47 protein-coding genes and 6 tRNA genes (1 of these 53 running past the window's edge) are annotated in these 57,671 nt (G+C 40.1%); 22 read left to right on the forward strand and 31 right to left on the reverse strand.

The window, feature by feature from the left end:
- Positions 1-155: 155 nt before the first annotated feature.
- The 7 genes from FTU05_RS10230 to FTU05_RS10260 form a co-directional block, all read right to left on the reverse strand.
- A complete protein-coding gene (locus FTU05_RS10230) occupies positions 156-662 on the reverse strand; it encodes a hypothetical protein (RefSeq protein WP_111885350.1) in 507 nt (168 codons plus the stop codon).
- Between the two features lie 3 nt (positions 663-665).
- On the reverse strand, positions 666-1,388 hold the full coding sequence (locus FTU05_RS10235; protein ID WP_180056089.1) for a hypothetical protein: 723 nt from the start codon (positions 1,386-1,388) through the stop codon (positions 666-668).
- Entirely contained in the window at positions 1,379-1,804 is a 426-nt protein-coding gene (locus FTU05_RS10240; protein WP_111885352.1) for a hypothetical protein, read from the reverse strand. Before FTU05_RS10240 ends, FTU05_RS10235 begins: the two co-directional genes overlap by 10 nt.
- 1 nt (position 1,805) lies before the next feature.
- Positions 1,806-2,312, reverse strand: a complete 507-nt coding sequence (locus FTU05_RS10245; protein WP_111885353.1) for a DUF4123 domain-containing protein — start codon at positions 2,310-2,312, stop codon at positions 1,806-1,808.
- 1 nt (position 2,313) lies between these two features.
- Positions 2,314-4,935, reverse strand: coding sequence for a type VI secretion system Vgr family protein (locus tag FTU05_RS10250; RefSeq protein ID WP_180165191.1), 2,622 nt, complete (start codon positions 4,933-4,935; stop codon positions 2,314-2,316).
- A 689-nt stretch (positions 4,936-5,624) separates the two neighbouring features.
- Positions 5,625-6,188 carry a TetR/AcrR family transcriptional regulator gene (locus tag FTU05_RS10255; protein ID WP_180165193.1) on the reverse strand — a complete coding sequence of 188 codons (564 nt, stop codon included), beginning with the start codon at positions 6,186-6,188 and terminating at the stop codon, positions 5,625-5,627.
- A gap of 302 nt (positions 6,189-6,490) precedes the next feature.
- Positions 6,491-7,126 carry a cation transporter gene (locus FTU05_RS10260; protein WP_180009473.1) on the reverse strand — a complete coding sequence of 212 codons (636 nt, stop codon included), beginning with the start codon at positions 7,124-7,126 and terminating at the stop codon, positions 6,491-6,493.
- Positions 7,127-7,202: 76 nt separating this feature from the next.
- Here FTU05_RS10260 and FTU05_RS10265 point away from each other — a divergent pair, with 76 nt between their 5' ends.
- The 3 genes from FTU05_RS10265 (at position 7,203) to FTU05_RS10275 (ending at position 9,358) form a co-directional block, all read left to right on the forward strand.
- A complete protein-coding gene (locus tag FTU05_RS10265; RefSeq protein WP_168379319.1) occupies positions 7,203-7,619 on the forward strand; it encodes a Cd(II)/Pb(II)-responsive transcriptional regulator in 417 nt (138 codons plus the stop codon).
- Between the two features lie 80 nt (positions 7,620-7,699).
- Positions 7,700-9,094: a tRNA 5-hydroxyuridine modification protein YegQ gene (yegQ, locus tag FTU05_RS10270; RefSeq protein WP_180165195.1), complete on the forward strand. Its 1,395-nt coding sequence runs from the start codon at positions 7,700-7,702 to the stop codon at positions 9,092-9,094.
- A 9-nt stretch (positions 9,095-9,103) separates the two neighbouring features.
- On the forward strand, positions 9,104-9,358 hold the full coding sequence (locus FTU05_RS10275) for a YfhL family 4Fe-4S dicluster ferredoxin (protein ID WP_168379317.1): 255 nt from the start codon (positions 9,104-9,106) through the stop codon (positions 9,356-9,358).
- A gap of 286 nt (positions 9,359-9,644) precedes the next feature.
- Here FTU05_RS10275 and ahpF read toward each other — a convergent pair whose 3' ends face one another.
- Complete coding sequence (ahpF, locus tag FTU05_RS10280) at positions 9,645-11,210, reverse strand: alkyl hydroperoxide reductase subunit F (protein WP_180004214.1); 1,566 nt, start codon at positions 11,208-11,210, stop codon at positions 9,645-9,647.
- Positions 11,211-11,643: 433 nt separating this feature from the next.
- Here ahpF and FTU05_RS10285 point away from each other — a divergent pair, with 433 nt between their 5' ends.
- Positions 11,644-12,252, forward strand: a complete 609-nt coding sequence (locus FTU05_RS10285) for a DsbA family protein (RefSeq protein ID WP_180089090.1) — start codon at positions 11,644-11,646, stop codon at positions 12,250-12,252.
- A gap of 85 nt (positions 12,253-12,337) precedes the next feature.
- Here the strand turns inward: FTU05_RS10285 and FTU05_RS10290 are convergent, their stop codons facing one another.
- Genes FTU05_RS10290 through FTU05_RS10300 form a run of 3 tightly spaced genes read right to left on the reverse strand, consistent with a single transcriptional unit; the run spans position 12,338 to position 15,238 of the window.
- Positions 12,338-13,258 (reverse strand): hypothetical protein, encoded by a 921-nt coding sequence (locus tag FTU05_RS10290; RefSeq protein ID WP_180009481.1) that lies wholly within the window; start codon positions 13,256-13,258, stop codon positions 12,338-12,340.
- Between the two features lie 41 nt (positions 13,259-13,299).
- Positions 13,300-14,430, reverse strand: coding sequence for a toxic anion resistance protein (locus FTU05_RS10295; protein WP_111885756.1), 1,131 nt, complete (start codon positions 14,428-14,430; stop codon positions 13,300-13,302).
- Positions 14,431-14,446: 16 nt separating this feature from the next.
- Positions 14,447-15,238 (reverse strand): tellurium resistance protein, encoded by a 792-nt coding sequence (locus FTU05_RS10300; RefSeq protein WP_078189121.1) that lies wholly within the window; start codon positions 15,236-15,238, stop codon positions 14,447-14,449.
- Between the two features lie 327 nt (positions 15,239-15,565).
- Between FTU05_RS10300 and FTU05_RS10305 the strand changes: the two genes are divergently transcribed.
- The gene (locus FTU05_RS10305; RefSeq protein ID WP_078189122.1) at positions 15,566-16,054 is read left to right on the forward strand and encodes a TIGR00645 family protein; all 489 of its coding nucleotides are present in this window, start codon (positions 15,566-15,568) and stop codon (positions 16,052-16,054) included.
- Between the two features lie 59 nt (positions 16,055-16,113).
- Here the strand turns inward: FTU05_RS10305 and FTU05_RS10310 are convergent, their stop codons facing one another.
- From FTU05_RS10310 to FTU05_RS10330, 5 genes are all read right to left on the reverse strand, one after another.
- Positions 16,114-16,818, reverse strand: a complete 705-nt coding sequence (locus FTU05_RS10310) for a Crp/Fnr family transcriptional regulator (protein ID WP_180165197.1) — start codon at positions 16,816-16,818, stop codon at positions 16,114-16,116.
- Between the two features lie 294 nt (positions 16,819-17,112).
- Complete coding sequence (locus FTU05_RS10315; RefSeq protein ID WP_257230109.1) at positions 17,113-17,898, reverse strand: TauD/TfdA family dioxygenase; 786 nt, start codon at positions 17,896-17,898, stop codon at positions 17,113-17,115.
- A gap of 247 nt (positions 17,899-18,145) precedes the next feature.
- Positions 18,146-18,550, reverse strand: coding sequence for a nucleoside diphosphate kinase regulator (gene rnk / locus FTU05_RS10320; protein WP_180165199.1), 405 nt, complete (start codon positions 18,548-18,550; stop codon positions 18,146-18,148).
- A gap of 161 nt (positions 18,551-18,711) precedes the next feature.
- Positions 18,712-19,965, reverse strand: a complete 1,254-nt coding sequence (gene glyA, locus FTU05_RS10325; protein WP_180165201.1) for a serine hydroxymethyltransferase — start codon at positions 19,963-19,965, stop codon at positions 18,712-18,714.
- Positions 19,966-20,121: 156 nt separating this feature from the next.
- Positions 20,122-21,345 (reverse strand): alpha/beta fold hydrolase, encoded by a 1,224-nt coding sequence (locus FTU05_RS10330; RefSeq protein WP_180165203.1) that lies wholly within the window; start codon positions 21,343-21,345, stop codon positions 20,122-20,124.
- Between the two features lie 625 nt (positions 21,346-21,970).
- Between FTU05_RS10330 and FTU05_RS10335 the strand changes: the two genes are divergently transcribed.
- The 4 genes from FTU05_RS10335 to FTU05_RS10350 all read left to right on the forward strand — a co-directional run bounded on the left by FTU05_RS10335 (position 21,971) and on the right by FTU05_RS10350 (position 24,538).
- Positions 21,971-22,669 carry a 3'-5' exonuclease gene (locus FTU05_RS10335; RefSeq protein ID WP_168379387.1) on the forward strand — a complete coding sequence of 233 codons (699 nt, stop codon included), beginning with the start codon at positions 21,971-21,973 and terminating at the stop codon, positions 22,667-22,669.
- Positions 22,670-22,757: 88 nt separating this feature from the next.
- Positions 22,758-23,504, forward strand: a complete 747-nt coding sequence (locus tag FTU05_RS10340; protein ID WP_180165205.1) for a hypothetical protein — start codon at positions 22,758-22,760, stop codon at positions 23,502-23,504.
- 217 nt (positions 23,505-23,721) lie between these two features.
- Positions 23,722-24,078, forward strand: coding sequence for a hypothetical protein (locus FTU05_RS10345; RefSeq protein ID WP_180165207.1), 357 nt, complete (start codon positions 23,722-23,724; stop codon positions 24,076-24,078).
- 166 nt (positions 24,079-24,244) lie between these two features.
- On the forward strand, positions 24,245-24,538 hold the full coding sequence (locus FTU05_RS10350) for a hypothetical protein (RefSeq protein ID WP_111885765.1): 294 nt from the start codon (positions 24,245-24,247) through the stop codon (positions 24,536-24,538).
- 57 nt (positions 24,539-24,595) lie between these two features.
- Here FTU05_RS10350 and FTU05_RS10355 read toward each other — a convergent pair whose 3' ends face one another.
- From FTU05_RS10355 to lldP, 7 genes are all read right to left on the reverse strand, one after another.
- Positions 24,596-24,808, reverse strand: coding sequence for a hypothetical protein (locus FTU05_RS10355; protein WP_111885766.1), 213 nt, complete (start codon positions 24,806-24,808; stop codon positions 24,596-24,598).
- A gap of 704 nt (positions 24,809-25,512) precedes the next feature.
- Positions 25,513-25,602: transfer RNA gene (locus tag FTU05_RS10360), tRNA-Ser, on the reverse strand.
- Between the two features lie 87 nt (positions 25,603-25,689).
- The gene (locus FTU05_RS10365; RefSeq protein WP_180026807.1) at positions 25,690-27,726 is read right to left on the reverse strand and encodes an NADPH-dependent 2,4-dienoyl-CoA reductase; all 2,037 of its coding nucleotides are present in this window, start codon (positions 27,724-27,726) and stop codon (positions 25,690-25,692) included.
- Positions 27,727-27,907: 181 nt separating this feature from the next.
- Positions 27,908-29,599, reverse strand: a complete 1,692-nt coding sequence (gene dld / locus FTU05_RS10370; protein ID WP_180165247.1) for a D-lactate dehydrogenase — start codon at positions 29,597-29,599, stop codon at positions 27,908-27,910.
- A 319-nt stretch (positions 29,600-29,918) separates the two neighbouring features.
- Positions 29,919-31,073 carry an FMN-dependent L-lactate dehydrogenase LldD gene (gene lldD, locus FTU05_RS10375; RefSeq protein WP_180145169.1) on the reverse strand — a complete coding sequence of 385 codons (1,155 nt, stop codon included), beginning with the start codon at positions 31,071-31,073 and terminating at the stop codon, positions 29,919-29,921.
- Between the two features lie 2 nt (positions 31,074-31,075).
- Positions 31,076-31,819, reverse strand: coding sequence for a transcriptional regulator LldR (gene lldR, locus FTU05_RS10380; RefSeq protein ID WP_078189144.1), 744 nt, complete (start codon positions 31,817-31,819; stop codon positions 31,076-31,078).
- A gap of 32 nt (positions 31,820-31,851) precedes the next feature.
- Positions 31,852-33,519, reverse strand: a complete 1,668-nt coding sequence (gene lldP / locus FTU05_RS10385; RefSeq protein WP_180165209.1) for an L-lactate permease — start codon at positions 33,517-33,519, stop codon at positions 31,852-31,854.
- A 617-nt stretch (positions 33,520-34,136) separates the two neighbouring features.
- Here lldP and argG point away from each other — a divergent pair.
- A complete protein-coding gene (gene argG / locus FTU05_RS10390) occupies positions 34,137-35,480 on the forward strand; it encodes an argininosuccinate synthase (RefSeq protein ID WP_078189146.1) in 1,344 nt (447 codons plus the stop codon).
- An 82-nt stretch (positions 35,481-35,562) separates the two neighbouring features.
- Here the strand turns inward: argG and FTU05_RS10395 are convergent, their stop codons facing one another.
- Entirely contained in the window at positions 35,563-36,819 is a 1,257-nt protein-coding gene (locus FTU05_RS10395; protein ID WP_180010903.1) for a diguanylate cyclase, read from the reverse strand.
- Between the two features lie 151 nt (positions 36,820-36,970).
- On the opposite strand from FTU05_RS10395, the gene pyrC reads away from it, so the two are divergent.
- The 12 genes from pyrC to FTU05_RS10455 all read left to right on the forward strand — a co-directional run bounded on the left by pyrC (position 36,971) and on the right by FTU05_RS10455 (position 46,852).
- A complete protein-coding gene (gene pyrC / locus FTU05_RS10400; RefSeq protein ID WP_180026810.1) occupies positions 36,971-38,005 on the forward strand; it encodes a dihydroorotase in 1,035 nt (344 codons plus the stop codon).
- Positions 37,990-38,649 carry a ribonuclease T gene (gene rnt / locus FTU05_RS10405; RefSeq protein ID WP_078192915.1) on the forward strand — a complete coding sequence of 220 codons (660 nt, stop codon included), beginning with the start codon at positions 37,990-37,992 and terminating at the stop codon, positions 38,647-38,649. Before pyrC ends, rnt begins: the two co-directional genes overlap by 16 nt.
- A 20-nt stretch (positions 38,650-38,669) precedes the next feature.
- Positions 38,670-38,745: transfer RNA gene (locus FTU05_RS10410), tRNA-Glu, on the forward strand.
- Between the two features lie 205 nt (positions 38,746-38,950).
- The gene (locus FTU05_RS10415; protein WP_180165211.1) at positions 38,951-41,470 is read left to right on the forward strand and encodes a TonB-dependent receptor plug domain-containing protein; all 2,520 of its coding nucleotides are present in this window, start codon (positions 38,951-38,953) and stop codon (positions 41,468-41,470) included.
- A 404-nt stretch (positions 41,471-41,874) separates the two neighbouring features.
- Positions 41,875-42,027, forward strand: coding sequence for a hypothetical protein (locus tag FTU05_RS10420; RefSeq protein ID WP_168379378.1), 153 nt, complete (start codon positions 41,875-41,877; stop codon positions 42,025-42,027).
- Between the two features lie 128 nt (positions 42,028-42,155).
- Complete coding sequence (locus FTU05_RS10425; protein WP_180165213.1) at positions 42,156-43,586, forward strand: amino acid permease; 1,431 nt, start codon at positions 42,156-42,158, stop codon at positions 43,584-43,586.
- A 191-nt stretch (positions 43,587-43,777) separates the two neighbouring features.
- Positions 43,778-43,853 (forward strand) — tRNA-Glu (locus FTU05_RS10430).
- Between the two features lie 123 nt (positions 43,854-43,976).
- The gene (locus tag FTU05_RS10435) at positions 43,977-45,395 is read left to right on the forward strand and encodes an amino acid permease (RefSeq protein ID WP_180165215.1); all 1,419 of its coding nucleotides are present in this window, start codon (positions 43,977-43,979) and stop codon (positions 45,393-45,395) included.
- A 109-nt stretch (positions 45,396-45,504) separates the two neighbouring features.
- Positions 45,505-46,410, forward strand: a complete 906-nt coding sequence (locus tag FTU05_RS10440; protein WP_180165217.1) for an alpha/beta fold hydrolase — start codon at positions 45,505-45,507, stop codon at positions 46,408-46,410.
- A 132-nt stretch (positions 46,411-46,542) separates the two neighbouring features.
- Positions 46,543-46,618: transfer RNA gene (locus tag FTU05_RS10445), tRNA-Glu, on the forward strand.
- A gap of 24 nt (positions 46,619-46,642) precedes the next feature.
- A tRNA-Glu gene (locus FTU05_RS10450) sits at positions 46,643-46,718 on the forward strand.
- A 58-nt stretch (positions 46,719-46,776) separates the two neighbouring features.
- Positions 46,777-46,852: transfer RNA gene (locus tag FTU05_RS10455), tRNA-Glu, on the forward strand.
- Between the two features lie 66 nt (positions 46,853-46,918).
- On the opposite strand, the gene FTU05_RS10460 is transcribed toward FTU05_RS10455, so the two are convergent.
- From FTU05_RS10460 to FTU05_RS10490, 7 genes are all read right to left on the reverse strand, one after another.
- Positions 46,919-47,563: a YiiX family permuted papain-like enzyme gene (locus tag FTU05_RS10460; protein ID WP_306670323.1), complete on the reverse strand. Its 645-nt coding sequence runs from the start codon at positions 47,561-47,563 to the stop codon at positions 46,919-46,921.
- A 43-nt stretch (positions 47,564-47,606) separates the two neighbouring features.
- Complete coding sequence (locus FTU05_RS10465; RefSeq protein ID WP_180165219.1) at positions 47,607-48,851, reverse strand: NADH:flavin oxidoreductase/NADH oxidase family protein; 1,245 nt, start codon at positions 48,849-48,851, stop codon at positions 47,607-47,609.
- 112 nt (positions 48,852-48,963) lie between these two features.
- A complete protein-coding gene (locus FTU05_RS10470) occupies positions 48,964-50,565 on the reverse strand; it encodes an ABC transporter ATP-binding protein (protein ID WP_180165249.1) in 1,602 nt (533 codons plus the stop codon).
- The gene (locus FTU05_RS10475; RefSeq protein WP_180165221.1) at positions 50,540-51,553 is read right to left on the reverse strand and encodes an ABC transporter permease; all 1,014 of its coding nucleotides are present in this window, start codon (positions 51,551-51,553) and stop codon (positions 50,540-50,542) included. The genes FTU05_RS10470 and FTU05_RS10475 overlap by 26 nt, the downstream gene beginning before the upstream one ends.
- Positions 51,553-52,620, reverse strand: coding sequence for a microcin C ABC transporter permease YejB (locus FTU05_RS10480; protein WP_180165223.1), 1,068 nt, complete (start codon positions 52,618-52,620; stop codon positions 51,553-51,555). Before FTU05_RS10480 ends, FTU05_RS10475 begins: the two co-directional genes overlap by 1 nt.
- Before the next feature lie 33 nt (positions 52,621-52,653).
- A complete protein-coding gene (locus tag FTU05_RS10485; protein ID WP_180165225.1) occupies positions 52,654-54,492 on the reverse strand; it encodes an extracellular solute-binding protein in 1,839 nt (612 codons plus the stop codon).
- A 26-nt stretch (positions 54,493-54,518) separates the two neighbouring features.
- Positions 54,519-57,671, reverse strand: the 3' portion of a protein-coding gene (locus tag FTU05_RS10490) for a LysM peptidoglycan-binding domain-containing protein (protein ID WP_180165227.1). Its footprint extends 186 nt past the window's final position; only the last 3,153 of its 3,339 coding nucleotides appear in the window; its start codon lies off the right edge, out of view; its stop codon occupies positions 54,519-54,521.

The following is a 57,671-nucleotide window of genomic DNA, read 5'->3' on the forward strand; positions in this document are numbered from 1 at the left end:
TGAAATTCATGCACGTGTAGCAGTCCTCAACAGATTTACGGAATTAGGTCGACCACTTACCCAAGTTACGCCTTAAATTTGGCTCAATTAGGGGGCTTTGTATTTCAAATCTTTGTGCAACAAAGCCTTTCAAAACTAAAAATTAATTTAATTTTTTATAGAGTTCCATCTTTCAACTTTAATAAATCATGATAAGTTTGTTTTTTTTGAACAATTGTCTTTAAGATAAAATCTGTCTTTCTTAATGACTCAGCATTGTTCAGATCAAGCATAATCGCCACTTCATTATACCATTCATCTTCAGGTGCATTATTTTCCCAACGATCCCCCCATCTGTCATCTCTACTAATTTGAATTGATGAATTCACATCGACTAAACCATCTTTATTTTCTTTTAAAATTCCTAAGTGAATTACTATTTCGATGGCATCATTAATAATTGTCAAAGGATAATATACCTCTCCATCTGGATTTCTTCTGAAATCAGAGTATTCATTTGCAGCAGACCAAGCTGTAATCTGCTCTTTTGGTATGTATGCTTCTAAAATATTCTTTAAACAAAGATACATACTACAATAATCGTCATATTCTCTATCCCACTGTAAAAATGGAAATTTTGGGTGATCCTTAAAAAAATTAACTATCTTTTCTATATTCGTCATTATTTAACCTTTTAATATTTCGCCCTTCAAAATATCTATATCCATTCTTCTAGCATCAAAATCTGGTGGAATAACACCAGTAAAATGACGACCTGCAAAACTAAAAGAATGTTTACCTACAGAAACTCCATATGGTGTCTTCGCTTCCATCCAAGCGATCATTGCTTTATAGGCTTGAGTTGCACCTTTGTGATAATCAACTGGACTTTTTATTTTAGTATCTGGTTTGCTATGACCTTCTAATTTTAGCATGGCAATACGCATGGAAAGTGCATATTGCTTACATAGTACTAGAGGCGGTGGAAAAGGGTGATTTGTCCAAACGCTACCTGCTTCAGTTGCAGTCACAATCATTCTATTTGCATTCTGCGCCTGTATACGACCACTATGCTGTTCGTTCTTACACTCCTTATTAGAACTATTACAAGATCTCTCAAGTTCCTTAGATTTCGCTTTACTTGCTGCCAATGCTTGATCTTTTTGCTCTTGAGTTATACCCGAACGACTATTATCGATATCCTCTTCAGCCAGATCAATTCTTTGATTGAGCATGCCTGTAATTGTTCCATCTCCTAATGGGGATGGAGTGAATATTCCAGTTAATATTACGCCTATAGGATTTGCTCTTGCTCCTACTTTAGCTGCAGTTCCTGCTCTTTCAGCAGCTTTTTCAGCAGTTGTCCCCCAACCACCAAAAATATCTGCTGCATCAGCCGCTATTGCCACGATTTTTTCTCCAATGCTTCATAGAATTTTTGACTATCTGAAGAATTTAAAGAGCTTTGTAAAACTCCAGCTAAGATATCAATTGCAAGAAATGGTGGAAATAATCTATTTATTAATAAACTGCGATTCCATGGATCATCATCTAAATTATTTTTATTCAAAATAAAACATAGTTCTCCATAAGCCGCTCTCCATTTGTCATAGTCAGCATGATTTTCCATTCCTACCAGATATTTTCGAATTTTTGTTTGGGCAGTAATCAGGAATTTTAGCCCACTATCTTCATTATTATTAAAATACTTTATCGCCAGTTCGCTATAAGTGTTTTTTAGCCGATTCCAGTTCCACAAGGCTAGACTTTCTTCACGATCTGCAGAAAATTCCTCAAGCTGTTCTTTAGTAAATTCGATAACCATTCTAAATCCTCTCCAATAACTTGAAATCACCAGATACTTCTTGATACCACCAACCATCAATAGGTTCTAACAGAATATCTAAATTTTTTTTATCTAATAGTCGATTTAATGATTTGATAACTGAAGGATCATAAAATCTGAACAATGCTAATTCGCCGGATGGTAATTCTGCTTGTAAGAATGGCTGAAAATGTTTGATCAATTCTTGGTTCGATAGATTTGTTTTCAATATCGAAAACATTCCTAAATTTTCTTCTATAACAAGTTCATTAATAAATTTTTGATTATTTAGTTTATTTAAATTCAACAATAAAGGGGAAAATTCTAATGGTGTAGAATCATCAACAGTTCCATCGAATAAATTACCTATATATTTGATATTTCTATCATAGTTTAAAGTAAGCCAATGGCGCATATAAGTATAATTTTTAGCTGCATCAATCAACAGGAAGAAATTATATTTAGATTCTTCACCACTAATTTTCTTTGATAACTGTAATATGTCCATCCTATACTTCCCTATACACAAACGGTAAACCTTTTCGAGCGGCATCAATTAAACAGGGAATACATATTTTCGTAGAAATATTAGGAAGCTGGAAATTATGACGTGTACCTTTGACAAATTGTGCTTGAGCAGACCTAACCTCAACGAGCCCAGGACTATTAATATCAATAGAACCGTCAGTCTTTATTTTTATGTACCCCCCACCACAAGTCAGCATAATTTCTTTTTTGGCTGCAATCGTAATGGAATTCTCAGTACTCATGATCTTAAAATCCTTGAGAGATGCTAGATCAATTTGATCATTTTGCGCATGAACTTTAATTTCACCTTGAGCCGCTACAATATTTATACCTTTTTCTTGAGTATAAAAGCTTAATCCCTTCGCAGCATGAGCAGTAAACTCACCATTTGAATTTATATCTAACTGTTGACCCGATATAATTTTTATATTTTCTTTAGCAACATGAGTTTGGTTTTTTTGACTTACAGAAACAAAATCCTGAGGAGTACTAAGCAGAATATTAGGATGCTCAAACTTTTCTAGACTATTTTCTACTTGAGCAATCAAATCATTACTAATTTGATAGTTTTCATCTTGGAAAGCCTTACTTACTCGAGCATTTTTTTCTAAACTTTTGAGTTTTTCTATAGATTCATTTAATTGCGTTAACAACTCTTTTATATTTAATTGTATATCTTTGGCGTTTTCTTGACTCGCAGAACTAATCAATAATCCCTTACCAGCTCGAATAGCACCCCATTGGTCGGTTCTCAGTTCAAAGCCTTCCCCTCGTCCCTCACTTTCTGAGGTTTCTTTGGGATGACTGAGGTTCCCTAGGTTGAGCTGGGTAGCACCATGGGTACTTTGTAATTGTGTCGAAATTTGTCCTGTGGTGTCATCAAAGCACAGTTGTCCAAAGCCCTCACCTTGGACTTCCTTACTTTTAATCCCAGCCAGTTTTTTGGTGTCTGGCAGTTTACCTTTACTATCAAATTGGGTCGGACTGCGCTGTGCTTCATGTATGCGCCCCACCACAAATGGTCGGTCGATATTGCCGTCAAAGAAATCGATGACCACGATTTCATTAATACGTGGTAAGAAACGTGCACCATAGCCTTCGCCTGCCCATGGGGTAAGCACATCTACCCATGCAGAATCCGTATCATTGTCATTACTGCCTGCACCGCCATCATGGCTGTGGTCATCTCCACGGGTAAATAAGAAACGAACTTTGATTCGTCCCCATTCATCGACATGTATTTCTTCACCACTTGGCCCGACAACTTTAGCCCGTTGCGGATGGGTGCTTGGACGGTGTTCGAGTGGGTTATATTCAGGAACCGTCGCAATATTGCGGCGTTGTAATGTGAGCTGATTGGCCTGACGCTCGGCCTGTTCATGGATGGGTTTAATGTTCCACTGACTTTGTTCAATCAGTTGATTGACTTGTTCAGAGAGGTCTTTGGGTAAGTTATTTTGGTTATAGAATTTTTTTTCTGTGATTAAAAATTGTTTGTCTGCACCACTGTGTTGATCGATTTCTGGGTGTTCATTCAATTCAAACCAATAACCCACTTGGGTATCACGCACGGTCGATTGTGCATTGAATTTTTTCGATTGTAGCTCGTGATAGCGCGTTAGGTTTTGATTCAATTTTTCAATCTGGCTGTTAGATGAAGCCGTAGCTTGGTCTTCGCCTTTTAAGTCTTGCATCCATGCAGGGCTGACATGCCATGCTTGCTCTAGACTTAAGCTGGCATTGTCTTGGCTTTGGCTATGCTGATGTTTGCTTTGAACTGAACCTGCGCCTTCTTCTTGGCTCAGTCCATCGGCTTGCCAGCGCTGCACATGGACCGCAGTCGGTTGAATGCTACGTTCACCGATCAAGCTGGTGATGCTGTCTTGTTTTTCTGTGGCACTAGAGCGATGAAAGCGGATACTACGACGGCTGAGTGCTTGATATTGGCTATTGTCATCAATCAGGCGGAGTTTTTGTTTTTCAATTGGCGCTGAGGAATGCGGCACTTTCAACTGTGCTTCATCGATGAGCCAGTTAATGCCTTCACTGCGCCAAAGTCGCGTTAAAAAGTCGTAATCGCTTTCATTCGACTGCATGATGAAAGGTCGAACGTCATAGTTTTGGCTTAAACCGCTTAAATCAAGCATTAGACTGGCAGCAAAGAGCGGACTTTTGCTTTGCCATTCTTTAAAAAGAGTCTCACTGACATCACGCACCGATTTGTTCATAAACACACGGCTGTTCCTGCGTTTATGCCACAGCGATGTTGCATCTTCTAAAGTGAGTTTATACAGCGTGAGTGAACCGTCACTCTGCCCTTGGGTGGCTTCGGTAATAATACCCGTGGTGCGGAAGAGTTCGCCCTGATCGGTCACTTGATCAACGGCAACTTGTGCGCCAATAAATTGTTTTAGTGGAATAAGTGCATTGGTAGATAGGCAAATCAAAGTCGCTTGCACGCCTTGGTTTAAGACATGCTCTCCATCAATACGTTGAATAAAAAGCTCGTCATTCAACGCAGGGTTGGAAAATTGCACATGAATGGCACGTTTTTGGGCGGATAGACCCAATTGTTCTAATACAGCAAATATTTTGCCTAACATAATAAAAATTCTAAATTGTAATCATGGAAATAATTTTGCTGCTAGTTTAGTCAAATTCATCAATAAACTTAATGCTTAAAACCATAGAAGATGTTTCGTTATGTAAAATCCACGATTCAAAAATTCACTTAAAAATAAAAAGCTGAGAACCCACTCACTAAATACTTCTTGCATATAAAATATTCACAAAATGGTCTTAGACCATGCTCTTGCATCCAACGAGCAGCGTCATTCACACAAGTGTAAAAATAGTTTTATCATCTAATTTACATCGAGCTTAATGATCAATTTTTTTATATTATCTTTAAAAATAGTGGATTAATTTAAACTCAAGTCAGATTAAAAAACACACAAACCTTTCTTTCCTGTCTTGTAATTCACCTAAGATCCCCTATAATTCAAAAAAACAGACAAGTCTGTCTATTTTGCTGCAAAAACCGAATGAATTTAGCATTCAGAGGGTAAAAATATAAATGAGAGAAAACGTATAAAACGTTCGAAAATCAAATCATTGACTTAAGCTAACAAAGTGAATGATTTGAACGCACAATTGTCAGCAAAGCGCGATTACCCCAAATAATCGCGCTTTTTATTTTCTTAGAATCTTAAGTCATGTGAAAAAATTGATTGTTAATCAATACAAATAAGTCGTCGCTAGATTTAAAACCTAAATGCCTACAAACAAATTTTTAAGCAGCCAATTCCAAACGAATTAAGGTTTCAACTCGCTTCCAATAATCTGCTAAATGCACTTGGTTGGGGTCAATTTGGGCTTGGATGGTCATGCCATCCAAAATACTACTCAGAAATGCAGCTAGTTGTTCAGTTTGCTGAATGCCCAGATTTTGCAAAGCAGTACTTAGTTTTGATTTGAGCCAGTCTTTATAATCGATCGCAGGTTGTAATGACGAAGGATAAACTTTAGATATTTCTTCTACTGCTTTTTGAAACATACAACCATTGAAATCTGCAGCATGAAACCAAGCATCGTACCAAGCAAAAATGGTTTTAATATGCGAAAGATGGTCTTCTGGATCACATTCTGCAATAGCAGCTTCAAGTGATTCCTGTAAATTAAGATTTCGAATCACGAGACATTCTTCAATTAATTTGGCTTTAGAGGGGAAATATTTATAAAACGTCATTTTAGCAACGCCCGATTCCCCAATAATTCGATCTATACCAATCGAGTTATAGCTATAAGAATTGAAGAGTTGGAGCGCAACGTTAATGATGTCTTGCTTTTTCGACATTTAATTTACCTGATGCACCAATGGGGCCTAAACATAAAGCTTTCAAGGTAGAAAACCTAATTTTTAAACATGATTTTCGCGCGCTATTGTAAAGCATAACTTAATTGGAGTCTGTAGATAAAACCTCAGCACCCTATTAAATACAGTCTGATTTCAGATGATTTATCGAATTAGCAGTCAGGAAAATTTCGTATAAAACTGACTGCTATTTTAATTTCAACTAGCGATTTAACGACTATTCATCTGCGTTAAAAACATGGATAAAATGAATGCCATTAACGGTGGATTTAAGAGTAAGTATTTTAAGAGCAAGGGGTACTCAGAATATCTTTTTGCTTACGCTCTTGCAGTGCTTTTCGAATCACCTGATAACCACCCGTTAAACCTAAGATCGCCATGATTGCGGCCACGATCAAATCTGGCCATAGACTGCCTGTACCAAACACCCCGACGGCCGCCAAGATCACTGCGACATTACCAATCGCATCATTACGGCTACATAGCCAAACGGATTGCATATTGGAGTCACCTTCACGGAAGGCATATAAGACGTATGCACAGATGACATTAGCGACTAAGGCCAGAATACCAATCACACCCATGGTGATTGGTTCAGGAGCGATCCCATTGGCATAGGCATAGAGCACTTTGGCAATCACCACGATCCCAAACGCTGCCATGACAAAACCTTTCACCAAGGCAACTGTTGCACGCCAATATAAACTGGCGCCAAGCACGGCTAATGAAACCCCATAATTTACAGCATCACCAAAGAAATCCAGCGAGTCCGCCCAAAGCGCAGAAGAATGTGCATAAGCCCCACCAATCAGCTCCACCAAAAACATCATGGCGTTAATGATTAAGGCAATCCAAAGTGCGATACGAAATTTACTGTTGGGTTTGTTTGGTGCTGGCTCATGACTACATGTACATGCCATAAATGTGCTCCAATTTTAAAATCAATGGATTTGTATTACTCTTATTCAAAACTATGGACTCACTCCAAGGTCAAGCATGAACGTACAAAAACATTATTTGATTAAAGAATTGTCCACCAAATCTGGGGTAAGCATTGACAGTATTCGCTTTTATGAAAAGAAAAAACTGCTGAAACCTAGCTTCCGCGCAGACAACAATTATCGCTATTATGATGAAGAAATGTACAAACGTTTGGTTTTTATTAAGCGCTGTCGAAACCTCGATATTTCTCTCACCGAGATTCAAACCCTGCTTGAACTTGAGCAATCCCCTACGCAAAGCTGTCATGCTGTGAATGAATTAATTGACAATCACATTCGTCAAGTTTCTGAAAAAATTAAAGAATTAGAAAATTTTAAAATACAGTTAAGTAAGCTCCGTGCCAGTTGTAATGAAACCAGTCAAATTAATGATTGCCAAATTTTAAAACATTTGGAAAACGGAATATCTTGAAAACCCAACTAAAATACTTGGTTGAATCCTTTTTTTAGATCACTACAATAAAGCCATAAATTTTTTATGCCTTTATTGACATGACGATTCAACACGTAACCGAACTCCTCTCACCTGCTGGCTCATTAAAAAATATGCGCTACGCTTTTGCTTATGGCGCAGATGCCGTGTATGCAGGTCAGCCGCGATATAGCTTACGTGTGCGCAATAATGCTTTCGACCATGACAATTTAAAAATTGGCATTGAAGAAGCCCATGCTTTAGGTAAAAAGTTTTATGTGGTGGTAAACATCCAACCGCATAACTCAAAACTGAAAAATTTCATCCGTGACCTTGAACCTGTGGTTGCCATGAATCCTGATGCGCTAATCATGTCTGACCCCGGTCTGATCATGATGGTGCGTGAACATTTTCCAGAAGTGTCCATTCATTTGTCTGTCCAAGCCAATGCGGTGAACTGGGCAACGGTTAAATTTTGGAAAAATATGGGACTGACACGTGTCATTTTGTCACGTGAATTATCAATCGAAGAAATTGAAGAAATTAAACACAATGTACCTGATATGGAAATTGAAGTTTTCGTACATGGTGCATTATGTATGGCTTACTCCGGTCGTTGCTTACTTTCTGGCTATATGAATAAACGTGATGCAAACCAAGGTGCATGTACCAATGCATGCCGTTGGGATTATAAAATTCACGATGCAGTTGAAGATGAAACTGGTGATGTTATTCCAGTCACACAAATTGAAGAATCATCATGCTGCAATAATAAAAATGCCGATGAGCAACACGCCCTAGAACAACACCAATTCGGCGAGCCGGTTTTATTACAACGCAATGAAGAAGACATGTTTGCTGCCGAAGAAGATGAGCATGGCACTTATTTCATGAACTCGAAAGACTTGCGTGCTGTACAGCATGTTGACCGTTTAACCAAAATGGGCATTCATTCTTTAAAAATTGAAGGCCGTACCAAGTCTTACTTCTACTGTGCACGTACTGCTCAAATTTATCGTAAAGCCATCGATGATGCCCTTTCTGGTAAACCGTTTGACCCTGCTCTCATGTCTCAGCTTGAAGGCCTTGCGAATCGTGGTTATACCGAAGGTTTTCTACGCCGCCATGTTCATAGTGAATATCAAAACTATGAAACCGGCTCTTCACGTTTTGATCATCAACAGTTTGTAGGTGAAGTCTTAGAACGCAATGGTGACTCTCTTAAAATCGAAGTGAAAAACCGTTTTGTTGTAGGTGATTCTTTAGAACTGATGACTACTTCAGGCAACATCACCTTCGTTTTAACTGAAATGAAAGATAAAAAAGGTAATCTAATTGACGATGCCAAAGGTTCAGGTCATATCGTGGATATTCCTGTACCTGCCGATGTGGATATGCGATACGCCTTACTGATTCGTAACTTACCCAATTCGACAGTGGATATTTCGGCTTCAACTTTAGCTTATCAGGCTTGAGTTTACTTTATGGCTTTGTTGATTACAGACAAATGCATCAATTGTGACATGTGTCTACCTGAATGTCCCAATGATGCCATTTATGAAGGCTCAAAGATTTATGAAATCGATGTCGCACGTTGTACTGAATGCGTCGGTTTCTATGCGCACCAAACTTGTGTTTCAGTTTGTCCGATTGAGTGCATTGTGCCTCATCCTGAATACATGGAGACAGATGAGCAGTTAATGGAGAAGTTTAAAGGTTTGAATTTATTTAAATCTTAAATTCGTGATGTGATTGGTATATTAATTGCATACTCCGCTTTATATTTTATAGAGAAACAACCTTGGGGAAAGTATAAAAATAAGGTTGTAAAACAAAAATAGCTGGGCAACGAATAGGATTCAAAATGTGTGGGGACATTTTTGAATCCTAATTTTGCAGACAAAAAAAGGAACTCCGGTGTTAGCATCCAAAGTTCCTGTAAAACGAGAATATTAAGAAAAATAATATTCAAATGACAACATTCAGCGCGGCCAGCGTGTTTCTCGAAACACACTGGCCTTTCTTTTATTGACCCGAACGGATGATGTAATCAAAAGCAGACAATGATGCTTTCGCGCCTTCACCTGTCGCAATGATGATTTGTTTGTACGGTACTGTTGTACAGTCACCTGCAGCAAATACACCTTTCACATTGGTTTCGTTACGTTCGTTAATTACGATCTCACCACGGTTTGAAAGTTCTACAGCTGTTTCTTTTAAGAAATCAGTGTTTGGTAACAAACCAATTTGTACAAAGATACCTGCCAATTCAATCGTTTTGATTTCATCTGTTGCACGGTCTTTGTAGTTCAATGCAGTCACTTGTGAACCATCACCGACTACTTCTGTAGATAATGCATTCATGATCACAGTGGTGTTTGGTAAGCTGTTTAACTTGTCTTGAAGGACTTGGTCAGCACGAAGCTTAGTATCAAATTCAACAAGTGTTACATGTTCCACAATACCTGCAAGGTCAATCGCCGCTTCGACACCTGAGTTACCACCACCGATCACTGCAACACGTTTACCTTTGAACAATGGACCGTCACAGTGTGGGCAGTAAGCTACACCACGAGTACGGTATTCTTGCTCACCTGGAACATTCATCTCTCTCCAGCGTGCACCTGTTGAAAGAATCACTGTTTTAGATTCAAGTTTTGCACCATTCTCTAAAGTCACTTCAACCAAGCCATTGGCTGTTTGGTCAGCACCTTTGATGTCAGATACACGTTGCAAGTTCATGATGTCCACACCGTACTCACGTACATGTGCTTCCATTTCAGCAGCAAACTTAGGACCTTGTGTCTTTTGAATCGACGTGAAGTTTTCGATGTCCATGGTATCCATGACCTGACCGCCCATGCGTTCAGCCACGATACCTGTTTTAATGCCTTTACGTGCTGCATAGATTGCAGAAGTATTCCCCGCAGGGCCGCCACCAATCACAAGAACATCAAAGGCTTCTTTGGCATTTAACTTTTCAGCATCTTTCGCTGCAGAGTTGGTGTCTAATTTGGCAATGATTTCTTCCAAAGTCATACGGCCTTGACCGATGTGATTGCCGTCTTGGAATACCATTGGTACAGCCATGATTTTGCGTTCTTCCACTTCTTCTTGGAAGAATGCACCATCAATCATGGTTGCAGTTGTACCCGGGTTATAGATCGCGATCAAGTTAAGTGCTTGAACCACGTCAGGACAGTTATGGCAGCTTAAAGATACAAACACATCAAAGTCAGTTTTAAGACCTAGACCTTTGATAGTGTTCAGTACTTCGTCAGAAACTTTCGGTGCATAACCTGAAGTTTGTAGCAAAGCTAGAATCAAAGATGTGAATTCGTGGCCCATCGGTAGACCTGCGAAGAATACGCGTGGTGTTTCACCTGCTTTTGCAATGCCAAAGCTTGGCGCACGGCTGTTGTTACCGTCAAAACGTGCAGTCACTAAATCAGATAAAGCAGCAACTTCAGTTACCAATTCTTTAATTTTGTCTGATTTGTCTGTGCCGTTTAAAGTCGCGACGATTTCAATCGGGCCTTCAAGGCGTTCAAGTAAGGTTTTTAATTGAGCAGAAGTATTTTGATCTAACATTGCTAACGTCTCCAGAGGAGTAAATTTATTTGATGAGAGAATGATAGAACAAACCATTAAATAGGTGAAACGGTTTGTTTTTATAAAATTAATCGGTTTTACAAATCAAATGATTAAATTTCTTTCTAAATCATAAATATATATACGTATAATAACATTAAATTGATTTACTTCGTACACATATATCGTGATAAATCCCTCATTTTTTTCTTTTTTATTGAAATTACACCAAGCCTATGCAAGACATACGCACGACCTGATCAATTACAAAATCTTTATAAAGCTTTAAGTTTCATTTCAGCAAGTCGGCTTTAAATCAAAGGAAATATCAGATGATTTGACTGCTTTTGAGTTCCATCAATAAAGCCACAATCAATCCCTTGCATCAATCAGCCATCGATCTACAAGTATAAAATCAACAGTGAGGAAAATAATGAAAATTGAATTTGTCTTTGATATTGTTTATCCCATGAGTTATGTCGGATTTCAAAAGTTAAAACAAAACTGGAATGAACATACAGCAACCCGTGTAGAGCTATTGCCGATTCAACGCGTTCCTGAAATTCCTGAACAAGGCTTAGATGTGCTGCAGTATTTAACCAATAAGTATGGCTCAAGTGCAGCAAATCGAAAACTCGAAATGACAAAGTTTGCCGCTTATAGCGAAGATGTGATTATCAATATTGAGCACATGAAACGTATGCCAAACAGTCAACTGGCTCATCAAGGTATTTTGGCCTTGGACAATATTCTGGATCAATATGCCCTGACTCAAGCCTTATTCCATGCATTATTTGCACACGGTCAAAATATTGCTGATATTCAGGTTTTAAAAAGCATCATTGAAGGCATTGGTTTAGATGGCTCAAAAGTACTGCGCTCAATTCAACATAAAGATATTGCAGACCGTCAGCATGAAATTACACAATATGTAAAATCAAAGGGACAGCACCCCATTCCTTTTTACCTTGTGGATGGCGAAGTGAATGATCAGACTTTTTCTACACAGGAACTTCGACAACTGTTTCATCGCGCAAGTTAATCTACCCAAGATCAAAAATCCCCATACAATGTGATGGGGATTTTTATTCTGAGCAATGCAATGATCTAAAAAGAAAATAGGCCTGTTAATGAAGTCCCTGCTCAATTCGATTAATCCGTGATTTGAAATGCTGAGATAGTAGATACAAAATTAAGCTCAAAACCAGCGTGAGTACCATCACGGCGATCAACACCCAACGTACAACAACTTCTACTACATTGGCTTGCTGAACTTGTTTTTCCACGCTTTGCGCCATCGGTGTCATGGTTTTATCAAATAGCTGATTTTGCATTGCCCAGAGCTGTTCAGGCTGAAAACCGTATTCACGGAATTTTGCTGGATTTTGTTGCTCGGCATTGATTAAGGATTGCACCAAAGGAATTGCTGTCGCACGATCTACAGGCTTATGCATCAAAGCAGCTTGTGCAAGTAAATAGGCTTGCACGGGTTTTGCCAATTGTGCATCTTCCATCTCGAAAGCCAGCTGGCTTTCTTGAATATTTTTTTCATAATGTACCAATTTTTGATCTGCTGCACGGTCATCATGATTAAGGTCATATTGCACATAAGTTAAGCCTGACCAAAGCACGATAAACGATAAAATCCAGCCGACAAATTTCAATACAAAAGATTGGAATCGAATTCTAAAAAATTGAAATTTCTTTAGAAATCCAACCAAGAAAAATGCGCCAATAAATGAAACGATAAGTTTGAGAAATAACCAACCAATAAAGGATAAAAAATTTGAAAAATAGTCGGAGGACTCACCGAGTTGATATGCCAAATCACCTGCACTAACAGGGATATGCAGTTGCTGTACGCTAGAACTTAGGCCAAAAAAGCTATAGACCATATCATGCTGAATAAACAGCATCACAGCCGAAACGATCAGCACAGAAACACTGGTTAAGGTCAATAACGTTAAATTACGTTGACGCTTCTTAATGGTTTGAAGCCCTGTTTCCAGTTGCTGCGGATTTAGCGCATATTCATCAATGGGAGGCAAAGACATACTCCTTCAGATTATATTTTCACCTCCCTCACCGTTTATGAAGAAGGGTTTGAACCACTCGATTCAATTACTAAATGATTCAAATTATTTTGTAAGGCACGAATACGTGTCGTCGCTTCTTCACGCTTTTGTACACCTTCTTTCTGAATTTGAATCACATCATTAACGGTTTTAATGAGGGTATTTTGCACATGTTCAAGTGTTTCGATATCAATCACTGAACGCTGATTGGCTTTCGCTGTATCGACAGAGTTTTGATGCAACAAATCTGCATTGCGTTTTAACAGGTCATTGGTCGCATCATCAATGCTATTTGCCAATTGCACGCTGTTCTTTTGTTCTTGCAATGAAATCGCCAAGCTAATTTGGTTTTTCCAAGCCGGTAAGGTGATATTTTTAATAGCATAAAATTTATCAACCAACATCAAATTGTTGGATTGAATAATACGAATCATCGGCAAGGTCTGCATCGCAGACTGTTGCAAGATCTGTAAATCACTCACACGTTTTTCAAGATTATTTGCCAAATGATTGAGGTCATAGATTTTTTGCGTAGTGGTTTGATCTTGAACTTGAGTGGTTAAGCTTGCAATTTCCTGTTGAATTTCTTGCTCTTTCAACTTACCTGCGGCGATATACACCCCTAATTGTTTATATTCGTCTTGTACGCCTTCAAACATTTTATCTAAGGTATTTACACGCGCTTTTAAGCCATTTTGCGAAGTTTCAATTTCTTTAACCAAAGCATCAATTTGCTCTTTGGTGGTATTAAAGTGCTGATCAAAACTTTGCTTGGCACCTTTAAATTTGCTGAGTAAACCACCAAAAAATCCTGAGCTTTTAGATTTATTTAAAATGCTCGTGGTATTCAATTGCTGTGCGACTTGTACCACCTGATTGAGCTTTTGACCTGTCGCATCTAGATCTTTATTTTGCACCAAATTTAATAATTCATCGGTATAGGTCGACGTCTTGGTGGCAATGTTTTTACCATATTCAGCAACACTATTATGACTTAAATCTGCCAATTCCTTACGTGCAGCTTCGACTTCGTGAAAATCCGAAGTTTGTAAGCCAATTTCCTGCAAATTGAGTTGCTGAAACTTTTCTTCAGTCAATTCTTTGCTTACTTCAACGGGTAAATTTTTGGCATCTAAATCGGTCATAACTCACCTTATATTTCTAAGACTTAGAGGAATTCTCTAATGATTTTTTTAAAGTTTTAATCAAATTTTCACGGCTATTATCAAGCTTTTCCAATGAACTTGTCGAGTTACTTTGACGACTTTGTTTCACATGATATTGCCATGCTGGAATCAACACCTGCTGAGCTTCCTTATATCGATCTAATAATCCAAAAGAAAGCTGCTGAGAAAGCTGCATTTGTGTAATTGCAATATCATTACTGGCTTGTAAGGTTTGCAACGTATTCACCTTTTTTGATAAGCGCTCTGCAAAGTTATCAAGTGGATGCTGATTTTTCACAAACTGTGGGTATTCCAGCAAAAACTCTTCAGCCGCGACGATATAGCGTGCCATTTGCTCACGTAAGCCTTGTAGTTGATTAAAACGTGCTTGGGACTTTTGAATTTCTAACTGTAGTTTTTGGCTCAGATGATTTGCCCGATCAAGCAATTGATCTAGATTTTTATAATATTCAACTTGTCCTGAACCGTACTCCAAATCAATGCCTAACCATTTTTGCAAGGCATTAAATTTGCGTGTTTTTAAATATTTTTTTGAATTGGCTAAGGCTTGAATCAACTGCTCAATGGTTTGACTAAGTTGCTTCGTCAACTGAGGGTCAACACCATCTAGCAGTACCGACTGTGCTTGAATTAATTGATCTGCATAATGATTTAGACGATATTGATCGGTCAGTAATGGCACAAGGTCATTCCGCTTAATCGAAAGCACTTCCGCCCGATCTACCGTAATATCCTTTAACGGCACCAATACATCAATTTGTGACATAGCCAATTAAACTCAATAAAATCATTTTTATACTACAAGTTTTGCCATAAAAGTCTTGTAGTATTTTGCAAAAAATACATCTATTTCATCAGTCAAATTTCGCCATCAAATTCAACCGTTGCCTATAGATCCGCCAAAGCAGCCATACAGCATCATATGAATGGATATGATGACCTAAACAGATGAATTCAAGCTTAAGATACCCAAAGATTCAATCTAGATTTAAATTAAACAACTGACTCTACATGAATTATTATCAAAATTATCGTAAAATTTAATCCATATACTTTAGAACCAAATATTAGATCAATAATTTTAGAGGCTTAAATGGAACGTTTTTTCCATAACACAATGTATGCTGCACGTTGGATTCTGGCTCCCGTGTACTTTGGTTTATCCTTTGCACTGCTACTGCTCGCGATTAAATTTTTCCAAGAAGTCATTCATGTCCTTCCGCATATTTTAGAATATTCAGAAGCTGACCTGATTTTAGTCATCCTCTCTTTGGTCGATATGACTATGGTGGGCGGACTGATTGTGATGGTGATGTTTTCAGGCTATGAAAACTTTGTTTCGCAATTAAAAATTAATGAATCGACCAATCGCTTGAACTGGCTCGGCACCATGGATGCCAATTCATTAAAACTCAAAGTTGCAGCGTCAATCGTGGCAATTTCTTCGATTCATTTATTACGTATTTTTATGGATGCGAAAAACATCCCCAATGACAAAATCATGTGGTACATCATCATGCATTTAACCTTTGTTTTTTCTGCTTTTATGATGGGTTATTTGGATAAAATCAGTAAGCACTAATCTAAGTAAGGTCAATGAAGCCATTTGCTATAATGGCTTCCAGTACACGGTAAATTTATTTATTCATCAAGTTCACTCATTCGCCTTAAACGCTCAAGATTCAATATCACGATTTGTCCATAATTCCACGCGATCACCTGTGTTTGAACAAATTGCTGTAAATGTTTATTCAACGTTTGGCGTGAAATATTAAAAGACTCTGCAAATTCCTGCTGACTGAGTCTCAAAGGAATTTCCTGCCGACATCCATATTGTTCATAGAGTCGAATCAAATGTCTTGCGATGCGCTGCTCTAGCGTTGCCGTTCTCAAATAACGATTATGCTCAAACATCAAATACATACGTCGACTGAGAGATTGCACGACATTCCAAAGCGCCTGTGGATCACGCTGTAAAACCGCTAAAAACGTTGTTCCAGAAATGATTGCCACCTCGACATGTGTCGCAGCAAAATAATCATAATTCAACGGCTTTTGTTGTAAGACTGCGACAAAATTAAATACCGACTGGCGACGGATATAGTCATTTACAATCAATTCACCATTATTTTGCAACCAACCAATTTGTAGCGTACCTGAAAGCAAAATATTAATATCTTGCACGATTTGTTGTTGTTTTAAGATGTGCTGCTGTGCATGAAAACGTGAATATTTCACCTGTTGTACAAGCTGTTCTAAAGTCTGATCGCTAAAGCCCTGAAAGATGTCTTCATTACGCAAAATTTGCAACAAATGCTGTTGGGTGGTGTTCTTTTGATCGCTCACGTCTATAAAAAAATGCCTAAGATCTCATCGATCTTAGGCAAGTGCTGAAAAATGTAAAACCATTGTTTTTCACATTATTTATCTATTTTTGTGCTGTTTTAAATGACGCTCTCATACTTAAGATGCTTTCTCATAAATACGGCCTGCTTCTGAACGCAAGTTTGAAATGTCCGTGTTTTGTATATTCTTCAACACAGTACTCGGCTGACCATTTACATCGACAGGTACATCACCCTCAATGGTGACACGTGAGGCGATACGTAACTCATCACCATAGTCATTGATGGCACGATGCTACGTTGCACGATTGTCCCAAATGGCAACATCACCAACCGCCCAGCGCCAACGCACAATATTTTCCCATTGCACGATTTGCTCTTGAAACAGTTCAAATAAACGACGTGACTGTGCCGGACTATACCCACTGAAGCGTTTAAAGAAGTGACCTAAAACCAAACTTTTTTCACCTGTTTCAGGATGTACACGCACCAATGGATGCTCGGTTTCCACTTCTACCGCGGTACGGAATAAATGGCGATCTTCTTCATTGTACTGACCTTTCGGCGTCGCATAGTCATAACTGTTGCTATGCACAGCGCGTAATTGTTCCGCCAACTTTTGTAGCTCCGGACTTAAATCTTCATAAGCCGTCACGGTATTGGCCCAAACTGTATCGCCACCATGTTCAGGTGCAACTACATTTCTTAAAATTGTGGCTTTAGGATAATTGGGCAAAAACGTAATATCGGTATGCCACGAATCTGCGCGCCCACCACGTGAGTCAATTGACAACGTATGTGCTGTACCATCTTTGAGTGGCACACTTGGGTGATTCAACGGATTTCCTAAAAGTCGTGCAAAGGCTTCTTGTTCTAAATCGGTGAGATCTTGCTGTCCACGTACAAATACAACTTTATATTTTAATAGTGCATGATTAAATTCATCGACCACGCTTTTGTCTAAATTTCCAGACAACTGAATGCCAGAAATTTCGGCACCAATACGACCTGTTACAGGTTTTACTTCAATATGCTGATATTGATAGTCCGGATTGTAATGATTCGATTCTAATTGTGTCATAGGGCTCTACCTTATTCTTCAAATTATTAAGCAACGATGGTGTGGTTGAAATACAGTGTGCCGACTTCGTGCCCATGACTCTGTCAATTCTTTGACAGTTTTCCCAAGTTAAACTGCTATGGTTGTGATGAAATCTGCTTAACAACTTTTGCCGATTTCATATCTAAAAATGCGATATCGAAAAATAAAAAAAGCCATCAATATCGATGGCTTTGTGTGTAGATTTTATCTGTATATCGCTGCGGAATTATAAATAATCCCCTTCACGCTCAGGTTGATAAAGCACTTTAATGATTTTGACTTTCATGGAGTGACCATCAGGCTGCGGCCATTCTATTTCCTGCCCTTCAGCCAAACCTAAAATGGCAGCGCCCACTGGAGCCAAAACATTGACTTGGCCTTTATCGCCACGAAAATCATGCGGATAAACCAATGTAATTTCGGTTGCTTCTGTCGCAGGTGCAATATTAATGAGAACCTTGGCGTTCATACTCACCACATTGGCAGGGACATCTTGTGGAGCAACCACTTCAGCGCGCGCCATCTCATCTTCCAAATGCTCCATCGTCGGTGTCAGCTTTGACTGATGCTCCAACATGGTTTCTAAGCGATGTAAATCTTGTTCTGAAAGAATAATATTGGGTTTATTCATATAAAGTTCCTTTGCGACCTTGCCAGCAGATCTATAGCGATGGGCAAATTTTCTTGTTATCTCTTCTTCTGTTATATCAGAAATATAAATGTTTAGATAACTTTTGAATTTTTCTGATGACATAAAAAAAGCCCCCTTGAGGGGCTTTTCTCAAGTCTGTTTTATTTTGCGTAAACTGGGAATTTAGCGCAAACAGCAGCAACTTTTTCTTTCACTGCAGCAATTACAGCTTCGTCACCTTTGCTGTCTAGAACGTCAGCGATCCAGCCTGCAAGGTCACGTACTTCAGCTTCGCCAAAACCACGTGTTGTTACAGCAGGTGTACCGATACGGATACCTGAAGTCACGAATGGAGAACGTGGATCGTTTGGTACTGAGTTTTTATTCACAGTAATGTGAGCAGCACCTAACCAAGCATCGGCATCTTTACCAGTAATGTCTTGTTTGATTAAAGACAATAAGAACAAGTGGTTTTCAGTACCACCAGAAACAACGTCATAACCACGAGCGATTAATACTTCAGCCATCGCTTTAGCATTTACAACAACTTGCTTTTGGTATTCTTTGTATTCAGGAGCCATTGCTTCTTTGAAGCAGATCGCTTTAGCCGCTACAGCGTGAACTAAAGGACCACCTTGGTTACCTGGGAATACAGCTGATTGTAATTTTTTCTCGATTTCTTCGTTTGCTTTCGCAAGGATTAAACCAGAACGTGGACCACGAAGTGTTTTATGAGTAGTCGTTGTTGTTACGTCAGCAATTTGTACTGGGCTTGGGTAAACGCCAGCAGCAACTAGACCAGCTACGTGAGCCATATCTACGAATAAGTAAGCGCCAACTTTGTCCGCGATATCACGGAAACGCTGCCAATCAACAACTTGACTGTAAGCAGAGAAACCAGCAACGATCATTTTTGGTTTGTGTTCGTCAGCTAGACGTTCAACTTCTTCATAATCGATTTCGCCAGTTTCTGGGTTCAAACCGTATTGAATAGCGTTGTAAGTTTTACCTGAGAAGCTAACTTTAGCACCGTGAGTCAAGTGACCACCGTGCGCCAAGCTCATACCTAAAACAGTATCGCCTGGGTTAAGTAGCGCAAGGTAAACTGCAGAGTTTGCTTGTGAACCAGCGTGTGGTTGAACGTTTGCATAATCAGCACCAAACAATTCTTTAGCACGGTCAATGGCCAATTGTTCGATCACGTCTACATACTCGCAACCGCCATAGTAGCGTTTACCAGGGTAGCCTTCTGCATATTTGTTAGTAAGTTTTGAACCTTGAGCTTCCATTACTGCAGGTGAACAGTAGTTTTCTGAAGCGATTAACTCAATGTGCGCTTCTTGGCGAGCATCTTCATTCGAGATCGCTTGAGCTAATTCAGGGTCAAATTGAGCAATAGAGGTGTTGGCAAACATTAGCGAGGTCCTATTAAATTAGGGCTTTTAAGCCGTGCTAAGATTGGCGCGTATTGTAGCATGAAGTTTTAGAAATGAGAGAGGGAAGTTTGTGCTGTTTTTAAATAAATAATGCCCATGTTGAATCTGCACGAGCACTATTTAAGTCAAATCAACTTATTGATTTGGCATGAGAGTCTCTACATCTTGCACAAAATTTGCCAGATTATCGGTATAAATACTAATATGATCTGCTGTCGCTTGCTCACGATAGTCAATCGATGTTCCCGGCTTAGCAAGGCTAGTCATAAATTTAGTCGCATCTGCTGGAATGGTCTGATCGGCTTTACCTTGATAAATGATGATCGGCGTTTTCACCGCTGTCGTTAAAGGCTGTGAACCTTCACTCATAAATTTTTGGATTGGCTTTAAAGTTAAGAAATCATACTGCGTGCGTCCATAGTTATCCAAAGTCGTGTTCTGACTCGCATAACTGAGCATGTCATCTTGAATTAACTTGGTTAACTCACCTGAACACACTGTTTCAGCCTGAGGTGCAATCGCAGCCAGATGTCCACTAAATACTTTTGAATAATCCACACTGTTTTTATGCCCTTGCATACCTGCAATGATCTGCGCAGTAAAACTGTCTAAAGGTGCATAAATCATACTTTGCACGGTTGCAGGTTTGTCTTTGGCTAACTTCTCGCCTGCGTCAAGAATGAGCGCAAGATTATTTGCAGGTGCTATGGCAATCGTTCCCTTATAATTTAAGTCAGCACGCGATGCGAATTCAGCTGCACCTAATACGGCTTGACCACCTTGAGAATGTCCGATCGAAAGCCAATCCTTCGACACCGTTTTACCTTGATTGGTTAAGTAACTTCGAGCAGCGACAACGGCATCGGTAATCGAAAAGGCTTCACTTTTTAGATTCAGATAAGGATGGTTTTCACGTCCACTAGGTTCACCTAATCCCTCATAATCGGGTGCCACAACGACATAACCCTTTGCCAATAACATTTGCAATAAGTATTCAGTACCTTGCAAACCTTGTCGGCTCGGAGCGCATTTATCAGCCACACCTGTCGTTCCATGTGCCCAAGCCACAATTTTCCAACCACCTGCCGGAGCAACTGTTTTTGGGGTAAAGACTAAGGCTGTGGCTTGAACAACTTTGCCATCTACTCCTAGCATTTTATAGGTCATCAATCGGCTGTCTGCACTCACAGCAGGCATATTGTCTTGACTATAGGCAGTTGTAGTTACCACTGGATTTTTGATCTGATTGAGATCAGCGTTTGTTTCAGGATTACTAAATTGTTGGTCATTACTATCATTACCGCAGGCTGCTAAAAATAGCGCACTGCTGACAAAAACCGTTAAACGCAGCATTTTCATTCCATGATCCTTTTGTTTGTTGTTTTAAAGTCAATTTTTCATTGAAGATGAATCATTAAATACATGGAACAAACTTTTGTTCAAGCCTAATTTTCAAGCAATTGCTCTTATTTTAATTTATTGAAATAATCTTGAATTAACACTTTGTTTTAACTCGATATGGATTAACAGCATTCAAATAAATCAGCCACCCCGATCTCAGAAAAATGGCTGAACTTATATTTCTGATCATTGGATACAGATTGGGCTATTTTTCGGAGGTTAAAGCAAAATGTAAAATCAACAAAAATGCTGTACCCCCTGCCAACTACACAAACATATGCACAAAAGTAAAGCCGAAAAACCACCATGCCATTGATCGTGAACATACTCTAGTGCTTAATCCACTTAGCGACATTTTTGGATATCACGATGGACAAAAGCCTTTAAAATAAGTCGATTTAGAAGATGGTTTAGCTTTATCCCGCTGTAAAGGTTTTATTTCGGCAGATGCGATAAAAGCAGATTATTTAAACACTGCGCAGCCATCTTCATAATATTCCTACAAATAATCACAGCATGGGTTTGTCAGTGTGGATGTGATCATGTACATTCATAAACATTATTCAACATGCTGGAACTGGACATGCAAGCCATCATTCTCGACACAGAAACCCATACACTAAATGGACAACCCATCGAGATTGCCTATGCTCCAATTCAGGTGGCAGATGCCAAAATTACCCTAGATAAATCTAAAATTTTTGATCAACTTTATCGTTGTGATGAAGCAATTTCTTTTGCAGCAATGGCTGTACATCATATTTTAGAATCAGATCTTGAAGGTCAGCCCCACTACAGCAGTTTTGAACTCCCATCAGAGACGACATATATCATTGGGCATAATATCGACTACGATATTCGAGCGCTCGAAAAATGCGGTGTAGATGGTTCAAAAATTAAAGCCATTTGTACCCTTGCCCTTGCTCGTCGAGTTTGGCCTGATGCAGAAGCGCATAATATTTCTGCCTTGATTTATATGATCACCAAAGGCAGTGAAAAAGCACGTGAAATGATCCGTAAAGCTCACCGCGCAGATATGGATATCATTTTAACTGCCAATATTTTGATGCATATTGTGCATCACTTAAAAATCAACAGCATCGAAGAATTATACGAAGCTTCGGAAGATGCTCGCATTCCACGCAGTATTAATTTTGGTAAACACCGTGGTACCGCAATTGCAGAATTACCTGCGGACTATGTGCAATGGCTATTACGTCAAGATGACTTAGACCCATATTTACGCAAAGCTTTAGAAAACTCTGCTGTCATTACTCTATAAATCATTGATTGTTTAATATTTTCTTAATATTACTGTCATTATCACTGCATAGGATTGCCTTAATTCTTTTGAGCTATGGAATTAAGGCATGTTCAACTATCAAAAAACTGAGCTGGGTTTTCAAACTTTAAAAGACCGACAGCTCGCATTAAATGCTAGACAACGTCGTCTGCTACTCTTAATTGGTAGTGATGACTTTAACCAAATGCCAGTGCATTATCAGCAGCGGATTGCTGAAGCGACATTGCTCGAGCAACTGATGGATCTTGGGCTGATTCAGCCAATTACAGCACATGATCATCAACGCCTTCAAAAATCCGATTTTTCTGCTTTTAATACTCCTAAAATAGCGCCTAGCAATACGTCCGATCTCAATACCTTTAGCCCTGCATCCGATCTCACAGCGCAAAAAAATGTGACTTTTAATGAACATTCAATGCCTACGATGGAAGTTCCTCAGACTCAGACACAGTACGCACTGACGCCCCCCCTACCAATGGATGCGATGAGCTCTACACCCCATCAATTCAAACAAGCCACACCTAAAACTACGACAACGAACAATCCAGTATTGCCAGAAAAAACCGTTGATTTCATCGAGCATGATTTTGATGAGTTACAGAGCTTTATGTGCAGTTACTTACAGCGCTATTGTGGGCTTATGGCAAAAAAATTAATGCTTAATATTCAACAGGCCACGGATATTGCAGACTTAAAAGCCTGTCAAATGCAATGGATCACCTGTCTAAATGAATCCAATATTCAACCTAAACTCTTACAACATGCATTACAGCAAATTAATTACAGTCTAAAAAATCTGCAACAACTGGTTTAACTTAGAGACTTTTCCTCACTTCTCATTCAAAAAACAACTTAATGAGGTGAGTTATTTTTCAAGCATATCAATATAAGAAATTGAATTTTATTAACTTTATTGATTCACTTATTTCTTTTAAGGTTTTAACTGCTGTTTTATACGACCTTCCCCTAATGTCAATCAACAGTAAAAAATCGCAAGAATTAAACCGACCTCCCAGCGTTTGAGCATGTCAATGTCACAACAATTTTGTTTAGAATTTGATTCTTTCGATAATCCAATGCAACTCAGCAAAATTGGCAATTGGGTATTTACCTTCTTAACCTCACAAGACGAATTGCCTAATGTTCAATTGGCCATTACCTATGTCATGCCACGAAAAATTAGTGATGAATTACAGCCTAGACGTGTGGTCATTCAAAATACAGCCATTGAAACAATTTGGCGTATAGAACGAATTGAATGCTTCAACAGCCAAACGAACCAAGAACTCACCTTTACAGCAGCGGAACCACAAGCTCAATTGGTTTTAAACAGTATCATTGAGGAATTTGCCCGTTATGATGTCCCATTGGTATTCAAGCCTCTTTAATTTAAAGCGAATTCCAACTTATTTTTCATAAAGATTTAAGCTGTCTCAATGATTTAACCAAAGTTAGCTAGACAGACATTAAATGAAAAATAATCCATACAGATTATTATTGCTCAATTCGTATACACTATTCCTGCTCAATAATTTTTGACCATGGATAATAAAAATGAATTTAGCCAATTATTCTAATGATCAGGCACTCATCCTTTTCAACCTATATAGCAGCCTTGAACAATGTCTAGATGCGATTGGACATCTGCACCTTGGACCAAAACTGGTGCTGACCGATCATGATGTATCAAAAGATCATATGATCGTGCAACGTTTTCAAGCTGGGGTTTTAACTCAAGAAATCCAAGTGCGTAAACAAGATGTTGAACTGTCTTCTAGCAACCCAATGACACGCTATCAGTTACTGTCTTATATTTTGAATCAATTTAAAGCAGATCAAACAGCTTAAATTTCAATCTCTAAAATAAAAAACTCACCATTAAGGTGAGTTTTTTATTCATTCAATTTAAGCTTCTAAAAGCTTGTAAATACTGTCCGATTTTTGACTTTCAAAAAGTAATTCGATACTGGGTAGGATGATTTCACCTGCAATAATGATATGTTCAATGCGATGAAACAGCCCTCTTGAATCTTCTTCTGAAGGATTACGCACCAAAGCTTGTGCTTCATAAACCTGACTAAATTGGTCCTTTACCTTTATGTCAATCATCTGTGTCATGGTAATGTCTCTACTTGTTTTAATAATTGAATTTTTTATATCACACCTTTACGCAACAACCTGCTTTGTAAATGTTAGATTTCATGGCAATGTAAACTTATTTTACTTTAGTAAATATATATCAATAACATAGGTTGAGTATTTAATTATTGTTTGACAAAAACACTATATTTTCACATTTTGAAAGACATTAAAAAGCCCGCATTGCTGCGGGCTCTATGTTGGAAGGCTAGTGCTGATTTCTTGTCTGTAATATTCAAAAACATCTTAAAAATTACTAAACTCAACGAGCTGTCATTGATCCGTCCAACCTATTAGTAGCGTCTTGGTTATGACCTACTGTGATTTCAATATAGCACTTTTTTACCCCTTGCCAAGGGGGCGTGACATTTCTAAACATTTGATCAAATAAAATACAATTGATATTTTTTCAAAATAAGCGATCATAGCTCTGCCCAATGCATGTGAAAGATTTAAATAAATAGGCCATTAAAAATAAATTCAACACTATCAATCTATAAACATTCTTTTCTCTTACTTTTAATTCAACCTTTGACAACCCTTGCATTAATTTCTGACTTGAATTTTAAGTCTGATATCCATTTTTAGCATTGCTTAAAATACTAGTAAGTAAGATTGCCGTCTCAAATTAAAATCTAAGACAAAAAAAAGCCCTTGTATCACTACAGGGGCTTTTTTGAATTTGGCGGAAGCGGTGAGATTCGAACTCACGGAGGACTCGCGCCCTCGTCGGTTTTCAAGACCGGTGCATTAAACCGCTCTGCCACGCTTCCATGTGCGCCATAATACGGAGGTTTTATTCATCTGACAAGTAAAAATTACAACTAAACCTTTCAAATGAATATTGTTTCGCCAAATCCTTAAAGTTTAGCCGCGAGCTCCGCACCTTCACGTATTGCGCGTTTCGCATCTAACTCTGCTGCTAGTTTTGCACCACCAATAATATGGTAATTGGCAAGGGTTTTCTCACCCTGTTCGGGCATCAAATGCTTTACCGATTCCTGACCTGCACAAACAACGATCGTATCTACACGTAATAATTGATCATGCCCTGCATGTTCAACCCAAAGCCCTTCATCACTAATGGCTTTGTATTGAACACCACGCAGCATACGAACCGCATTTTTCTTTAATTGTGCACGGTGTACCCAGCCTGATGTTTTACCTAACCCTGCACCGAGTGCAGTTGTTTTACGTTGTAATAAATAAATTTCTCGAACAGGAGGTTCGAGCTCAGCAGCCTGCATACCGCCTTCTGTTACATAGTTTGGATTTGGATCAACACCCCACTCCCGCTGCCAATCCGCTAAAGGCATTGGTTGTGGCTGATGTGGTGGTTTGAGTAAAAATTCAGATACATCAAAGCCAATACCGCCTGCACCAATCACAGCAACTTTATTGCCCACAGCTGCGCCTTTCAGCACTTCTGCATAAGACAAGACATTCGGTGCATCACTACCTTCAATTTTTAAGCTGCGAGGAACCACACCTGTTGCAATAACAACCTCCTCAAACCCTTCACGTTCAAGTTGTTCACGGTTTACACGCGTGTTTAAACGCAAATCAACCCCTGTTTTTTCGATTTGAACTTTAAAGTAGCGAATCGTTTCGTGAAATTCTTCTTTGCCCGGAACGACTTTCGCCAAATTAAATTGACCACCTACCTCTGCACCAGCTTCAAATAGTGTCACCGCATGGCCTCGGCTTGCCGCTACCGTTGCAGCAGACATCCCAGCAACGCCACCACCGACGACTGCAATACGCTTCGGTTTTTTGGTCTTTAAATAAACCAATTCAGTTTCATATGCCGCTCGTGGGTTGACCAAACACGTCGCACGCTGATTTTTAAAAGTATGATCTAAACAGGCTTGGTTACAGGCAATACAGGTATTAATTTCATCGACACGGTTGGTCGCCGTTTTATTTACCCAAAACGGATCTGCCAAGAATGGACGTGCCATCTGCACCATATCCGCCTTGCCTGAAGCTAAAATTTCTTCAGCAGTATCTGGCATATTGATACGGTTGGACGCAATGACAGGGATCGCAACATGTTTTTTGACTTCAGCGGTATAATCCACAAATGCCGCACGCGGAACTGAAGTTACAATTGTCGGAATACGTGCTTCATGCCAGCCAATCCCCGTGTTCAACAACGTCACACCTGCTGCTTCCAAAGCTTTGGCAACAGTAATGACTTCAGCCATGGTGTTCCCATCATGGACCAAATCGAGTAATGACAAACGGAAGCAGATAATAAATTTCTCACCCACTTCAGCACGTATCGATTTCACAATATCAACCGCAAGACGCATACGATTTTCAATCTCGCCGCCCCAACGGTCAGTCCGTTGGTTGACATGACGACTTAAAAATTGATTCAGCAAATAGCCTTCTGAACCCATGATTTCAACACCGTCATAGCCCGCTTTTTGAGCTAAGCTTGCGCAGCGTACATAGTCGTCTATCGTGTCTAAAATCTGTTTATCACTCAATTGACGCGGTTTAAAAGGTGAAATCGGAGATTTTATCGGACTCGCTGACACTGCAAAAGGCTGATAGCCATAACGCCCAGCATGCAAGATTTGCATTAAAATTTTGGCACCATGCTTATGTACGGCATGCGTCACCAAGCGATGCGGAGCGATATCACCTAAAGTATTCATGGTACCGCCAGCAGGTAACAGCCAACCTTGACGGTTTGGCGAAATACCGCCTGTAATAATCAGGCCAACACCACCTTTCGCACGCTCACCAAAATAAGCTGCCAATTTAGGATAGTTATAAAAACGATCTTCCAGCCCACTATGCATGGACCCCATCACGACACGGTTTTTAATCGTGGTAAAACCCAAATGTAAAGGCTTTAAAATATTTGCATAGCTAGTCGTTGTCATGCTGAATCCTTATTTTGGCTTTGCAACTTGTTGCATAACACTTTAGCGGTTTTTTTATATTTTGGGATGACAATTTAGAAAATATTCTTCGTTTTTATGGTCAATACCGTGTGACGCATAAATTATTCACTCATAAAAAAGCCGTGATATATCACATCACGGCGTGTTGTTTTATAAAGCATTATTTCCAATGTTTCAGCTTACTGGTTTGTCCAATCCCGACATTAAAGCTATTGGTTGGATCCAATTTTTGATAATGATTTTTTAATGCAGGCTTGGCCACATACAAATGCCCAACATTGTGTTCCGCAGGATATTCAGCACCACGATCATCGAGTAAATGCCACATTGCATGTTCCATTGCCAAAGGATCTACCCCTTTTTTCACAATATAATCTTGATGAAAAACATGACAAAGAAAATGTCCATAATAGAGTTTATGGATAATTTGCTCATCCATGGCTTTCGGTAAAGTTTCGACCCATTCACGATCATTGCGACGTAATGCAATATCCAGTGCAACAATGTCTTCCACTTCTGAATGATGCGTATCACGATAACGAATGGCAGCTCCTGCCACCGCAAAACGATGTAAAAATGCCTTACGACCTTCTTCATCCGTACATTTAAAATAATTGCCTGAGGTTTTATCTAAAAAATACGTTTTCAAATACGCATCAACTTGATCAACATCCTGATTTTCAATACGAATCATCAAATGATGTTCATATAAATCACGAAATTCATTCATACGTTTTGGCAAATGATTCGGCAAAAATTTAGTCACCAGCTGCAAGACTTTATCCGAAAAACCTTGCAAGCCCAGTTTTTCTAAATAGCCATCGACTTTATCTTTCATGGCAAAAGCAGCAGGAACTTTTGCAGTGCCAAATTTTTCAATAAATACAAAAGAGTCTTTGCCGTACTCAGCCCCAATATCATATGCCACGCGATGAATGTACTCACCTGCAATCGGGAGGCGTGCAAGATCTTTTAATAGAAAACGACGAATTTCTGTTAAATCATCTTGCGAATTGGTTCCCACATAAAACACCTGACTAGGAATTTTTTCAAAGGTATCTAAACGTACTGCAAAGACGCAGACTTTACCCGCTGAACCTGATGCTTCAAATAGTCGACTCGGATCTGCATTAAAACGTGCAGGTGTATTTTCATCGACTTGTTTAACATCATGTGAGTAGCGTTGATCTGATGCACAGCAACTTGAATTATTCACAATGTCATTGATTTGATAATTTTTATTTTCCAGCGCTGTGAGGATTTCTTCAGGCGTATTGCCAAGATTGACACCTAGATGATTGACCAACTCTAACTCACCTGACTCATTCACTTGTGCATACAGTGCAAGCTCTGTATAGGCAGGACCGCGGCGTACCAAAGCCCCCCCTGAGTTATTGCATACGCCGCCCAAAACCGATGCGCCAATACAAGAAGAACCAATCACCGAATGAGGTTCACGATTATATGGCAGCAAATCTTTTTCAAGTTTGTCTAATGTTGCACCCGGTAGACAAATCACTTGCTTGCCTTCATTAATCACTTGGATGCCAACCAAACGGCGAGTACTTATCAGCACCACAGGACGGTCATAGTCATCACCAAAAGGCGTTGAACCACCTGTCAAACCAGTATTGGCGGCTTGCATAATCACAATACAATTTGCATCTACAGCAGCTTGCAACACATGCCATTGCTCAAGTAATGAGCCCGGTGTAACCACAGCCAAGACTTTCCCTGCACCGTAACGACGACCTTGGCGGTATAAACGTGTATCTTTATCTTCAGTTAAAACGTGTTGCTTACCGACGATGTTGATGAGGTTTTGAATGGTTTGTAATGATTGAGTTTGCATGCTCGTAGAATTTTCCATTTTCAATATTTTCTCTCCTTGATAAAGAGGAATAGCATTGTTATGCAATGAAAAAATATTGATTTAAATAATTTTAAACAACGTAGGTTTATTTGCACATATCAAAAGTTTTTAGTCATTGTTATTAAAATCTATAATGAATATCCCTTCTCCCTTTGGGATGAGTAGCAACGCTACGCAAGAGGGTTAGGAGAATTATTCAATAAACACCTCTCCCTAACCCTCTCCTGCAAAGAGAGGGAACTTTCATTGCTAATTTTTTTGATGACGAATAACTTTCCCAAGAGATCTATTCAAAAAATCACCCAGCCAACTCTTTCTCTAACTTCACCAAACAATCAGATGTAATATCCGCAATGGTTTTTGCACCAGTTAAGGTCATCGCAACACGCATTTCTTTATCAATCAGTTCTAGAAGATTGGAAACACCTTCACCACCCGCTGCACCGAGCGCATAAACAAACGCGCGACCGAGCATACAGGTATCCGCACCCAAAGCCAGCATACGCACCACATCTAAACCATTTCGAATACCTGAGTCCGCAAGAATTTTAATATCGCCTTTTACCGCATCTGCAATTGGCGGCAATGCACGCGCTGAAGATAAAACACCATCGAGCTGACGGCCACCATGGTTTGACACCACGATGCCATCTGCACCAAAACGCACAGCATCTTTGGCATCTTCAGGGTCAAGTATGCCTTTAATGACCATCGGGCCATCCCAAAATTCACGAATCCACTCAAGGTCTTTCCATGAAATAGAGGGATCAAAGTTATTGCCTAACCAGCCGATGTAATCTTCAAGCCCTGTTGGTTTACCCAAGTATTTAGAAATATTGCCCAAGTCATGCGGACGACCTAATAAACCCACATTCCACGCCCAGTGTGGGTGGAAACACGACTGCATATAACGGCGCATGGCTGCATTTGGCCCGCTCATTCCTGAGTGCGCATCACGGTAACGCGCGCCCGGAACAGGCATATCCACGGTAAACACTAAAGTTGAACAGCCTGCAGCTTTGGCACGTTCTAAGGCATTTTTCATAAAGCCACGGTCACGTAGCACATATAACTGAAACCACATGGGACGCTGAATCGCTGGCGCCACCTCTTCAATAGGACATACTGAAACGGTAGACAGCGTAAATGGAATGCCCTTTTTATCTGCAGCAACGGCTGCTTGAACTTCGCCGCGGCGTGCATACATCCCTGTTAAACCCACAGGTGATAAAGCCACAGGCATCGATAAAGTTTCATTAAACAGTTGGGTTTCTAGACTCAGCTGTGACATGTCATTTAGCACACGTTGACGCAACGCTATTGTTGATAAATCTTCTACATTACGCTTTAAGGTATATTCGGCATACGCCCCGCCATCGATATAATGAAATAAAAATGGCGGTAAACGACGACGTGCCGCTTCACGATAGTCATTGGCAGAAGAAATAATCATGCTTATATCCTGTTTAATCGACTGGCACGCTGACGACGAGCTTCTTCTTCATCAATCATACGCACCTGTTGTACTACAAACTCAATGTGTCCACAGACTGCTTTACGTGCAGCTTCAGGATCACGACGTTCAATTGCATTCATGACTTGAAAGTGCTGATCATGCAATTGATCAAATCGGTGTGCTTCGCTATAAACTTTTCGACGACCTAAAACGACATTAAATTGCAACAGATCAAATAGACCACGCATCATCTGAATCAACACTAAATTGTGTGAAGCTTCAGCAATCGCCAAATGAAATTTGGCATCTGCACGCGCTGCTTCATCGTCATTGCCTAAAGCCTGAAAATGATTAATCTGATCATAATAATGTCGGATATGTGCCAAGTCCTCTGCTGTAGCACGTTGTGCCGCATACCATGCAGTACCACCTTCCAAAATAATGCGCGCCTCTTGCACATCAAAACGGTAGGCAGGGTCTTCACTAATCAAACTGCTGATGGGCTGCACAATTTGATAACTCGACCAAGTCGCTGGTAATTGCTTTAAAAACGTCCCCGCACCGACTTTACTGACCAACACGCCCATGCTGGTCAATTGAGAAATCGCTTCGCGTAAAGAGGTGCGTGAGACGCCAAGTTGTTCACACAGTTTCCGTTCAGCAGGCAGACGATCTCCAACTTGCATATTGCTTTCTTCAATCAATACACGAAGACTTTGAACAGTTTTATCAGAGACTTTCATCTGCTTTCCTTAACGTTGTTACACAATGCGTGTTATGGAATCATCCAAGGGAACACATAAGCTTGTAGGGTGATTAAAATCCCCATCATGATTGTGAACGTTATACTGTGTTTTACGGTAAAACGGAATAAATCAGACTCTTTACCCACCAAGCCAACTGCCGCACATGCAATTGCAATTGACTGCGGAGAAATCATTTTTCCAGTCACACCACCACTGGTATTGGCAGCAACAAGTAATACTTCTGGTACACCAATTTGCTGTGCCGTGGTTGCCTGTAATGCAGCGAATAGCGCATTGGCTGACGTATCTGAACCCGTGAGAAATACACCAAGCCATCCTAAAAATGGCGAGAAGAAGGTAAAGGCTTGACCTGTATGCGCAAGTGCTAATGCCAAGGTCGAAGACATACCTGAATAGTTGGCGATAAATGCAAAAGCCAAGACCATCCCAATCGAATAAATTGGAATTTTTAATTCATTAATGGTTTCACCAAAGGTCAGAATCGCGTCTTTCGGCTTCATTTTTAAGAAAATAATGGTAATGATCGCAGCAATGACAATTGCCGTACCTGTTGCCGAAAACCAATCAAATTTATAGATGGCATCGTAGTCCTTCATTTCAGGTACGACTGGCGGCATCTTTTGAACCAATTGATGTAAAAATGGCACTTTGATCGAAATAACCAAATCATGTAAGGCACCGTCTTTAGTAAATAAATCCTTAAACGGTTTAATACTCCAGATCGTAACCATCACCGTTAAGATCGCAAATGGCGACCACGCTTTTGCAATTTGACCCAAGCTATATTTTTGCTGTTTTTGTGCAGCAACATCTTCACTCATCGTCGCATCTTGATCTGCAAAGCGGAAAATATGTTTAGGCTGCCAATATTTAAATAAAATCGTTAATGACACTAAAGAGGCAATCGCCGCGGTAATATCTGGTAATTCAGGACCAACAAAGTTCGACGTTAAATACTGTGCAATCGCAAAGCTACTCGCCCCAACAACCACCGCAGGCCAAGTTTCTTTCACACCGCGCCAGCCATCCATAATCGCCATAATCCAAAACAGTACAATCGGCACCATAAATGGCAGCTGACGGCCGACCATCTGACTGATTTCCATCGTATCAACACCAGACACTTGCCCAGCAACGATAATTGGAATACCCATCGCACCAAAAGCCACTGGCGCAGTATTTACGATCAGACAAAGACCTGCCGCATATAAAGGCTTAAAGCCTAAACCTACCAATAGTGCTGCGGTAATCGCCACAGGAGCACCAAAGCCCGCCGCACCTTCTAGGAAAGTACCGAAAGCAAAGCCGACTAACAGCATCTGTAAACGTTGATCTTCAGTAATGGAAAGTATCGAAGAACGGATGATGTCAAACTGCCCTGTTTTGACTGAAATTTTATACAGGAACACCGCACCAATAATGATCCATGCAATCGGCCATAAACCGTAGAAGAAACCATAAACCATCGAAGCCAATGCCATAAGCGCAGGCATGTCATAGGCAAATAAAGACACCAACAGTGCCAGTACAACGGTGATCGTACCTGCCACACTGCCTTTTAAACGAAATACAGCAAGCGCCAAGAAAAAAAAGATAATCGGAATGAGCGCAATTAAACTTGATATCCATATATTCCCCATTGGGTCATATATTTGCTGCCATTGAAGCATTGTCATCTCCTTGAAATGCTTACTAAGATTTAATTATTGAGCAAGATCAGCATGTGGTCTTTTTATACTGGTAAGACCAATATAAATATTAAACACATAAAAACTTATACTATTGCTGAAATACTCCGCAATTTTTAATTATTTCAACTCAATCATTCAAGCTTTTCTTGTTTTTGGTATGACCAATATTTAATGCAAAAACATTATTTTCCAGTTTAAATTTTTAACAATAATTTTTAAACACCTGTTTTATATTTATTATTTATAACTAAACTTTAGAAAATATACTTTAGTCTAATAATAAAGCTTTGTTTGACCTCAGTCTCATTTCAATGAAAAGTATAAAAACCAAATCAACACCATATTGGTATGACCATTTATTTAAATCAAATAGATTTCTTTATATGTGCAACCTATTTCTTTCAGAAAATGCCTTTTCCGCCTGCAAAAACTGGATGAAGTATTCATCAATAGATTTCAACGATCATTTTTTTCTACCTCATCGCTTGTATCTCATGATTTTTTAGAAAAACCGTGCAGAAAAGTGCTACAATCGCGCACATATATGTATTCTTTCAGGCCACCCATTCTCGGTGCCTATATTTATATCGTTAGGATTAACAATGACTGATAATGCAACTATCTTGCAGAATGTCCCAGTTGGCAAAAAAGTTGGTATTGCCTTCTCTGGTGGTCTAGATACTTCAGCTGCGCTTTTGTGGATGAAACAAAAAGGTGCAGAACCTTATGCTTACACAGCAAACTTAGGTCAACCTGATGAAGACGACTACGATGCGATTCCAAAAAAAGCGGAAGCGTATGGCGCAGTTAAAGCTCGCTTAGTTGATTGTCGTTTACAACTTGCTTTAGAAGGTATTGCGGCTATTCAATGTGGCGCTTTCCACATTTCAACTGGTGGTATGCCTTATTTCAACACGACTCCTCTTGGTCGTGCAGTTACAGGTACGATGCTTGTAACCGCAATGAAAGAAGATGACGTAAACATCTGGGGTGACGGTTCGACTTATAAAGGTAACGACATTGAACGTTTCTATCGTTATGGTCTGTTGACTAACCCATCGCTAAAAATTTACAAACCTTGGTTAGACCAAACTTTCATTGACGAGCTAGGCGGCCGTGCAGAAATGTCACAGTTCCTGATCGACAATGGTTTTGACTACAAAATGTCAAAAGAGAAAGCGTACTCAACTGACTCAAACATGTTAGGTGCGACTCACGAAGCAAAAGATCTTGAATACCTTAATGCGGGTATCAAAATCGTAGACCCAATCATGGGCGTTGCGTTCTGGAAAGATGACGTAGAAGTAAAAGCTGAAGAAGTTTCTGTAACTTTCGAAGAAGGCTTCCCTGTTGCATTAAATGGCAAACGCATCGAAAACCCAGTTGAGTTCATTCTTGAAGCTAACCGTATCGGTGGTCGTCATGGTCTAGGTATGTCTGACCAAATCGAAAACCGTATCATTGAAGCAAAATCTCGTGGTATCTACGAAGCTCCGGGTATGGCACTTCTTCATATCGCTTATGAACGTTTAGTGACTGGTATTCATAACGAAGACACCATCGAACAATACCGTATTAACGGTCTGCGTTTAGGTCGTCTTCTTTACCAAGGTCGTTGGTTCGATTCTCAATCATTAATGCTTCGTGAAACTGCGCAGCGTTGGGTTGCTAAAGCAATCACTGGTACTGTGACTTTAGAACTTCGTCGTGGTAATGACTACACTATTCTAAACACTGAATCTCCTAACCTCACTTATGAAGCTGAGCGTTTAACTATGGAGAAAGGTGACTCTATGTTTAGTCCTGCTGACCGTATCGGTCAATTGACTATGCGTAACCTGGATATCACAGATACTCGCGCTAAATTAGGTATCTACACAAACTCTGGCTTACTTGCAGTAGGTACAGGTTCTGCAGTGCCTCAATTAAAAGACAAAAACAAATAAGATTTGTTGAGTCATAAAAAACCGCGCATTTTGCGCGGTTTTTTATTGCCGATTTCAGAGAAGTTCTCAATTTTATTAAACATTAAGCCACATGTGCTGAACGAATCGACTGATAGTAAATTTGATTCCGGCCTAATTGTTTCGCACGATACAACGCCTGATCGGCAATATTTAACAGTTCATCCTTCGTCATATTTTCAGCACGATATACCGTAATACCCAAACTAATAGTGACGTGATTTGAAACCTGTGATTTGGCATGTGGAATTTCTAAACGATCGATTGCTTTATAAATATTTGACGCTACCGCATAAGCACCATGCGCATCGGTTTCAGGCAATAAAACCACAAATTCTTCACCACCATATCGCGCTACAAAATCCATATGTCGAATGGCATTTTTAATGGTTTTGGCAATGGTTGAAATTACATCATCGCCTTTTTGATGACCGTAGAAATCGTTATAGTTTTTAAAATGATCAACATCGATAAATAGCACAGCAAGCGAGGTGTTATTACGTCGAGATTGCTCATAAAAGGTATCGAGCATTTCATCAAAAGTACGTCGATTTGAAATCTTGGTTAATTCATCATGCTGACTTAAATGCAAAAGCTCTGTGGTATGAATACGATGGATTTTTTCACTAATATCCGCGCGCAGCATATTCAAAAAAATCATCCTTTCACGCGCACAGAGCATCTTACTGATTGCAAAACCCAATACACAGCTTCCAATCAGTACACGCCCCAACACCATCATATCAAATTTCACTTCTAATGAAAAAAGCATCAACATGGTGACCACAGCAGCCAACAAGCCAGACATCAACATTTGGACCGGTTTCACCCCCGTCAAAATGTAGCTCAAGATGTAAATCATACAAAGGATCATCATGGCCTGATGTTTAAGTGCTTCGGTATACACGGTCATGGTGAGCCAAGACATTGAAATAACTGCCCAAAACACTACAAACATACTAGCATGTGAAAAATAAGGCTTCAGACGGTCGTAACGAGCAAAGGCATATAAAGTCAGAAGACACAGCGCACCATTGAGCTGTCCAAGCAAACAATGAATAAAATCATGCACAAAATGCTGCTGATCAATAATCCAGTAATCTCCGGGAATGATCAGCATGGTGAGCACAAAGTAGATCAACACCCCCATCCAGAAAAAATGACGTATGTTGGTTTGCGCACGATCGAGGTTTAAAGTCCAAAATTGGGTTTCCAGTTTTTTAGGAAACATTTCCCCTACACGACGAGTTTGCCGTGTAATCAGTTCCTCTATTTTTTCTTTATCGTATTGCAACTTTGCAAGGTTATACTTGTATTCCATTTCCAAGCATTTATCTAATTCTTTTAGTCATTTAAAAATACCACAGTTTTATTCTTAATTTATATCTGTTCAGTCATTTGTACAGAAATCTCGTTACCATTTTCACATTATTTGCATTATCATTTGTTTTATTTCCAAGCTTGGAATCGCTGTGAATACGATTACTCTTCTTCAGCCAGATGATTGGCATGCACATTTACGTGACGGTCTAGCCCTAAAGCGTACAGTTCCTGATTTAGCACAACAATTCTCTCGCGCGATTTGTATGCCAAACACCGTACCACCGGTAAAAACCGTTGAAGAAGCAAATGCATACCGTGAACGTATCATGGCACATGTTCCTGAAGGCGTTCACTTTGACCCGCGTATGGTGCTCTATTTCACAGACAACACCCCTGCAAGTGAAGTTAAAAAAATTAAAGAGTCTGAGCATGTTAATGCCATTAAGCTCTATCCAGCGGGTGCAACCACGAACTCAGACAGTGGTGTCAGTGATATTAGTAAAGTCTATGGTGTGATTGAGCAACTCGAAGAACACCAAGTGCCGTTACTGTTACATGGTGAAGTGACACATAACCATGTGGATATTTTTGACCGTGAAAAACGTTTCCTTGATGAAGTGCTTTCTCCACTGTTAAAACAGTTCCCTAAATTAAAATTGGTGCTAGAACACATCACTACTAGTGAAGCTGCGCATTTTGTATTAGAACAAGACCGTAATGTGGCTGCGACAATCACACCGCAACATTTATTGTTTAACCGTAATGACATGTTGGTGGGTGGCATTAAGCCGCATTTCTATTGCTTACCGATTTTAAAACGTCAAACCCATCAGCAAACTTTGCTTGAAGTCGCGACCAGTGCAAACCCTAAATTTTTCTTAGGTACAGACAGTGCACCTCACTCAAAAAATGCTAAAGAAAATGCATGTGGCTGTGCAGGATGTTATAGTGCACCAACAGCAATTGAGCTATACGCTCAAGCATTTGATCAAGTCGGTAAAATCGACCGTTTAGAAGGTTTTGCAAGCCACTTTGGTGCAGACTTCTACGGACTCCCTCGAAATACCAATACCATTACCTTGGTAAAAGAAGATCAAATGATCCCTGAAAGTTTAGACTATTTGGATGGCGAAAAAATTATTCCGTTGTATGCGGGTAAGACCATCCAATGGAGAAAAGTGTGACAGATGAAACTCGACCAGTCATTGGTCAACGTTTCCGTGGATTCCTACCTGTTGTTGTCGATGTCGAAACAGCAGGTTTTAATTCACAGACCGATGCCTTACTGGAAATTGCAGCTATTCCTATTGTGTATGATGCAGAAGGTAATTTTGTACCGGGTGAAGCCCACCATGCACATATCAATCCGTTTGAAGGTGCCAACCTTGACCGTCGCTCACTGGATTTTATTGGTGTAGATCCATTTAATCCGATGCGTATGGCCATGGCTGAAGATGAGAAATCAGCATTAAAACGTATTTTTAAGTCAGTGAATGAAGTACGTCGTCAACAAAACTGCACTCATGCTGTTTTAGTTGGTCACAATGCCCATTTTGATTTAGGGTTTGTACAGGCAGCTATTGCACGTACAGGAACAAAAAATCAAAATCCTTTCCATAGTTTTTCCGTATTCGATACAGTGACTTTGAGCGCTGTAATGTTTGGACAAACTGTGCTGGCAAAATCATGTATTCAAGCTGGTATTGAGTTTGATGGTAAAGAAGCACACTCTGCACTTTACGATACTCAGAAGACCGCAGAACTGTTCTGTTATATTTTGAACAAACTCGGCCCTCACCTACTTGACACTATGATGGCGGATCAATAAGATACCGCCATCTTCTAAACGTCCCTATCGTCTAGAGGCCTAGGACATCGCCCTTTCACGGCGGTAACCGGGGTTCGAATCCCCGTAGGGACGCCAATTTTTATTCAGACTTTCTCCAAGCTGAATATTCAAGTCTATTGAATACACATCACCACCTCTACTGATTAGTTAAAATTTTCATTCACTGAAATCGCTGTGTATTAAAAAAACACCTATTGCAAATAATTCTCATTTCTGTTGATTATTTTTGTAAAGTTAATGATAATCGCTATCGTTTTTATCTGCATAATTATTGACAGCCATGCGCTTTGCCTATTCTCCTCTTAATATCGCAATTTTGACTGCTTTAGCATCTCAAGCTTATGCCAATGAAATTGATTCAACTCAAGTTATTCAAAGCAATAACCTCAAAATGACGCCGATTGAAGTTGAAGTCAAAGCCAAGCAAGAAGTAGGTAAAACCGTATACATCAAAGAAGATTTAGAAAAAACGCCGAATAGCTCGAAAAATATCACAGACTTTTTAAAAGTTAATCCAAATGTGCAGTTTAGCCAAAGCCAAAATGCTTCTGGATCTCAAGCAGAACTTAAACCAGCAGAAATTTCAATTAATGGAGCACAGACATTTCAAAACAACTTTATCATCAATGGGGTCTCTAATAATCTACTCATAAACCCAACAGATTCCGACTCAAATACCATGCACAGTTTTGGAACTGGGTCACAAGCTATGGCTGTCAACACAGATCTACTATGTTCGCTTGAAGTCTTAGATAGCAATGTTTCTGCAGCTTATGGTCAATTTACAGGTGGCGTAATAAGCGCAAAAACATGTGCACCAAATACTGAAATTGGAAAAATACATGGTTCAATCACCTACGATTACACCGAAAGTGATTGGGCTCGATACAATATTATTAGCCAAAAAGAACAAGATTTATTTGAAGAACCGAGTGAAACCAATCAAAAAGAATATACAAAACAAGGCCTAAGCACAAATATCTACGGAAAGCTTTCAGAACAATGGGGCTTTAATAGTTATGCATCAAAAAGAACCTCGATTATACCTGTTTTAAGTGGTTTCGATAGCCCTAAAAAAATTGATCAGGAACGAAATAACATTAATCTTGGAACAACTTTGTTCTACTCACCTTCAGAAACAACTAAAGCTAAATTTGGCTTCGATTATGGGATCTTAGATAGTCTAAATTATGCAGATAGTCGCCGAAATTCAGAAAGTACACTTGAAACCGAGACCGTAACCTTATTTTCTGAACTCGAACACCGGTTTGGCCCAGCAACACTCACTCATAAACTCAATTTCCAGAACTCTGATAGTAGCCGCCAATCGGATAAAAATTACGGCTTGATCTGGCATTTTGCCGAAGGCAGTAAAGATTGGACAGACTCAAAAACTGTTTCAGAAGGGACTATGCTAGGACAATTAGAGCAAAATCAGACTGCCTTAAGTTATGATGCCCAAGCTGCTTTCGATTTATTTAAAATAGGACAAACACAACACAATATACTGGCTGGCCTTGGTTACAGCCATGCAGAAGTTGATTGGAAACGTGCTTCAGATGTTTTGATCACTAATAGTAACTCAACAAATCTTAAAAATTTAGGCGATTACACTTGTTTTGCAGATGACTACCTATGTGATTCCAACTCTACTATACAGGGATGGACTGGACAATATTTTGCATCAGCATCAATTTATAAAGCTGGTGAATTCTCTGCACAACAAGACCGTTTCAATGCATTTATTGAAGACAATATTCAGTGGTCAGATTACGTTTCAACACGTTTTGGCATTCGTGCAGACTATGATTCTTTAAGCTCTAATTTTAATATTGTCCCGCGTAGTTCAATATCGTACAAACCTTTTAAAGATGACAGACTGCAAGTTTTAGCTGGATGGAACCGATACTATGGACAACAGACATTAGGCACAGAACTGAATGATGCAATTGGGGAGTTATTGTATAAGGCAACACGTTCAAACCCTGAAACTGATTGGGTTGAATCTATGACGAGTTCTTCAACATCTACACACCGCTCAAAACTTAAGACACCTTTTAGTGATGAAACAGTTTTCGGGATTAATAGCCAGATTAAGAACTGGGATTTAGGTCTAAAATGGGTCAATCGTAAGTATCAAGATGAAATATCCCGTAACCGTACGGATATTCCTCAAGACGGCTTCAATTTTTCTTATGAATATGCCAATGATGGACATGGTGAGGCAGACATCTATTCTCTGACACTAAAAAACCAAGAGCCTTTCAACATTGCAGGTACGCAACATTTATTTGCATTAGGTTTTGACTATAGTGAAATATTCCGTAGTTATATTGACTATACTTCTGAATATAAAGATGCCGACCAAGAACGCTTGATTTCTTATGACGGTAAAATTATAAAATGGGCTGACCGACCTGCGACAAATTTTAATCAACCTTGGACTGCACGAATTAGTTGGGATATTGCTTTTGATCCAGCTCCAATAAAAGTTTCGAATTTCTTTAGTTACAAAGATAGTTATGACGATATAATTTCTAATGGAAAAATCGACTATAACGATTCAAAAATTGACTCTTATGTTGCTTCAGAAATCAAACCAAAGTTTACTTGGGATATGCGTACAACGTATGACATTAATTTAGGTAAAGATTTAAAAGCCATTTTGGGTTTAACCATTAACAATGTAACGAATCGCGTAAATACATATGTAACTGGCGCATCAAGTACTTCTAGTACACCTCGCGTTATGACTGAAATTGGGCGACAATTCATTGCTGATGTCACTTTTAAGTTTTAATTATCCATATCAAGAGCGCTAAAAGCGCTCTTGTTTTTTATGAATCATATAATGAAAAAAATAATCCCACTCTTTGGCCTGTGCATAGTATATCTCGGTATCTTCATCTACATTTTTAGACCAGAAGCCTGCCTACCTACAAATCATTCAAATACTGTTGAGTAGGATCAAGCATACAAATCAAACAACATCGAATTAACCCAAAAAATTTTAAAACTGGGTGTTGAGCCAAATGCTTCAACCATCACGATCATGCAACAACGGAACTTTAAACAACACTACCCCGACATTTACCAAGTCATCCTGTCCAATCTAGAACAGAAAAACCGTAAACTTTAATTAATTACAGCCTGACTGGTTTTGTTTATACTTCAGCTTGATCTATTTTGATGTAAGAACACCCTATGTTTAAAAAGTTGCTCTTGGTTTTAGCCATCTTATTTCCATCTGCACTCTATCTGTATATTGTGAGCCGCGATGACAACAAAGCCCCTGTAGCTGAACAAACTCAAGTACCTGCAACTTCTGAAGCTGAGTATCAAACTCCTGACCATTAATCCAATGGTCAGCACTAAAGATTTAAATTTTAGATCAGTATTATTACATTATAAGAAAAATTCGATTTATCAATCATTTCACTGCATTCAATCATAAAATATACCTTTCGTTCAATTTTCTTTTCACTATGCAATCTCCCTCTGAACCTTCGCAACACTCGTCTGCTGAAGGTAAAAGTCCATCGCTTAAACGTGCGATGACGACTCGACACCTTGTGATGCTCTCACTTGGTGGTGCAATTGGTACTGGTTTGTTTATGGGTTCAGGTGAAGTTATTTCACAAGCTGGGCCTTTGGGCGCTGTACTTGCCTACATTATTGGCGGTCTAATCGCCTACATGGTTATGCTCTGTTTGGGTGAACTTGCCGTACATTTACCTGTTTCTGGCTCTTTTGGTGCTTTTGCGACAAATTATATTGGCCCGGGTACCGGTTATATGGTGTCTTGGATGTACTGGTTGGGCTGGTCTGCCACCTTAGGTACAGAATTTACTGCGGCTGCTATATTGATGCAGGAATGGTTTCCACAAACCTCTATTTGGTTATGGACACTGATCTTCGCTGCAGGTGTACTGATTTCTAATTTAAGCTCTACGCGTGCATTTGCAGAGTCAGAATTTTGGTTATCCATGGTGAAAGTTGCAACAGTGTTGATTTTCATCATCCTTGGTTTTACCTGCATCTTTGGTTTCGTGCCTTTCCAAGGCTATGAATCAGCTCCAATGTTCCACAATTTGACTGAACATGGTTGGCTGCCAAATGGTTTGTTCCCACTGTTTGCCACGCTATTGATCGTAAACTTTGCCTTTAATGGTACGGAGATGATTGGTATCGCTGCAGGTGAAACTGAAAACCCTGAAAAGAATGTGCCTAAAGCCATTCATGCTGCGGTATGGCGCTTAATCATTTTCTTTGTCGGCACTATTATCGTCATCAGTTCACTGTTGACCTATACCGATGCAGGTTTAAATGTCGGTGGACATGGCGGCTTAAGTAGCAGTCCATTCGTATCCGTATTTAACCTGATGGGCATTCCCTATGCAGAAGACTTGATTCGTTTTGTCATTATTACGGCTTTACTGTCTACAGCTAACTCTGGTTTATATGCTGCATCACGTATGATGTGGGCGCTGTCCGCACAAAAACAATTACCACGTGCTTTCGGCAAATTAAGCAAAACTGGTGTGCCTTATATTGCTGTATTGGTCACTATGATCGGTGGTTTACCGGGTCTATTGTCAGAACAATTTGGCGCAGATGTGATCTTCAAGAACTTGATGGGGATTGCCGCTTTCACCATGGTGATCGTGTGGATGAGTATTTGTTGGAGTCAATTTAACTTCCGTCGCCAATGGCTGAAACAAGGTCATAGCGTGTCAGAACTTAAATTCCGTACACCATGGTTCCCACTGGTTCCAATCCTTGGCTTTGTCTGCTGTACCGCAACAGGTTTAAGTATGGCTGCAGATCCTGAAATGCTTTCAGGCTTTATTGGATGCTTGATCTTTATGGCGGCATGTTATGCAGGTTATTATTGGTTATATCATAATCAAGATTAAGCTGATTTAATGATTAATCTTTAAAGCGAATCCAAAGCCATTGGGTTCGCTTTTTTATTTTCAAAGCCTTTCTTTTCTATAATTTATTAATCGTTGATTTATATGTTTAAATAACAGACAAATGAGCTGAGATTTAAATTTTTTCTTTGACTCACATCATGTTTATTCATACTATGACAGCACCTTAAAACGTCCCTATCGTCTAGAGGCCTAGGACATCGCCCTTTCACGGCGGTAACCGGGGTTCGAATCCCCGTAGGGACGCCAATTCTTCTGTCAGTTCTGACAAACTTAAAGTTTATTTATCTATAATTTATATTAATTGATTGCATCATCATTGCATTCTTCTCTACAATTACTCGCTTCATTATTTGATTCTCCTTTTTCTCTATGCAGTCATCACATTCTCCGAATGATGCTTCGCATCAGGGCAATTCTGCGCCGTTAAAACGCGCTATGAGTACTCGACATCTGGTGATGATTTCGCTTGGCGGCGCAATCGGTACTGGTTTATTTCTTGGTTCGGGTGAAGTCATTGCACAAACGGGGCCTGTAGGTGCCATTATTTCGTATTTTTTAGGCGGTATTATCGCCTATATGGTGATGCTTTGCTTAGGCGAGCTCGCTGTACATATGCCTGAATCTGGTTCATTTGGCGCTTATGCTAAACGCTATATCGGACCGGGTACGGGTTATACCATCACTTGGCTGTATTGGCTGACATGGTCAGTAACGCTAGGAACTGAATTTACTGCTGCTGCACTTTTAATGCAGGAATGGTTCCCAGACAGCTCTATGTGGATGTGGACCCTAATCTTTGGTGCTTTTGTATTCTGCTTGAATATGATTTCAACCAAACGGTTTGCTGAATCTGAATTTTGGCTAGCCTTAGTCAAAGTGATTACCGTTGTTGCCTTTATTATTTTGGGTCTATTGGCCATTTTTGGTGTTTTAGGCTATCGAGGCTATGAAGCTGCACCGCTGTTTAGCAATCTCACTGCACAAGGTTGGTTCCCTGAAGGCTTGTTCCCAATCTTCGCTACAATGTTGATTGTGAACTTCGCATTCTCTGGTACTGAGCTGATTGGTGTTGCTGCGGGTGAAACCAAAGATCCAGCGAAAAATGTACCTAAAGCCATTAACACGGCGATTTTCCGCTTGTTGATTTTCTTTGTGGGTACCATTGTTGTTATTACTGCATTATTGCCCCATCAAGAAGCTGGCTTATCTGCCGAAGGTGTAAGTAGTTCACCTTTCGTAACAGTATTCCAGCACATTGGTATTCCTTATGCAGAAGACATCATCCGCTTTGTGATTATCACAGCCCTACTTTCTGCTGCAAACTCAGGTTTATTTGCTGCATCTCGAATGATGTGGTCATTGTCCTATAGTAAGCAATTACCTGCGGTGTTCTCTAAAGTGAACTCACGTGGTATTCCTTATGTTGCCGTGATTGTGACCATGATCGGTGGTATGCCGGGCTTACTTTCTGAGCAATTTGCACCAGAAACCATCTTCAAAAACTTGTTAGGTGTCGCGGCATTTACCATGGTGGTGGTATGGATGAGTATTTGTTTAAGCCAATTCAACTTCCGCCGTCAGTGGTATAAAGAAGGTAAAACTGCAAAAGATTTAGCTTTTGCTGCACCACTCTTCCCAATCGTGCCGATACTCGGTTTTGTATTCTGTCTTATTACCTGTATTAGTATGGTATTTGACCCAGAAATGTTAACTGGCTTTATCTGCTGTATGATCTTCATTGTGGCGTGTTATATCAGCTACTACACCTTGTATCACAACAAAGATTGATCTGCGTTGTCATACCAAACACGATAAAAGAGTAACTTCGGTTGCTCTTTTTTTATGGCTATATTTTAATAAAAGTAGAATAAAAACTGGTCCGTCGATGAGGTGCAATATGCAGATCATCTTTATCCATGGCATGAATCAACAGCAACAAACTGCACGTACGCTCGAACAGCATTGGCTTGCACTGTTGTCTCAAGGCTTAAAGCAAAGCCATCAAGAGACTTTTTTATCGTATATACAGCACCATATGCGCATGCCTTTTTATGGAGACTTACTCACGCGTTATCATTTGCAGAATATGCTTCAAGCCAGCACCTTGACACCTCAAACGTGGCCACATTTTCCGTTTATCCATCGCACTGAACTCCCAGAAAAATCACCAAAAGTACTTGAGCATCATGCTGTACAAAATAATCTACCTGACATCACCCTCAATGATGCTATTGGATTAAGCCAATCAGTCAAATCGATCACTGCACTTGGCAAAGATCTTGTCCTACGCGATTTTGCAGTTTTAATGAATTATTTCCCAAAATTACATGCCACACTTTTGCATAAATTTTTGGTCGAAACTTATCTCTATTTATCCAATCCACACTTTATTCAGGCAGTTCATACTCGTCTGCATGAGCAATTACATCAAACGAAACCCACCCTGTTGATTGCACATTCGCTAGGTAGCGTGATTGCGTATCATTTTTTACTGTTACATCCTGAACTCAACATACAGCGCTTTATCACCTTGGGCTCACCTTTGGCTTTTCGTGTCATCCAAGCCCACTTACCTCAGCCTTTACAGCGACCTGATGCAATTTCAGGCGATTGGTTAAACTTTTATTCACATGATGATTTTCTCAGCGCTTTTCCACTGAGTCAGGCACCATTTGATTTTCAACCCGCCATTATCAACCAGCAAATTCAGACATCGATTGAACACCCACACGATATTGCTGGATATTTAACGCATCCAGAAGTTATTGCTACAATCTTACAAGTGTTGAAAAAACCGACATAAATAATGTATTTTTCAAACATTTTTAGCAAATTGTTTTAATTTTATGCACTCAACAACAAAAACTGAATTTATTTATAGAAAAGCGTTTGACACCCCCCGATTTTCACCCTAATATACGCCCACCTCTGAAACGTCCCTATCGTCTAGAGGCCTAGGACATCGCCCTTTCACGGCGGTAACCGGGGTTCGAATCCCCGTAGGGACGCCAATTTTCAGAAGTACATTTTATTAAGTCCCTATCGTCTAGAGGCCTAGGACATCGCCCTTTCACGGCGGTAACCGGGGTTCGAATCCCCGTAGGGACGCCATTATTTAGTCTAAAAACTTAGACTGAAATAAACGGTTTTAAAATTTGCTTTCTGTACTGTCCCTATCGTCTAGAGGCCTAGGACATCGCCCTTTCACGGCGGTAACCGGGGTTCGAATCCCCGTAGGGACGCCATATTCGAGTTGGTTTTAATCACTCATTAAAAAGCTCAAGCATTGCGACTTGGGCTTTTTTATTGCCTTAATTTCTAAATATTTCTTTTAAAAGTTTTGAATCATAAATGGCCTTAGGGGCAATCACCTGCTCATTCAGCGGAATATTTTGACCATAGCGCTGCCGCATTAGACGCTGGACTTCATTTTGTTTTAAATCAAATTGTTTCAGTTGTTGTAATGGAGAAAGTTCGATTCCTAAAGCATGCTGATAAGCTTTCCAAACAATTTCAGAACAGTAAATTGCACGGTCATCCCATTCAAAATATATATCATAGGGTTTGCCCAAGTACTTTTCCGCATGTTGCACCAGCTTCGTTTTCTGCTGCACATTTAAGGGTTGTTTGAGCCTTTTCACCACATAGTGAGCATTCTCCCCACGTGCGATCCATTGATTTAAAGCGGTATATTGCACAGGTTGAATAGCTTCAAGCACCCAGGTTTGGTTATTTTTATTTACGATCATGCCCATGTGACTATAGGGCGAATGTGTGGCCTTTTGAATGCTTAAACTTTGTTGTGACTTTGAGATATGAAAAATAATATCTCCCGTCTGAAATACGGACTGGGCATAGAGGGCAGAACTGAGCCCCGAAAGAATGACTATTAATATTAAAATTTTAGACATTTTTATTGTAAGCAATATTGATATGAATGAAGGCAACCATAACATGGATGTATGCCGATTGCCCTGATTCTAAAAATTCAATGATTGATTAAGCCGACTTACGTGAATTGACTTGCCCTTTAATGACCGCTGTTAAATTTCCTTTGAGATATTTAAAAAACACTTTTAAAGGTGAAAGTTTAGGATTTGGCTGTTTGCCTTCACCAATCGATTTAAACTGAGCGGCATACCAAATAATTTCCATAATCGCCATTTTATCAATCATCGGTATGCCAGTTTTAATTTTGTCCACACCGTAACGAACATCCTGCCCCGCCAATAAACGATCAGCCAAATCGACTTCAACAGCGAATGGACGTGCAATACCAATAAAATCACAAGCTCCACTGTCTAGTGCAGCATTCATGCCTTGCACGGTTCTAAACCCGCCGGTAACCATTAATGCGCATTTCACTTCTTTACGGATATTGTCCGCAAAATCGAGGAAATAAGCTTCACGAGCAATGGTACTGGCTTTACGTTTTTCTTCTTTAGCACCCGCCATCGCTGGCGCTTCATAGGAACCGCCCGAGATTTCAATCATATCAATCCCTGCGGAATCGATTGCCTTAAAGACCTCGATCACATCTGCTTCGCTAATCCCGCCGCGTTGGAAATCAGCAGAATTCAGTTTGACCGAAATGATAAAATCATCGGTCGTCGCTGCACGAACTGCCTTATAGATTTCAAGCAAAAAGCGCATGCGATTTTCATTTGAACCACCCCACTGATCTTGACGTTTATTGGTCAGTGGCGACAAGAACTGACTAATTAAATAACCATGCGCACCATGCAATTGCACGCCTTCGAAGCCTGCCTTTTCACAAATGTGTGCAGCACGTGCAAAACGCTGAATGATATCCAAAATTTCATCTTCACGAAGTTCGCGCGGTGTTCCAAACGTTGTGGCTAGCATCGGACTAAATGGTACAGCGGACGGCGCAACCGTTTCCTTATTCAAACCTTTTGGACATTGGCGGCCCGGATGTGAAAGTTGAACCAATTGCACCATGCCGTGCTTCTTGCCTAGCTCAGCCCATTGTGTTAACTGTGCTAAATCTCGCTCAGTTTCAGCGACAACAACACCAGGCTCATTTTTAGCACGAAAATCCACCATGACATTACCCGTAATGGCACAGCCTAAACCACCCTTCGCCCAAGCTTCATATAACCCAAAATGTAAGTGATTGGGTTGGCCTGCGGTATTGGCCAATGCTTCACTCATTGCACCTTTGATGATGCGATTTTTAAATGTGGTATTACGAATTTTAAAGCTTTCAGCTAAATGGCTCATGGCATTGTCCAAAATGAAATAATAAGTCCTGAGTATTTACTCTAAGTATTATTTTCTAAAGGTCAAGGATATTTTGACAATGACACTTGTCAAAATATCCATAAGTTTGATTTTAGTATTGGCTGGCTTCAATTAATTTACGGGTATAGCCCGTTTGTGGTCGCGTAAATAGATCTGCGGTGTCTTGAAACTCCATGACTTTGGCATGACGTAGTACCAACACTTTTTGACACAGGGCTTTGACCACGTGTAAATCATGACTGATAAATAAATAACTCATATTAAATTCTTGCTGCAAACGCCGTAATAGCTTCACGATGGCTTTTTGTGTCGTCCGATCAAGCGCCGATGTGGGTTCATCGAGAATCAGCAGTTTAGGACGTAAAACCAGCGCACGTGCCAAGGCAACTCGCTGTCGTTGCCCACCCGATAACTCATGTGGATAATGCTGCTTAAATGAGCTGGCTAATTCGACTTTCTGCAATGCTTCATCTATACGCTGTGCAATTTCATTTGCAGATAAATGCTGTAAGGCCAGACCTTCGCCAATGGTTTGCTCTACATTGAGCCGTGGATTTAAACTACTGAATGGATCTTGAAAGACAATTTGAAATTCACGACGTAAAGGTCTGAGCTGTTTTTCTGAAAGTTGATTGATGGCGTGTTGATTTAACATAATTTCACCATCACTTTCTATGAGCCGAGCAATAGCCAGTGCTAAAGAGCTTTTGCCTGAACCACTCTCTCCAACAATACCAATCGACTCACCTTCAGCCACTGTTAAATCCAAAGCTTCTACCGCAACGACATAATTTTTAATGCGGTTCAATAAGCCTTGTTTGACTGGGAACTTCACTCCTAACTGGCGTAATTCTAAAAGTGTCTGCGTTTGCGAAACCTGTATTGCTGAACCAAAATCATGGTCTAATAATTTTTTGGTATACGCCTGCTTCGGCTGCTCAAAAATTTCCTGAACACCACCTTGCTCCACCACTTGCCCACGATTCATCACAATCACATGTTCGGCATAGCGCTTGACCAAATTCAGGTCATGGCTAATTAATATCATCGCCATATTGCGCTGCTGTTGTAGCGACTTTAATAAATTTAAGATTTGCACCTGCAAAGTGACATCTAAAGCCGTGGTTGGCTCATCAGCGATTAAAATATCAGGATCTAAGGCCAATGCCATGGCAATCATGACACGTTGCCGCTGCCCGCCTGATAATTCATGTGGATAGCGCCTTAACTTATCTTCAGCATCAGGAATACCCACATCATTTAATAATTCTATAACGCGCTGCCGAGTTTTTGCCATTGACCATCCCTGTAACAACAGTGACTCACCAACAATCTTTTCAACCCGATGTAAGGGATTTAAGGCCGTCATCGGCTCTTGAAAAATCATGGCAATTTTCTGACCACGAATATGTCGATGCTGCTCAGGACTCAGTCCAAGAATATTCTGTCCATTCAGGCTGACGCTGCCTGTGACCTGCAGATCACTCGACAACAAACCGAGTATAGCTAGGCTGCTAATCGATTTACCAGAACCGCTTTCTCCAACAATGGCTAACGTTTCACCTGCATGCAATTTAAAATTCAGGTCTTCAACCAAGACCTGTGCTGCATGTGAAATATGTAAATGCTCCACCGCTAACACGATGGGAGGTACATTAACTTGATGATTATTGACGTCTAGGATCGAATGCATCACGTGTCGCCTCCCCAATGTAGATCAATAAAGACAGCACGATCGCTAAGGTAAAGAATCCAGATAAGGCAAGCCATGGTGCATTCAGATTGTTTTTCCCTTGAAGCAATAACTCACCTAATGACGCTGCATCAGGCGGTAAGCCATAACCTAAGAAATCTAGGGCTGTCAGTGCCGTAATATTTGCCGTGAGCATAAAAGGTAGCTGTGAAAGGCTGGAACTCATCGCATTTGGTAAAATATGCCGAAACATAATCGTACTATCTGTGACACCAAGACTTCGTGCTGCACGGACATAATCAAAATTACGAGCACGCAAAAACTCTGCACGAACCAAGCCGACCAAAGTGGGCCAGCCAAACAACAGCATAATGACAAAGAGCCAATACACACTCGGTGTAAACATACTGACTAAAATCATCACCATGAATAGCATCGGTAGTCCGCCCCAGACTTCTAAAATCCGTTGACCAATGAGGTCTATCCAGCCACCATAATAGCCCTGTATCGCCCCAACCATGATGCCTAATATTGCTGAAGCAAAAGTTAATGCAAAACCAAACAAGAGCGACACACGTAATCCATATAAAATACGCGCCAGCACATCACGCCCTTGGTCATCGGTACCGAGCCAATTTTGTGCAGTCGGTGCAGATGGCACAGGCACAGCCAGTTCTAAATTCGGTGTTTGATAGGAAAATTTAATCAGTGGCCACACAGCCCAGCCTTTCTCTTCAATCAGTTGCCGCACTACAGGATCTTTATAATCTGCCTCAGTTTCAAATACTCCACCGAATGCGGTCTCTGGATAGCTTTTTAGTACGGGTACATATAAAGAATCATCGTATTTAACCAAGAGCGGTTTATCATTGGCAATAAACTCGACAGCTAGAGACAATATAAAAATCAAGGCAAAACTGATAAAGCATGTAAAGCCTAATTTATTTTCTTTAAAACGTTGAAATCGCGCTTGCATGATCGGAGACATTATTTTGCCCCCTGCGAATCAAAATTAATTCGTGGATCAATCATTTGATACATGACATCACTGATTAATCTTAAGATCAGCCCCATCAAGGTAAAAATAAACAAGGTGCCAAAAATGACTGGATAATCGCGCTGTACGATGGCTTCAAACCCCAACAATCCCAGACCATCTAGATTGAAAATAATTTCAATAAATAGATTTCCCACAAAGAAGATGCCAATCAAGGCTTCTGGTAGACCAGCAATGACAATGAGCATTGCATTACGAAAAACATGCCCATACAGCACACGTGATTCGGTCAAACCTTTAGAACGAGCAGCAAGAACATATTGCTTATTTAGTTCTTCCATAAAAGAGTATTTGGTCAGATAAGTTAAGCCAGCAAAACCACCAATCACCATGGCAAACAAAGGCAACGCCATATGCCAAAAATAATCTGCAATTTTGCCAAATACACTTAACTCAGCAAAATTCTCTGAAACTAAACCTTGTAGAGGAAACCACTGAAAATATGAACCACCTGCAAAAAATACAATGAGTAAAATGGCAAAGGCAAAAGCAGGAATGGCGTAGCCGATAGCCAATAAAATAGACGTACTTTTATCAAATAACAGACCATGTTGACGGGCTTTTTTAATGCCTAATGGAATAGACACCATATAGATCAGCAAGGTACTCCATAAGCCAAGGGATAAGGATACAGGCAGCTTTTCCCAAAGTAGCTCGGTCACTGGCTTATCTTTAAAAAAACTGGTACCAAAATCTAGCGTCACATACCCCTTTAACATCAGCCAAAAGCGTTCGAATAATGGCTTATCGAAACCATATTGCGCTTCGATTTTTGCCACCATTTCTTCACTGAGGCCTTTAGCACCTTGGTATTTACTGCCTGTCGTCGCAGTTTCACCACCACCCGTGTTTCCCATGCCTTGAAAGGATTCTGCTTGCTGTATAGCTTGCTCAACAGGTCCTCCCGGCGCAATCTGAATCACGACAAAGTTAATCAGTAAAATGAAAAACAATGTTGGAATAATCAGGAGCAATCTTTTTAAAATATATGTGCCCATGTTGCTTTCACATTCCTTGTCATTCAGGTGTATTTATTGCTGCCGTAGATATTGTGTTATTTGCTTGGCTTGAGCTGCATCACTCCACCAATAGTCAATCCCTGCAGAAAGTTTAGGTTTGACATAAGGTTGCTTATACATATGCCAATAGGCAAACCAGTTTTCACTTTGCCCAAACATTGGAATTTGATAATAACCCGCTCTGAGCAGGCGGTCTAAAACACGCGTACGAATAATCAATTCCTCCCGATTTGGAGCATTGATCACCTGTTGAATGAGCTTATCGATCACAGGATTTTTAATCCCTGCATAATTATAATTACCCACTTGATCGGCTGCTTGACTGCCCCAAAGTTGAGCTTGCTCACCTGCTGGAGTGAGCGATTGAGGCATTTCATCCACGATCATATCAAAGTCAATATTTCGCATACGCTCGGTGTATTGCGGTCCATCGACTTGTCGTAATAACACCTGAATACCTAAACGTTTCAAATTTCGTATAAATGGCATTAAGGTTCGCTGCAAATCTTGTTGCTGAATCAAGATTTCGAATTTCACAGGCTGAGATTTTGCATCCACCAATCTGCCGTCTTGATAACGATAACCCGCATTCAATAATAGTTGGCGTGCATGCAGCAGATTTTTTCGATTGAATCCACTGCCATCAGAAACAGGATATTGCCAATTGGATAAAACACCCTGTCGTTGAATAGGATCAAGTTGCGATAACATCGGTTTTAAAATATCCAACTCTTGGATAGAGGGCTTCCCCTTCGCTTCTAGCACACTATTACTAAAATAACTCTGTAAACGCTGATACTGCCCATAAAACAACGCTCTATTTTGCCATTCAAAATCATAAGCATAGGTTAAGGCTTGTCGAAAGCGAATATCCTCAAATGGCGCACGGCGGTTATTAAATACGAGACTTTTTGTGGGAATCGGTCGTTCATGTTTAAAGCGATATTTGACAATTTTGCCGTCATTAAAAGCAGGAAAATTGTACGCTCCTACCCAATTACGTGCGGTCTTTTCCTCATATAACGTAAATTGACCTGCTTTAAAGCCTTCAAAGGCTATGTCTGGGCTGCGATAATATACATATTTCAGATGGTTAAAATTATAGCGACCACGATTGACGGCTAAGTTCTGCCCCCAATAGTCAGGATTTCGCTTGTAGCGAATACTCCTACCTGCATCGATCGTCTCAATTGTGTAAGGGCCTGAGCCTAATATGGGCTGCAATGTAATTTGAGTAAAATCTTTTTTTGCCCAATCTTTTTTGGAATAAATCGGCATTTGCGCCAAAATCATGGGCATATCAGTATTATGACCAGATTTAAAACTCATCCTCACCTGATATTTAGATAAAACATCTGTTTTGTCCAAATCCGCTAAGTACATTTGTAGACCGGGATTTGATTTAGTTTGAAAGGTATCAAAACTAAATTTAACGTCTTCAGCAGTGAGTTCAGAACCATCACTAAACCGTGCTTTTGGGTTTAAATGAAAAATAACAAAATTAGTTTTTTTCGGGTCAAATGTCACCTTTTCGGCAAGCAATGGATACATCACACCCGGTTCATCTAAAGATGAACTCATCAAGCTATCAAAAAGATAATTGATACCTTCAACAGAACGCCCTTTTCCATTCATGCTGTTTAAATTATCAAAACTCCCAATACTCGAGGTCGTGATATATCCCCCTTTAGTGGCAAAAGGATTGGCATAGGGCATTGCCTGTAATTGATGATATTGAGGGCTACTATGTATGGCAAGAAAAGGCGTGGTCTGCAACGCAGCCCACGCCCCTGTTGAAAGTATGCTCAAAGTCACACCAAACACGTAACGCGAAGTTGAAGCAGAATACATTCAACTTAACTCCTTAATGTTTGGACTCAGTTTGGTACTTTAATCACGTCACCAATACGTAACTGAGCAGACGGTTGTATATCATTCATTTCAGCAAGTTTTGATGTATCAAGTCCATAACGGCTTGCTAAACCAATCAATGTATCGCCGCGTTTAATACGGTATTCACTGATAGTTTTAGGAACTTGTAAATTTTGACCAACACGAAGCCCAGCACGCGGGTTCAAGTTATTTAACTCAGCCAATGCTGCCACAGTTAAGCCTGTCCGACTAGCAATCGAATTTAAAGACTCGCCTGATTTCACAGTATAGCTTTCAGTATTTGTTGGTTTCACATTGCTCGTAGAGGATTTAGCTTCCGTTTTTTTGGTTTCAGTTGCTTTACTAGCTACATCAGCAGGTAGTTCACCATCTACTTTTAAACGCTGCCCTACACGAATCGCACTATTGGTATTTAGGCCATTTAATTCAGCTAAATAACGCAATTGAAGATGATATTTCTTCGCAATCACACCCAGCGTTTCACCTGATTTCACCACATGAATATCGGTCGCTTCAACAGAATTCGTTCGTGTATTGGTTTTGCTTTCAGTTTTGGCCGGCTCAACTTTAGTTTCTACTTTAACCGGTGCGACATCACCTGTTAATTTTAATTTCTGCCCAACACGTAGACCTGAACTCCGCTCTATGCCATTTAAATTTGCGACATAGTCCATGCCTAAATCATAGCGACTAGCAATGCCTGTCAGTGTATCGCCAGACTGCACCACATAAGTCTCTGGAACAGTTGAACTTGCAGGTACTTTAATGCTTTGCCCCGCCATCAGCCCACTATTTACCGACATGTCATTTAGACTCGCCAATTCAGACAAACTGATTTTTGACTGCGTCGCAATGCTGTAAAGCGAATCACCACGCTGCACTTTATAGCTTTCCACTTTATACGCAGGATCAACTTTGACATTTTCAATGCGATTCACCACTTTGCTGTCGAGCTTTTCAACTTTGCTCTCAACCTCGGCTACAGCTTGTAATGGCACATTAATTTTTTGCCCCACCATCAAACTACTGCCAGCCGTTAAGCCAGTTGTTAAATCTGCCAACTCTTGATTTGACAGCGCATAACGATCTGCAATGAGTTTTAGATATTCACCACGTTTTACCGTGTAGGATTTTGTTTGAACTTTTGCAGATTTTTCGACAACTTGAGCTGCTTTCTTGTCAGCTTCCAATTTTGCTTTAGATGCAGGTATTTCTTTTAAGGACAATTTCTGCCCAACATATAAACCACTCGTGGTGGTTAAACCATTGTAGTCTGCGAGTTGCTTCGTACTTAAACCAAATTGACTCGCAACAGCTGTAAGGCTGTCATTTGCTTTCACTACATAGCTATCTGCGATAGGCTTAGCTTTCGATTCTTCGTTATTTTGCACAATCGGTTTCGCATCATATAAATAGATGGTCGTACCGACATACAAGGTCGAATCTGGCGAAATTTGGTTCCATGCTGCAATATCACGCCAATTTACGCCATTTTTCATCGCGATTAATGCTAATGTGTCGCCTGCCAAAACAGTATAGGTACTACGTTTACCTTTAGGCGGGACAACTACAACTTCAGAGTCGGTACGAATGACATTTTTACCTTGGTTGCGTTTGGCTTCGTCGGTATCTGCACCTGTATTTTCAGCCACGCTTTTCGGGTAAGAGAAACCTTTGGTCAGTTCTTTACCTTGTTGATCTGCAATCGATTGACTGGTCTGAATCGCAGTCAACTTAATCTTGCCATCATAAGGATCGACAATTTCAGTGCCTTTCGGTGCAATGGCTTTAATTTCCTGAACGACTTCTTCTTGCTCTGCTTTAGTCGCTACTGGTTTTAATACTTCATCAACTGTTTTGGTCTCACCTTCAGCTTTAATAGCCGCCATGATTTGCTCACGCTCATTTGCGCTGAGTGGTGGCTCGACAGACACGGTTTTCACAGGAGTCGAAGGTGTTACAGCGACTGGAATACGCGGCGCACTTGGAATATCACTATTCGATGCAAAGGCAGCTAAAGCAGATGATCCCATTGGCGTTTTGCCTTTCGTTCCTGATGGAATACTTGGCGTTACCGTTGCAGCAACTACAGGTGGTTTGGCAGAAGCTGTCACTGTCGGCTGAGTGGTCAGCGTAGGCGGTGTCACTTTTGCAGGCTGAATGGTTTTACTGTTTAAATCTGGCGGAGTGACACGTGACGGTGTAATTTCAACATTATTTTTCGGTAAGTTATAAGTTGAATTACTTGCCCAATAACCTGATGAACCACCTGATTGTAATTTTTTCAAACGTGAATCGACTGATGGACTCACATCCGCAGGAATTAAAATCCGCATTGGGCTGCTGCTATCAATTACATCGCCACGATGACCCGGGTTTAGTGCATAGAGTTCTGCACGGCTTAAACCAGTAATAGATGCAATTTCATTTAAATTTGCAGGCCCTACAGCCACTTCACGAAAGTGCGGACGGTTGGCAATTGGCGGTAAACTGACGCCATAGGCACTTGGATTTTTAATAATTTGAGCTACAGCCAAGAAACGTGGGACATAGTTCATGGTTTCTTGTGGCAATTTTAGCGACCAATAATCCGTTGGCAAACCTGCTGCACGGTTACGGTTAATCGCCTGTTGAATACGCCCCGGCCCTGCATTATATGAAGCCAAAGCCAATTCCCACGAACCAAACTGGTTATGTAGCGCACCTAAAAATTCATAAGCTGCACGCGTAGATTCCACTACGTCACGACGACCATCATACATTGAGGTTTGTTTTAAGCCGTAAATACGTCCAGTACTCGGGATAAATTGCCATAAGCCTGCTGCGGCAGCACTTGAGGTTGCTGCTGGGTCATAAGAACTTTCAATCACTGGTAATAACGCCAACTCAGTCGGCAAACCACGACGTTCTGCTTCTTTAACCGTGTGATACAAATAACGGGACGCACGCGCACTTAAACGGTCAATATATGGTTGACGTGAAATAAACCAACCACGCTGGGCTTCAATACGCGTATCCCAATGGTTCAAATCCATTTTGAAACCAACGGTCATTCGCTTCCAGACATCACCGTGCTTCAGTACTAAAAGGCGATCGCCCTCTACGGCACGCATGTCTGTTGCAGAAAGTAAATCTTC

The organism is Acinetobacter sp. YH12049 (genome assembly GCF_013419875.1).
GTDB classification, from domain to species: Bacteria; Pseudomonadota; Gammaproteobacteria; order Pseudomonadales; family Moraxellaceae; genus Acinetobacter; species Acinetobacter amyesii.

Bases quoted from the DNA above. Each gene is read 5' to 3' on its own strand.
- argG (WP_078189146.1), top strand. From the start codon at position 34,137: ATGACTGATAATGCAACTATCTTGCAGAATGTCCCAGTTGGCAAAAAA.
- FTU05_RS10460 (WP_306670323.1), bottom strand. From the start codon at position 47,563: ATGTTATGGTTGCCTTCATTCATATCAATATTGCTTACAATAAAAATG.
- FTU05_RS10465 (WP_180165219.1), bottom strand. From the start codon at position 48,851: ATGAGCCATTTAGCTGAAAGCTTTAAAATTCGTAATACCACATTTAAA.
- lldD (WP_180145169.1), bottom strand. From the start codon at position 31,073: ATGATTATTTCTTCTGCCAATGACTATCGTGAAGCGGCACGTCGTCGT.
- dld (WP_180165247.1), bottom strand. From the start codon at position 29,599: ATGCAAACTCAATCATTACAAACCATTCAAAACCTCATCAACATCGTC.
- FTU05_RS10240 (WP_111885352.1), bottom strand. From the start codon at position 1,804: ATGGTTATCGAATTTACTAAAGAACAGCTTGAGGAATTTTCTGCAGAT.
- ahpF (WP_180004214.1), bottom strand. From the start codon at position 11,210: ATGTTAGATCAAAATACTTCTGCTCAATTAAAAACCTTACTTGAACGC.
- FTU05_RS10485 (WP_180165225.1), bottom strand. From the start codon at position 54,492: ATGTATTCTGCTTCAACTTCGCGTTACGTGTTTGGTGTGACTTTGAGC.
- FTU05_RS10285 (WP_180089090.1), top strand. From the start codon at position 11,644: ATGAAAATTGAATTTGTCTTTGATATTGTTTATCCCATGAGTTATGTC.
- FTU05_RS10415 (WP_180165211.1), top strand. From the start codon at position 38,951: ATGCGCTTTGCCTATTCTCCTCTTAATATCGCAATTTTGACTGCTTTA.
- FTU05_RS10295 (WP_111885756.1), bottom strand. From the start codon at position 14,430: ATGACCGATTTAGATGCCAAAAATTTACCCGTTGAAGTAAGCAAAGAA.
- FTU05_RS10355 (WP_111885766.1), bottom strand. From the start codon at position 24,808: ATGACACAGATGATTGACATAAAGGTAAAGGACCAATTTAGTCAGGTT.
- FTU05_RS10425 (WP_180165213.1), top strand. From the start codon at position 42,156: ATGCAATCTCCCTCTGAACCTTCGCAACACTCGTCTGCTGAAGGTAAA.
- rnk (WP_180165199.1), bottom strand. From the start codon at position 18,550: ATGAATAAACCCAATATTATTCTTTCAGAACAAGATTTACATCGCTTA.
- FTU05_RS10300 (WP_078189121.1), bottom strand. From the start codon at position 15,238: ATGTCACAAATTGATGTATTGGTGCCGTTAAAGGATATTACGGTAGAT.
- yegQ (WP_180165195.1), top strand. From the start codon at position 7,700: ATGACGATTCAACACGTAACCGAACTCCTCTCACCTGCTGGCTCATTA.
- FTU05_RS10335 (WP_168379387.1), top strand. From the start codon at position 21,971: ATGCAAGCCATCATTCTCGACACAGAAACCCATACACTAAATGGACAA.
- FTU05_RS10260 (WP_180009473.1), bottom strand. From the start codon at position 7,126: ATGGCATGTACATGTAGTCATGAGCCAGCACCAAACAAACCCAACAGT.
- FTU05_RS10365 (WP_180026807.1), bottom strand. From the start codon at position 27,726: ATGACAACGACTAGCTATGCAAATATTTTAAAGCCTTTACATTTGGGT.
- FTU05_RS10435 (WP_180165215.1), top strand. From the start codon at position 43,977: ATGCAGTCATCACATTCTCCGAATGATGCTTCGCATCAGGGCAATTCT.
- FTU05_RS10255 (WP_180165193.1), bottom strand. From the start codon at position 6,188: ATGTCGAAAAAGCAAGACATCATTAACGTTGCGCTCCAACTCTTCAAT.
- FTU05_RS10265 (WP_168379319.1), top strand. From the start codon at position 7,203: ATGAACGTACAAAAACATTATTTGATTAAAGAATTGTCCACCAAATCT.
- FTU05_RS10395 (WP_180010903.1), bottom strand. From the start codon at position 36,819: ATGGAATACAAGTATAACCTTGCAAAGTTGCAATACGATAAAGAAAAA.
- FTU05_RS10245 (WP_111885353.1), bottom strand. From the start codon at position 2,312: ATGGACATATTACAGTTATCAAAGAAAATTAGTGGTGAAGAATCTAAA.
- FTU05_RS10475 (WP_180165221.1), bottom strand. From the start codon at position 51,553: ATGTCTCCGATCATGCAAGCGCGATTTCAACGTTTTAAAGAAAATAAA.
- FTU05_RS10230 (WP_111885350.1), bottom strand. From the start codon at position 662: ATGACGAATATAGAAAAGATAGTTAATTTTTTTAAGGATCACCCAAAA.
- rnt (WP_078192915.1), top strand. From the start codon at position 37,990: ATGGAGAAAAGTGTGACAGATGAAACTCGACCAGTCATTGGTCAACGT.
- glyA (WP_180165201.1), bottom strand. From the start codon at position 19,965: ATGTTTGCCAACACCTCTATTGCTCAATTTGACCCTGAATTAGCTCAA.
- FTU05_RS10275 (WP_168379317.1), top strand. From the start codon at position 9,104: ATGGCTTTGTTGATTACAGACAAATGCATCAATTGTGACATGTGTCTA.
- lldR (WP_078189144.1), bottom strand. From the start codon at position 31,819: ATGAAAGTCTCTGATAAAACTGTTCAAAGTCTTCGTGTATTGATTGAA.
- FTU05_RS10345 (WP_180165207.1), top strand. From the start codon at position 23,722: ATGTCACAACAATTTTGTTTAGAATTTGATTCTTTCGATAATCCAATG.
- FTU05_RS10305 (WP_078189122.1), top strand. From the start codon at position 15,566: ATGGAACGTTTTTTCCATAACACAATGTATGCTGCACGTTGGATTCTG.
- FTU05_RS10420 (WP_168379378.1), top strand. From the start codon at position 41,875: ATGTTTAAAAAGTTGCTCTTGGTTTTAGCCATCTTATTTCCATCTGCA.
- FTU05_RS10340 (WP_180165205.1), top strand. From the start codon at position 22,758: ATGTTCAACTATCAAAAAACTGAGCTGGGTTTTCAAACTTTAAAAGAC.
- FTU05_RS10350 (WP_111885765.1), top strand. From the start codon at position 24,245: ATGAATTTAGCCAATTATTCTAATGATCAGGCACTCATCCTTTTCAAC.
- FTU05_RS10315 (WP_257230109.1), bottom strand. From the start codon at position 17,898: ATGACACAATTAGAATCGAATCATTACAATCCGGACTATCAATATCAG.
- lldP (WP_180165209.1), bottom strand. From the start codon at position 33,519: ATGACAATGCTTCAATGGCAGCAAATATATGACCCAATGGGGAATATA.
- FTU05_RS10470 (WP_180165249.1), bottom strand. From the start codon at position 50,565: ATGCATTCGATCCTAGACGTCAATAATCATCAAGTTAATGTACCTCCC.
- FTU05_RS10480 (WP_180165223.1), bottom strand. From the start codon at position 52,620: ATGGGCACATATATTTTAAAAAGATTGCTCCTGATTATTCCAACATTG.
- FTU05_RS10330 (WP_180165203.1), bottom strand. From the start codon at position 21,345: ATGAAAATGCTGCGTTTAACGGTTTTTGTCAGCAGTGCGCTATTTTTA.
- FTU05_RS10440 (WP_180165217.1), top strand. From the start codon at position 45,505: ATGCAGATCATCTTTATCCATGGCATGAATCAACAGCAACAAACTGCA.
- FTU05_RS10250 (WP_180165191.1), bottom strand. From the start codon at position 4,935: ATGTTAGGCAAAATATTTGCTGTATTAGAACAATTGGGTCTATCCGCC.